The sequence below is a fragment of the Microbacterium sp. bgisy207 genome, from assembly GCF_057706855.1.
In genome coordinates, this window is the sequence record NZ_JBYIPB010000002.1 from 114,477 (window position 1) to 170,428 (window position 55,952).

A 55,952-nucleotide genomic window follows, 5' to 3' on the forward strand; every position below is an offset into this window, starting at 1 on the left:
CTCGATGACGACCCGGGGGGCCGCGTCGCGATCCTCAACCCGTATGACCGGATGCTTTTCGACCGCCCCCGTCTTGTCGAGCTGTTCGACTTCGAGTTCATCCTCGAACAGTTCAAGCCCAAGGCTCAGCGCGTGTACGGCTACTTCGTGCATCCGATTCTCCTCGGCGACCGTTTCTCGGCGCTACTGGATGCCGAACTCGACAAGAAGAAGGAGAACCTGGTCATCACCGCCGTTCACGAGCTGATCCCCTTCGACGATGAGGAGCGCGAAATGGTGGATGCCGAGATCCGTGACCTCGGGGAGTGGCTCGGCGTTCCCGTGGTGTTTGCCTCAGGACGCCGGTAGGCCCAGCGCGTACCCTCGGATCATGGCGCACCGGATCTTCACGACGAGCTTTGCATCGGTCTACCCGCTCTACGTCGCGAAGGCCGAGCGCAAGGGCCGCACGAAGGATGAGGTCGACGAAATCATCGGATGGCTGACGGGCTTCGACGACCAGGATCTTGCGCGACACCTCGACGAACAGACGACATTCGAGGAGTTCTTCGCGGATGCCGACCTCAACCCGCGCGTCTCGGCGATCACCGGCGTGGTCTGCGGCGTGCGCGTCGAGGAGATCGAGGACCCGCTCATGCAGAAGATCCGATACCTCGACAAGCTGATCGACGAACTGGCCAAGGGCAAGGCCATGCCGAAGATCCTCCGGCAGGCGTGACCATGCCGCTGGTCGACCACATCGGTATATCGGTCGCTGACGTGAGCGCCACGGCCGACCGGTTCGAGCCGGTGCTCACCGAGCTCGGCTACGTCCGTACGGATGCCGGGTCCACGGTGTTCTGGACCAGCCCGGGCGAGACGGAACTCATCTTCTATCCCGCTCGCGATGCCGGGAGCGGTCCGCACGAGCACGGCCGGGTCGGCTGGCAGCATCTTGCGTTCGCGGTCGACTCGCGCGCCGAGGTGGATCGACTGCACGCGGTGGCTGTGGCTGCAGGCTGGGTAGCGGTGCGCGATCCCAAGCCCTATCCGCGCTTCACGCCCCGGTATTACGCATGCTTCCTCGAGGAGGAGAACGGCATCCGTATCGAATTCATGCACAATCCGCCCCGGGACGCCGTCGACTGACCGCGAGGACGCTGCGCCCGCACCGCTCGTCAGGTCCTGTTCTTCGGGGGAACAGTCGCTTAGGTTCGATGTGGGGCACCTCGCGATTCGAGCTCTCGCGGGAGCAGCCGGCCCGGGTTGAATGTCGGAGGTATGTTCTAATGTCGAGGCATGACGAACTCGCTGGCAGGCATCGCGGAAGCGCTGGAAGCGCTCGCTGCTGCGGGTGCTGAGCGGTCGCCCGAGTCGCTGACCGCCGCTGAGCTGGTTGCCGTGAACGCCGCTTACGGTGCCCTGCGGCGACGCGTGGATGCAGCGTTCGCGCCCGTTGCCGCCGAGATCGCGCGTCAGTCGCGGCGGGAGCTTGGCAGGGAATCTCTCGCCAGACGTCAGGGTTTCGCCTCGCCTGCGGCGCTGATCTCCACAACAACCGGGACCGGCATCGGCGAGGCGCTGCGCATCGTCCAGGTCGGCGAGGCCACCGCGCCACGGATGACGCTCACGGGTGATCCGCTGCCTGCAAAGCGGCGGTTCGTGGCCGCGTCGGTTGCTCGGGGAGACCTCGGAGTGACGCCGGCGGCGGCGATCGTGACCCTTCTCGACCGGCTCGCCCTCCGCACAGACGCGGCGCGCATCGACGAAGCCGAACGGCAGCTCGTCGAGCTTGCGCCCGGACTGCGACCCGACGAACTCTCGAAACTCCTCGCCCGTGTCGAGGCACACCTCGATCCCGATGGGGTCGAACCGCGGCACGAGGATGCCCGGGCGCAGCGCTCGCTCGTCATCCAGGAACGCGATGGCATGGTGACGCTCACCGCGAAGCTGGATGCCGAGACTGCGGCGCCCGTGAAGACGGCGATCGAAGCGATGGTGACCCAGGTCTTGCGCCGCAATGAGCACGCAGCCGACGACGAGCGCGATCTGCGATCCGTAAAGCAGCTCGCCGCCGACGCGTTGGCCGACCTGTGCCGCCACGGCCTAAGCTGCGACCGCGTTCCCACGGGCCCCGCAACCACCGTCGTCGTGCGGATGAGCCTTGAGGAACTGCAGAGCGGAATCGGGGCTGCCACGATCGACGGTCTCGATCAGCCGGTTTCGGCAGGCGCCGTCCGTCGGCTTGCGGCCGACGCGCAGATCATCCCGTGCGTGCTGGGTGGTGACAGCGAGATCCTCGACTGGGGAAGACTCAAGCGGCTGTTCACCCCCGCCCAGAAGCTCGCGCTCGCAGGAAGAGATGGCGGATGCATCTTCTGCGGCGCTCCGCCGGGATGGTGCATCGTCCATCACGCGAACTGGTGGGAACGAGATACGGGACCAACCGACCTCGAAAACGGCGTGCTCCTGTGCACCGGCTGTCATCATCGAGTCCATGACGACGGATGGGAGATCGAGATTGAGAGCACCGGCCCGACTGGCCGAGTGTGGCTCGTCCCGCCCGCGTGGATCGACCCCGCCCGGACGCCCCGGCTCGCCGGCAACTCCCGCTTCGCCCTCACTGCCTGAGCGCGAGCCCGCTGGTCCGGGGGGAAGAGGGCCATCGGGTACGATGGACAGGCTGTTCTGGTGACGTGTCTGAGCGGCCTAAGGAGCACGATTGGAAGTCGTGTGTGCGTGCAAGCGCACCGTGGGTTCAAATCCCACCGTCACCGCCATATGTCCTGAGTCGCGTCATCGTTTACGAACGGGTCGCGGCTCAGGACTTTTCGTTGCTCCCCCGGGCCCGCAGATGAGCTGCCGTGGCGCCGTTGGTCATCGTCGAAAGATCAGTCCCTGCACGAGCGATCGGGGTGCGACAAGGGCGATCGACCGGCGCGCCGGGGAGGCGGCGAGCATCACCTGACCCCTGATCTCGCGGGCCGCCACCGCCAGTTCCTTCCGGTCGCGGCCAGCCTCGTCGACACGAGAAGGCGGCAGAGCGCCGACCGTCGCCACCCCTGACCCCTGACCCGGGGCCGGGACTCCCGCCGGCGCGTAGGAGGCACGTTCGATCGCCGAGACGACGACGTTCATGGCGTCCTCGTCGACGCCGTGTTCCCGCACGAGCCGGTCCCCGAGCATGCGGGGCGTGTCGCTGCTCGCAACACGGATGCCGAGATCGACCGCCGTCTCTCGCACGACGGCCCACGCGGCGACCGAGTCGCCGGTAGCGGCGGCCGCGAGCAATCGCCTCCGCCGGAGTTCGGCGAGGACGCCCGGGGCGGCAAGCAGGGCCAGCACGCCGAGCCCGACGACACCCCACACCAGCGTGGCGAGGTTGCGCTGTGCCGGGAGGGTGGCCGTCGCATCCGGAGTGTCGACGTCCCCAGGCAGAGTCGATCTCGTCGGCTGCGGCGTCGCTGACGGCGCTGCCGACGCCGTCGGTGTCGGGGATGCAGCGTCCTGCTGCGCCGCATCCGTCCCCGAGCTGAACCGCGTCGCCGTTCCCAGACTGTTGGTGGGCTCGAAGGCCACCCAGCCGATCTGATCGAAGAACACCTCGGGCCACGCGTGGAGCTGGCCGCTGAGCACTGAGCGCACCGTTTGGCCGTCGACGACGGTGCTCGTGTTGACCCCCGGTAGGTACCCGACGACGATGCGCGAGGGCATCCCGAGCGTCCGTGCCATGAGCGCGAACGCTGACGCATAGTGCACGCAGTATCCCGTCTTCACATCGAGGAAGGCGGCAACCGCATCGGCTCCCGATCCGTCGAAACCCTGCTCGACGGGAGCCTCCAGCGAATACCGGAAATCAGACCCGCGGAACCAGGACTGCATCGCCACGAGCGCGTCGTAGTCAGTCGACGTGCCCGCGGTCACGTCCTCCGCGGTACGGGCGATGATCTCCGGCAGTCCCTCCGGCAGGGCGGATGCGGCATCCCTGACGCGGCCGGGATCGGCGCTCGCGGCACGGATCTGGTCGAGGGTCGGCTCGGGGACCATGGTGCGCACGACGTATGACTGCCCCTGGGTCGCGCCGTTCTCACCCACGACGGTGCGATTCAGGGGCATCGCATTCCAAGATCCCGCCAGTCCCTCCACCTCCACCGCCGGGAAGGGGACCGGCAGCCACGATGACGAGAGGTCGGTGATCTCGACCGTCGTGGAATAGTCCGCCACCTCGATGCCCGGGCCGGTCTGGACGTCCCCGAACGCTGCCGCGCTCTCCAGGGGCAGCGCCCAGGTCCGATCGGGCTGCCAGACCGCCCCGGTGAACTCGCTGAGGGTGGCGACGCGAAGATAGGGCGGCAGGGGTGCGTTGGAGCGCATCCGGAGGACCTCGATCTGCTCCGGCCGGCGCAGATCCTGACCGAGCGAGAGTGACGCGTCGATTCCGGCCGTTCCGCTTCCCGACGCGACCCGGGGAGCCGGCTGCGGAAGCGACGGGGTGATCACCAGTGCGGCGACAAGTGCGGCGGCGCCGATGCCGACGGCGACGGCGGAAGCCCCGCTCGCTCGCCCCAGACGCGGTTCCCGGCCCCGCGTCTCGGCCCGCAGGAGCAGGAGGATCGCCGCCGCAAGCAGGCCGAAAGGCCACAGGTTCACGGCGCTGGGCACTGCGATAGCAGGAATGAGAGAGACCGTGAACAACGCGACACCGGCAAGAAGCGGCATCCGTGCGGTGAGGGCGATGTGATCCACCGCGATCGTGAACAGGCCGGCGGCGCCCACGATCACAAAGCTCAGTGCCGGCGTCGGGATCATCGGTGCGGCGCTGTAGAAGATCTCCTCGGATGCCGTGACGATCAGGGCCGCTGCCTGATCCACGCTCCCAAGAAGGGGGACGACTCCCCAGAAGGCGGTGTCGCGCAGGAAGACGACAGTGAGGACGACGATCGTGAGTGCCAGTTCGATCGCGCTGATCCCGATCGCCGACACGCGGCTGCGGCGCAGCAGGTACCCGGTCGCCATGATGGCCGCCGACAGCGCGAGGGCTCCCCAGAGCCAGGCGCCGGGACTGACGACACGCGTCACCGGCAGGAGCGCCGCGACGATCCCGACCATGACGCCGACGGTCAGCAGCGTGTCCGCGCGACCGTTCCGGACGACTGCTCGTCGGCCGCTGCGAGCCGGGCGTCCAGGCGCGGGTGCGCTCATCGCCCCGCCCGCTTCGGCCGCCGCGCTCGCGCCTCGTCGTGTTCGCGGGCGTCGTCCCACCACCCGGGCATCTCGGGACCGACCCGGATCGTCTGGACTCGCCACCCAAGCTCGCCAGCCCGGTCAAGAGCATCCGGGGTGGCTCCCGTGGCCAGCAGGATCGGCAGTGTCGTGTGCGCACCGATGGGAGCGAGAGCGGCGATGTCCGCCTCGGAGACAGCGCCGGTGATCATCACGATCGGACCGTTTCCGACCCGTGCGAAGGCACGAGGAAGGTCGAGGATGCTGTGGCCGCTGCCCGCGACGATGGTGGCGCATTGCGCGGCGAACGCGTCCAGCAGCACCCTCTCGCCGGGTTCTATCGGTTCGTGCAGGGCAGTTCCGTCGCTGTCGAGCACGCTCACGGTGTAGCCGTCGCTCGAGAGCTGGGCGACCGCCGACACCGTGGTTGCGACGGCGGCCTCGAACGCGGGGTCTTTCCCGGGCGCGTCGGCGGCTCCCTCGCCCCACCGCGAGCGGTCCAGGTCGAGGACGACTACGGCATCCGGAGCCGACTCGTTCTCCTCCTGGCGGACCATGAGCCCGTCGTGGTGGGCTGAGGCGCGCCAGTGGATGCGGCGCATGGAGTCCCCCGGCTGATACGGACGTGCGAGCAGATTGTCGACTCCGTGGCCCCGCTGCGTGTGGGTGGCGTGCAGCGCGCCGCCGGCGGTCGCGGTCATTCCGCGTAGCGCCGGAACATCGACCTGCGCCGGAGCGACGCGCACGGATACCGCGCCGAGCACCCGGACTGCGCGACGGGCGAGGCCGAACGGGTCCTCCGTGATGACACGCAGCGGGCCGAGGGAGTACGTGCCTCGCGAGGTCGGGGTCACGCTGTAGCTGATCGTTGCAGAGCCCTCGGTGCCGTCCCACGCGAGGTCGCCATCCAGATCGCCGGCGAAGACCGGATCCGCGGCCTCGCGCCAGTGCGCCGACCGGCCGAGCATCCGCCGCGGTGGACGCAGCGTGATCGTGACCTTGGTCGGCTTGCCCGTCGTCGACACGTCGGGAACCACGCGCCGGGGACTCGCAGTGGGAGCGCCCCGGAACCACAGTGACGCGAGGCTGGCCGAGACGAGCATGATCATGAGCACGCCGAAGAACATGAGCTCGACCACGCCGGTCTCGCCGGCGACCACGAAGGAGACGACGGCGAGCGTCAGGGCGCCGGTGCCCCGAAGCGTGAACGGCCACCAGCGCATGTCACCGACGCGACGCAAGGGGGACGCGGGCGCTCGCGGCGATCTGCGTGAGCGCGGCCTCGACGGCGGCTTCGCCGTGATGGGCGCCGCCGGCTGCGCGCGTCGCGATCAGGCGGTGGGCGAAGACGGGGTGAAGCAGCCCCGTGATGTCGTCGGGAATGACGAAGGACCGCCCCTCCAACGCGGCCGCGACCTTGGCGGCCCGAACCAGTTGCAGGGTCGCTCGAGGACTGGCGCCGAGCTTGAGGTCGGGGTGGGTCCGAGTGGCCTGCGCGAGAGCTACCGTGTATTCCTCGATCGCCGGGGCCACGTGGATGTGCCGAGCGGACACGATCAGATCGATGACCTCGTGCGTCGTCACCACCGGCCGCACGGCCTCGAGCGGATTGACGGTCTCGCGCTGGCGGAGCATCAGCGTCTCGGCGCGCGCATCCGGGTAGCCCATCGAGATCCGCATCGTGAATCTGTCGCGTTGCGCTTCGGGGAGAGCGTAGGTGCCCTCCATCTCGAGCGGGTTCTGGGTTGCGACGACCAAGAACGGATGAGGCACGAGGTGCGTGCGCCCATCGACGGTGACCTGACGCTCCTCCATCGCCTCCAGGAGTGCGGACTGCGTCTTGGGGGAGGACCGGTTGATCTCGTCGGCGATGACGATGTTGGCGAAGACGGCGCCGGGCTTGAACTCGAACTCTCGCTCGACGGGGTTGAACGCCGACACGCCCGTCACGTCTCCGGGAAGCAGATCCGGGGTGAACTGGATGCGGCGCACCGCCGCGTCGATCGAGGCGGCCAGGGCGCGCGCGAGCATCGTCTTGCCGACTCCGGGAACATCCTCGATAAGAAGGTGTCCCTCGGCCAGGAGGCAGATGAGTGCGCTGCGCGCCGCCTCGGGCTTGCCGTCGATGACCGATGTGATGGCCGCGAGGATCGAGTCGGTGACCTCGGCAAAGCGCTCGGCGGTCACGGGCTGTGCCCCTCGGGCCTGCGCGGACGTCCGTTCCTCGCCGATGACGCTCTCGGTCATGTGCGACCCCCTCCGCCACTGCGCGCCGCCTCGTCGGATACGCGACGCCTCGTCGGTCGTTGCCCAATCGTAACCTTCGCGCGAGGGGGGTGGCTCTGGGAGGACGCCGCGAATCCTCGGGCGAGCGAGCGGGTAGACTGGGGTCAGCTCTCCGCGCGGCGGCATCCAGGCCAACTCCCCCAGGACGGAAACGTAGCAAGGGTAACCAGGCTCTGCCGGGTGCGCGGAGAGTCTTTTCGTTCCCGGGTGAACGGTGTGCGACGCGGGCGAGACCATCCCGTGTCCTGGGGCTTTTCTCCGGTACCGGCCCTGCCTCGTCGTCACTGCCGCGCCTAGGCTGAGAGCGTGGCGCAGAGCATCTTCATCACCTCGGCAGAAGGTCACTCCGGCAAGTCGACCATCGCGCTCGGTGTACTGGACGCGCTCAGTCATGCCACCCCGCGGGTCGGGGTGTTCCGAGCGATCGCCCGCTCGACGGTGGAACCCGACTATGTGCTCGAGATGCTCCTCGCGCACGACGGTGTCGATCTGGCATACGACGACTGCATCGGGGTGACCTACGACGAGGTGCGAGCAGACCCCGACGCGGCGCTGGGCAAGATCGTTGAACGCTACAAGGCCGTCGAGGCCCAGTGCGATGCCGTCGTCATCGTCGGCAGTGACTACACGGATGTCGGGTCCCCGGCCGAGCTGGGGTACAACGCCCGCATCGCCGCCAACCTCGGCGCGCCGGTACTGCTGGTGATGAGCGGTCGCTCCGGCGAGGCGGAGAAGCTCGGCTCGTCCCCGGCCCGCACTCCCGAGGAGATCGGGCAGATCACCGCGCTCTCGCTCGCGGAGCTCGCGCATGGACGGGCGGGCCTGCTGGCCGTCATCGTCAACCGCAGCGAGCCGGATCGCATCGACGACGTGATCGCCTCGGTGCGAGACGTCGTCGACCACGCGCGCGAACCCGAGCACGCGACATCCGACGGTCTCGTGCCGGTGTGGGCGATTCCCGAGGACACGTTTCTGGTCGCGCCCACGATGCGCGAGGTCATGGCGGCCATCGACGGCACGCTCATCAAGGGTGACGAGGAGCTCCTCTCTCGGGAAGTCCTGGGTGTCGTGATCGCCGGGATGTCGATGGTCAACGTGCTGCCGCGTCTGAGCGAAAGCGCGATCGTGATGATCCCGGCAGACCGCACCGAGGTCCTCCTCGCGACGCTGCTGGCGCACTCCTCGGGCACGTTCCCGTCGATCTCCGGCATCCTGCTGAACGGCCCGTTCCCGCTTCCGGAGCAGATCGACCGGCTGATGGACGGTGTCGGGTCCAACCTCCCGATCATCGCGACCGACGAGGGCACCTTCGAGACCGCCGTCAAAGTCATCAACACGCGAGGCCGCTTCGCGGCGGCATCGCAGCGACGCTACGACACGGCGCTGGCGATGTTCGAGCACCACGTCGACACCGCAGCGCTCAGCCGCTCACTCGGGCTCGCGCGGTCCACGGTCGTGACCCCCCTCATGTTCGAGTACCAGCTCGTCGAACGCGCCCGCTCGGATCGCCGACGGATCGTGCTCCCGGAAGGAAACGACGACCGCGTCATCCGTGCCGCCGCGACCGTGCTGGCGCGGGGGATCGCGGACCTGGTGATCCTCGGCGACGAGGGCGACGTCCGCACCCGCGCGGCCGAGCTCGGCGTCGACATCTCCGCGGCGCAGATCATCAGTCCCTTCGATCCGGCGTACGTCGAGCCGTTCTCGCAGGAATACGCGCGGCTGCGGGCGCACAAGGGCATCTCCCTGGATCAGGCCGCCGACACGGTCACCGACGTGTCCTACTTCGGGACTCTGATGGTCCACCTCGGGTTGGCCGATGGCATGGTCTCGGGTGCGGCCCACACGACGGCGCACACGATCCGTCCGGCGTTCGAGATCATCAAGACCAAGCCCGGCGTGTCGGTCGTCTCCAGCGTGTTCCTCATGGCGCTGGCCGACCGGGTGCTCGTCTACGGTGACTGCGCGGTGATCCCCGACCCGACCGCCGAGCAACTCGCCGACATCGCGATCTCGTCGGCCGCGACGGCGGCGCAGTTCGGCATCGACCCACGGGTGGCGATGCTGTCGTACTCGACGGGCGAGTCGGGATCGGGGGCGGATGTCGAGAAAGTGCGCGCCGCCACCGCCATCGTTCGCGACCGCGCGCCGGAACTGCTCGTCGAGGGACCCATTCAATACGATGCGGCAGCGGACGCCGCTGTTGCAGCAGCCAAGATGCCCGGGTCTGCGGTGGCCGGGCGGGCCACGGTCTTCGTCTTCCCCGATCTGAACACCGGGAACAACACCTACAAGGCTGTCCAACGGTCGGCGGGTGCGGTCGCGATCGGCCCCGTGCTCCAGGGCCTCAACAAACCCATCAACGACCTCTCTCGTGGCGCACTGGTCGATGACATCGTGAACACCATCGCCATCACCGCGATTCAAGCCCAGCCGGATGCGCCGCCCGTGACCTCGGCATCCGATTCCCCCGAGCAGGAAGAGACCTCCGCATGAGCGTTGTCCTCGTCGTGAACAGCGGCTCGTCGTCGTTCAAGTACCAGCTGATCGACATGAACAACGAAGCCGTGCTCGCGTCGGGTCTGGTGGAGCGCATCGGGGAGGAAGCCGGTCACGCGCGGCACACGGTCACCGCTGCGGACTTCGCCGCCGACGAACCCGCGCCGACGTTCGTGAGCGCCACGTCCGAGCGTGACCTTCCGATCCCCGACCACACGGCGGGGTTCCAGGTGATGCTGGATGCGTTCGCGGCGCACGGACCGTCACTGGATACCAACCCTCCTGTGGCCGTGGGACACCGCGTCGTCCACGGCGGAGCCCGGTTCTTCGAGCCGACCCTGGTCACGCCGCTCGTCCTCATCAACATCGAGGACCTGTCGGTGCTCGCGCCCCTGCACAACCCGGGGGCCGTGCAGGGCATCCGGGCCGCGCAGGACGCGTTCCCGGCGCTCCCGCACGTCGCTGTATTCGACACTGCGTTCCATCAGACGCTCTCGCCCGCCGCGTACACGTACGCGATCGACAGCGATCTGGCTCAGCAGCATCGACTGCGTCGCTACGGCTTCCACGGCACCTCGCACAAGTTCGTCAGCGAGGCGGCAGCCGACTACCTCGGTCGGCCGCTCGCAGAGCTCACGCAGATCGTGTTCCACCTCGGCAACGGGGCATCGGTGACCGCCATCGACGGGGGGCGCTCCGTGGATACCTCGATGGGCCTCACGCCGCTGGAGGGCCTCGTGATGGGCACCCGGTCGGGGGATGTGGACCCGGCCATCGTGTTCCAGCTCGCGCGACGCGCGGGATTGTCGATCGATGACCTGGACGAGCTTCTCAACAAGCGCTCGGGCCTGCTGGGTCTTGCGGGAGTCTCCGACATGCGAGACATCGAGCAGCGTCGTGCCGATGGCGATGAGGCGGCGACCCTGGCCTTCGATGTCTACATCCATCGCCTGCGCGCCTATGCCGGGGCCTATCTCGCTCAGCTGGGTGGCGTCGACGTCATCTCCTTCACCGCCGGCGTCGGCGAGAACTCACCGACCGTTCGCGCGGCCGCCCTCGAGACCCTGGGCTTTGCCGGCGTCGCTCTCGACCACGAACGCAACGAGCGCCGCGAGCGGGGCATCCGTCGCATCTCGACTGACGCCTCGCGGGTGAGCGTCCTCGTCGTGCCGACCGATGAAGAGCTGGAGATCGCCCGGCAAACTCTCGGCGTCGCACAGGGGTGAGCCCGCGCGAATCGCCGTTCCCGTCGAGTCGAACTACTACGCTTGCACCACGGCGCGATGTGGAGCCGACCCTGTGCCCTCGCTTCTTGCCATCGTCACCTGCCGGGAGGTTCCTGTGGCCGACGCTCTGCCCGATCTCACCGCCTACGACGCGGTGCTCTTCGATCTGGACGGCGTGCTGACCCCGACCGCCGACGTGCACATGCACGCGTGGCAGGCGATGTTCGACGAGCTCTTCTCGGCCTGGGGTATCACGCCCGGCTACACCGAGCGCGACTACTTCGAGCACCTCGATGGCAAGAAGCGCTACGACGGCGTCGCGAGTCTGCTGTGGAGCCGGGACATCGAGGTGCCGTGGGGCGAGCCCTCCGACGCGCCCGAACTCGACACCGTGTGCGGCATCGGGAACCGCAAGAACGCCGTTTTCGAGCGCGTCCTGCGAAGCGAGGGCATCGCCCCCTACCCCGGCTCGCTGGCGCTCCTGGACATGCTCCGGGATGCCGGGACCAGGGTCGCGGTCGTGTCGAGCTCCAAGAACGCCCGCGAAGTCCTCACCGCCGCGGGAATCATCGACCGCTTCGAGGTGATCATGGACGGCGTGATCGCGGAGCGCGACAATCTGGCCTCCAAGCCCGCGCCGGATGTGTTCGTCGAGGCCGCCGCGATGCTCGGCATCGAGCCGGGCTCCGCGGCGGCCGTCGAAGACGCGTTGTCGGGCGTGCGCTCGGCCGTGGCGGGGGGCTTCGCGTTAGTCGTCGGCGTCGATCGCGGCGTCGGGGCCGACGTGCTCCGCGACGCGGGCGCCCACGTCGTGGTCACGGATCTGGCCGACTTCCTCGACGACGCCGGCACCGACATCCGCATGAGAACCCCCGAGTCCGGACAGGAGGAGTCCGCGTGATCGACCGCGATCGTTACCCCGTCGACCCGTGGCGGCTGGTGGAGACGAGCTACTCCCACGATGAGGTCGGGGTCTCCGAGACGCTTTTCGCCGTCGGCAACGGGTACCTCGGTTTGCGGGGGAACAACCCGGAAGGTCGTCACGCGCATGAGCACGGCACCTTCATCAACGGCTTCCACGAGATCTTCCCCATCCGCCATGCCGAACAGGCGTACGGGTTCGCCGAGGTCGGTCAGACGATCATCAACGCGCCCGACGCGAAGATCATGCGGGTCTACGTCGATGACGAGCCGCTCTCGCTCGACATCGCCGACGTGCGCGAGTACGAACGCGTCCTCGACATGCGCGATGGCGTCATGCGGCGCCGTATCCTCTGGGTCACCCCGTCGGGCAAAGAAGTGCTCGTCGAGGACGAGCGCCTTGTCTCGTTCGAAGAGAAGCACCTCGCGATCCTGCGCCAGACCGTGACGGTGCTGAACGCCGATGCCCCCGTCACCATCAGCTGCCAGATCATCAATCGGCAGGACGGCGAAGACGTCTACGGCGGGACCCCGGTCGCGCCCAAGCGGGCAGGTTTCGACCCGCGCAAGGCGGAGCGGATCCAGGAGCGCGTCCTCCAGCCCCAGGAGTACTGGCAGGAGGGCACCCGGTCGGCGCTCGCGTACAAGGCGACCGCGTCCGAGATGACGATGGCGGTCGTCGCCGACCACCTGATCGACACCGAGAACGAGTACGACCCTCGAACGCTCATCGAGCCGGACATCGCGAAGAACGTCTTCCGCATCCGGGCCCGTGCGGGCACGCCCGTTACGATCACGAAGCTCGTGAGTTACCACACCTCGCGGGGCGTTCCGGCTCGCGAGCTCGTCGACCGCTGTCGGCGCACGCTCGACCGGGCTCGGGCTGAGGGAGTCGATACGTTCTTCACGCGGCAGCGAGAGTGGCTCGATGCCTTCTGGGAACGCTCCGACGTTCGTATCGGCGGCCACGACGACCTGCAGCAGGCGACACGCTGGTGTCTGTTCCAGCTCGCTCAGGCTGCCGCTCGCGCCGACGGTCTCGGGGTTCCCGCCAAGGGCGTGTCGGGGTCGGGCTACTCGGGCCACTACTTCTGGGACACCGAGATCTATGTCCTCCCCTTCCTCGCCTATACGACGCCGCAGTGGGCGCGCAACGCGCTGCGGATGCGGTACCTCATGCTCCCCGCGGCGCGCCGGCGGGCCCGTCAACTCAACGAGACGGGTGCGCTCTTCCCGTGGCGCACGATCAACGGTGAAGAGGCGTCCGCGTACTACGCCGCGGGTACGGCGCAGTATCACATCAACGCGGATGTGAGCTTCGCGCTCGCCAAGTACGTCCGCGCGACCGGCGACACCGAGTTCCTCTACCGCGAGGGCGTCGATATCGCCGTCGAGACCGCGCGCATGTGGGCGAGCCTGGGATTCTGGCGGGAGAACGAGCAGGACTCCGAGCGTTCGTTCCACATCCACGGCGTCACCGGCCCCGACGAGTACACGACGGTCGTCAACGACAACCTGTTCACGAACGTGATGGCACGTTTCAACCTGCGGTTCGCCGCCCACACCCTCCGTGACATGGCCCTGGACGCTCCCGAGGAGTATCGCCTCATGGCGGACCGCCTCGGCCTGCAGGACCACGAGATCGAGGCGTGGGAGGCCGCCGCCGAAGCGATGAACATCCCGTTCAGCGACGCATTCGGCATCCACCCGCAGGACGCGGTCTTCCTCGAGAAGGAGGTCTGGGATCTCGAGAACACCTCGCCCGACCAGCGGCCGCTGCTGCTGCACTTCCATCCGCTCGTGATCTACCGCTACCAGGTGCTCAAGCAGGCGGATGTCGTCCTCGCGCTGTTCCTGCAGGGCAACCACTTCACGGCCGAGGAGAAACTCGCCGACTTCGAGTACTACGACCCGCTGACGACGGGAGATTCGACGCTGTCTGCTGTCGTGCAGGCCATCCTCGCCGCGGAAGTCGGCTACCAGGACCTCGCTCTGACGTACTTCCTCGACTCGATCTACGTCGACCTCGGCGACCTGCATCACAACGCGGCCGACGGCGTCCACGTCGCGTCGGCGGGGGGCGTCTGGACGGCGCTCGTCAGCGGGTTCGGGGGCATGCGCGACCACTTCGGAGAGCTGAGTTTCGACCCGCGGCTCCCTGCTGACTGGCCCGAGCTCTCCTTCACCCTCCATTGGAAGGGCACCCGCCTGCAGATCACGATCGCCCGGGATCGGATGTGGGTTGCCGCTGGCCCCGGAGACGCCGTGGAGTTCTCCGTCCGCGGAGCGCGGTACGTCGTCGATCCCGGCCAGGAACTGATGATCCCGCTCGCCGATCAGGGGCCGGTGATCCCCGGCCGCCCCTCGATCCGCCAGTTCGCGGATGTCACCCGCGACGACGGATCGCTGCTGTCGGCATCCGTGCCGGTGGTCACGACCTCGATCCCGGTCGTGGGTGCTCCGGAGACCTTCGAGAACGCGCCCGAGCAGCTGCCGCAGGGCGCTGACCCGATGTCGTGACCACGCCCTAGGCTGGGTGAATGACCACCGCCCTGTACCGCCGATACCGCCCCGAGGCGTTCGGCGAGATGATCGGGCAGAGTCAGGTGACCGAGCCGCTCATGACGGCGCTGCGGGGCGACCGCGTCGGGCACGCGTACCTGTTCTCCGGGCCTCGCGGATGCGGCAAGACGACCTCGGCGCGGATTCTCGCGCGGTGCCTGAACTGTGCCCAGGGCCCCACCGACACGCCCTGCGGAGAGTGCGAGAGCTGCATCGAACTCGGGCGCGGCGGCGGGGGATCGCTGGATGTCGTCGAGATCGACGCCGCAAGCCACAACGGCGTCGACGACGCGCGTGATCTGCGCGAGCGGGCCGTGTTCGCGCCCGCTCGCGACCGGTTCAAGATCTTCATCCTCGACGAAGCCCACATGGTGACCCCGCAGGGGTTCAACGCGCTCCTCAAGCTCGTCGAAGAACCGCCCGATCACGTCAAGTTCATCTTCGCCACGACCGAGCCCGAGAAGGTCATCGGGACCATCCGTTCGCGGACGCACCACTATCCGTTCCGGCTGGTCCCGCCCGCGGCAATGCTCGAGTACGTCGCGTCGCTGTGCGAGAGCGAGCGCGTCGAGGTGGATCCCGGCGTGCTGCCCCTCGTCGTCCGCGCGGGCGGCGGCTCACCGCGGGACACCCTCTCGCTGCTCGATCAGCTCATCGCGGGCTCCGACGGCGCGGTGACCTACGAGCGCGCCGTCGCGCTGCTGGGGTACACGCACGGCGAGCTTCTCGACGAGATCGTCGACGCGCTCGCGGCATCGGACGCGGCAGCCGTGTTCGCCGCCGTCGACCGCGTCGTGCAGACAGGACAGGATCCTCGTCGGTTCGTCGATGATCTTCTCGAGCGCTTGCGCGACCTGATCGTCGTCGCGGCGACGGGAGAGGGCGCTGCTGCCGTGTTGCGCGGCGCGTCGGCGGAAGATCTGCACCGGATGGCGGCGCAGGCCGAACGGTTCGGCGCGCAGCGCCTGTCCCGGACGGCGGATGTCGTGATCGCCGCGCTGGACGACATGACCGGCGCGACGTCGCCGCGTCTTCAGCTGGAGCTGATGTGTGCGCGCGTGCTGGCCCTCGCCGGAGCCCAGGGCGTTCCGGTCGCTGCAGCCTCTGCTCCGGCTGCCACGGCCCCGCCAGCCCCGCCCGCCTCGCAGGTTGCCCCGGCCCCCGCCGCCACCGAGCCGCCGGCGGCCGACACATCCCCGAGAGTCGATGCAGCGCCCGATGCGACGCCGGCCCCCGAGGCGCCGCCGACGCGCGACGCGCCCACGCCTCCGGCATCGACGGAGCCCGTGACGCTTGACGTCATGCGCGAGCGGTGGCCTGCCATCCTGAGCGTGCTCGAGGGCATCAGCCGCACCTCGTGGCTACTCGTGACGGTCGCGAACGTCGCCGATTTCTCCGGGGACGTCCTGACGCTCACGTTCGCGAACGCGTCGGATGTGGCCACCTTCAAGCAGCTTCGTGCCGGCGCCGGTCCGAGCGAGGACCTTCGAACGGCGATCAAGCAGGTGCTCGGCATCCGTGTGAAGTACCTCGCGAAGCATGTCGCCCCTCCTGACTCGTCAGGACCGTCCGGCGACGGGCCGCGAGGCGGATCCGGTCCGTCTGCGCCGGCGCCCTCGCCCCGAGGCGGCGCGACGGCGGCCTCGGCAGCATCTGCCGTGACCGAGTGGGCTGTCGCACCGATTCCGGCATCCGACCCGGGCCGGGATGTGGGCGATCCGTCGGGTCCGGCAGCCTCGGCGTCCGGTTCGGCAACGGCCGTTCTCGCGCCGTCGGTACCTCCGCCGTCGCTTGCGGTAGACGACGAGCCCGAAGAGGCATCGGCGCGTGTCGCGCCGAACCTTCCGTCGCCGCGCGAGGGCGATGTCATCGACGCCGATGAGCCCCCGGCCGATGACGATGACAACGAGTCCGTCGATCTCGATGTCATGCCCGATCAGGCGCCGGTGCTCGCGCAACGGATCGCGCGTATGCCCGACGGCACTCAGCGCTACGGGGAGGCGGTCGTGCGTCAGCTGCTGGGCGCCCGCTTCGTCCGCGAAGAGCCGCACGCGTCTCCCACGAGGTTCGGCTGATCATGTACGACGGAATCGTCCAGGACCTCATCGACGAGTTCGGCCGCCTTCCCGGCATCGGACCCAAGTCGGCGCAGCGCATCGCGTTCCACATCCTGCAGTCGCCGTCCTTCGATGTCTCGCGTCTCGCGCAGCTGCTCGCCGAGGTGCGCGAGAAGGTCCGGTTCTGCGAGATCTGCGGGAATGTGTCGGAGCAGGACCGGTGCGGGATCTGCCGCGATCCCCGCCGCAACCAGACGCTCATCTGCGTCGTCGAGGACGCGAAGGATGTGGCGGCGATCGAGCGCACGCGAGAATTCCGCGGTCTGTACCACGTCCTCGGCGGTGCGATCAGTCCGATCGCGGGGGTCGGACCGGACGATCTGCGGATCGCGCCGCTCATGCAACGCCTCGCCGACGGCACTGTCCAAGAGGTCATCCTCGCCACCAACCCGAACCTCGAGGGCGAAGCGACCGCGACCTACCTGTCACGTCTGCTGAACACCCTGCAGATCACGGTGACCAGGCTCGCATCCGGCCTGCCCGTCGGCGGCGACCTGGAGTACGCCGACGAGGTCACGCTGGGGCGCGCGTTCGAGGGGCGCCGGGCGCTGTAACGGCGACCGGCGGGGTAGCGACGCGCCCTGCGCGGCCGCCCGCTTTAGCGTCGCAGCCGGGCGCGAGCGCGGGCGACGCCGCCGAGGGAAGCCCGCACCGGCTGTCCGAGGTAGATCCCGAGCGATGCGCCGACGGCGAGGCTCACGCCGATCACTCCCGCCACCGCCAGCGTGCCGAAACCTTCGAGCATGACGCGAGTGTCATCGCCAGACTCCACGACGCCGAGCAGGCCGCGGAAGACCGCCGCCCCCGGCACCATCGGAAGAATCGCAGCGGTGGTGATAGCGACGACCGGAACGTGCAGTCGATAGGCGGCGATCACTCCGACGAAACTGCCGGCGAACGCGCCGATACCGCTGGCGGCCGCGACCTCGAGTCCCGCGCTCGATGCCGCAAGAAAGCCGAGCCACGCGACGACGCTGAGGACGGCGCTGACCACCACGATTCGTGCTCCCGCGCCGTTGAACACGGCCACCGCGATGGCGATGAGTGCGGCTCCTGCGAACTGAAGCGGAACAGGGCCCAGGGGCAGAGCTTCGCTCGGCGGCTCCATCGCGAGTCCGAGCACGCGTGCCGTCTGGAGACCCGCGAGGATCCCGAGCACGACGCCGAGCGTCTGCGTCGTCAGCTCGAGGATCCGTCCGGTTGCGGTCAGGGCGAAGCCATCGATCGCGTCCTGCGCGGCGCCGACGACGGTCAGTCCCGCGAGCATGAGCACGACACCCGAGGCGACGATGATCGATGGGCGGATGCTGTTGCCGCCCGGTATCGCGGTCATTGCCAGCAGTGGGGTCAGCGCGGCGACGAGCGTGAGTACGAGCGCGCCGGCGATCTGGCTGAAGAAGAAGGGCACGGTGGCTCGGGCGAGCAGCGCCTGGGTGATCGCGGCGGCTCCGGCTGCTACGAACGCGATCGCGACGGTGAGCGGCCCCGCACCGAACATCACCGCGACGCCGACGGCCAACGTCGCCTGGGCGACGATGACGATTCCGGGACCGTAGCGGAACGGCGCGCGGCGGATCTCGCGAAGCAGAATGCGGGCCTGCGCCAGATCCAGACCCTGTCCGATGTCGGCGACCAGGGACTGCAGACGCCGCAGCTTGTCATGGTCGGGGGCGGTCTGGCGCACGACGCGCAGGAGCGTGAACGGGCGGGTCGCGCCGCTGTGGTGGTGGGACGCGGTGATCGAGTTGTAGGTCACGTCCACGTGCACCGGAGTGAGGCCGTAGGCAGCGCTGACGCGCACGATCGTCGCGGTGACATCACTCGCCGACGCGCCCGTCGCGAGCATCGTCTGTCCGATGCGCACCGCCAGGTCGAGGATGCCGATCACCGTCGCGTCGTCGACCACGGGCAGTGTCTCGGTGGGCGGCGCGGAATCCGAGGAGGCGCGCAACAGCCGGTCGAGCGGTTGCAGCAGGCGGCGCCGGCGAGACATGGCGCGAAAAACTCCCGAGGTGGCGGCGGTCAGCGACTCAGTCTACGGGCAGCCTCGATATCGAGCGGCAGGTCGAGCCAGACGGGTCGATTCAGGCGGCTAACGAAGAACCTCGACGAGCGCGACCCACGACACCAGCAGCCCGCTGATGATGGCAAGCAGCGCTCCCGCCGCCAGTGGAATCAGACCCGCGCTCGATCCCGAGACCAGCAGCACGCCGCCGGCCGCATACGCTGCCAGCGGCACGAACCCGATGATGGCCTTGAGTGCGCGCATCCGGTTCGCGGGGTCGTGGTTCGCGAAGACGCTCCGCGCCGCCGCGGCCTGGAACACCGTCGCAATCGCGGTCGTCCCGAGAACGACGATCCCGTACACGGTCGGGCCGATCGACGGGACCAGCCCCGTCATCGAGAGCAGAAGAGCGAGCACCAATGTGGCGACCGCGGCTCCCAGACGCGCTGTCAGGGACCGCTCCTTCACGATGGCGCCGATGTTCACGCTCGCCGCCACGATGACCAGACCCGCGAGGGCTGCTGTCGCACCGGCCAGTGCGACATTGAAGTCGTTCCAGCTCTCCAACTCGCCCATGATTCGAATGCTAGCGTCTGCGTGCGCGGCCGCTGGGAGACGGGGCATGACGTGCCCGGCATGCACGCTCCGTAGAATGGGACGCTGGGGTTCGCATCCGAGCCCATCATCCCGGGAGCAGCACGTGGCGTTGATCGTCCAGAAGTACGGCGGGTCGTCGGTCGCCGACGCCGAGAGCATCAAGCGCGTCGCGAAGCGGATCGTCGATACCCGTCGCGCCGGGCACGATGTCGTCGTCGCCGTCAGCGCGATGGGCGACACCACCGACGAGCTGCTCGACCTCGCCGGCCAGGTCGCGCCGATTCCCGCGCCGCGCGAACTCGACATGCTGCTCTCCAGCGGGGAGCGCATCTCGATGGCGCTGCTTGCCATGGCCATCTCGTCGATGGGTTTCGAAGCCCGCTCCTTCACCGGCAGCCAGGCGGGCATGATCACGGATGCCACCCATGGCGCCGCCCGCATCGTGGATGTCACACCCATTCGGCTTCGGGAGGCCCTCGACGAGGGTGCGATCGTCATCGTCGCCGGTTTCCAGGGATTCAACCGCGACACCCGCGACATCACCACCCTCGGTCGCGGTGGTTCGGACACGACGGCCGTTGCGCTCGCTGCGGCTCTCGAGGCTGACGTCTGCGAGATCTACAGCGACGTCGACGGCATCTTCACTGCAGATCCGCGCGTCGTTCCGATGGCGCGGAAGCTCGATGCGATCTCGAGCGAAGAAATGCTGGAGCTCGCGGCCAACGGCGCAAAGGTGCTCTACATCCGTGCCGTCGAATACGCGCGCCGTCACGGCGTGCTCATCCACGCCCGATCGACGTTCAGCTCGAGCGAGGGCACCTACGTGCTGGGCCCCGGCCAGACCCGTCCCGACGCTCCGGAGGGAGACACCATGGAAGAACCGATCGTCGCGGGGGTAGCCACAGACCTCGGCCAGGCCAAGATCACGGTCATCGGCGTCCCCGATGTCCCTGGCAAGGCGGCAGAGATCTTCAAGATCGTCGCCAAGTCCGGCGCCAACGTCGACATGATCGTGCAGAACGTGTCGGCTGCAGCCACCGGCCGCACCGACATCTCCTTCACACTCCCCAAGCACGACGCCGCAGCCGCGTTGAAGGCGCTCGCGGCCGACCAGAGCGAGGTCGGCTTCGAGAGCCTCGTGCACGACGATCAGATCGGAAAGCTCTCGGTCGTCGGTGCCGGCATGCGCACCCACTCCGGTGTCTCGGCGACCCTGTTCGAGGCGCTGAGCGTCGCCGGCATCAACATCGAGATGATCTCGACCTCCGAGATCCGGATCTCGGTCGTGCTCCGCGGCTCCGATATCGCTGAGGCAGCGCGCGTCGTGCACACCGCCTACGGGCTGGATGCCGACAGTGAGGCCACGGTCTACGCCGGCACCGGCCGATAGAATCGTCTCCCATGACCCGCATCTCCGATTCAGGACTCTCCGTCGCCGTCGTCGGCGCCACCGGTCAGGTGGGCACCGTGATGCGCGAGATTCTCGCGGAACGCTCGTTCCCGATTCGCGAGCTGCGGCTGTTCGCGACGGCGCGCTCCGCCGGGCAGGCCGTCGAGTTCGGCGGTCACACCGTGATCGTCGAGGACGTGGCGACCGCGGACCCGGCGGGCATCGACATCGCCCTCTTCTCCGCTGGTGCGACCGGTAGCCGGGCCCACGCTCCGCGCTTCGCGGAGGCCGGGGCCGTCGTCATCGACAATTCCAGCGCGTGGCGTATGGACCCCGAGGTTCCGCTCGTGGTGGCGGAGGTCAACCCCCACGCGATCACCGACGCCGTCAAGGGCATCATCGCCAACCCGAACTGCACGACGATGGCTGCGATGCCCGTGCTCAAGGTGCTGGATGCCGAAGCCGGCCTCGAGAGGCTGATCGTGTCGACCTACCAGGCCGTCAGCGGCTCGGGCCTCGCCGGAGCACAGGAACTGCTCGGACAGGTGGAGGGCGTGCTTGCTCAGGGCAACACGCTTGATCTCGTCCACGACGGGTCGGCCGTCGACTTCCCGCAGCCGGTGAAGTATGTCGCGCCGATCGCCTTCGACGTCATCCCCTTCGCCGGCAACCTCGTCGATGACGGACTGAACGAGACGGACGAGGAGAAGAAGCTCCGCAACGAGAGTCGCAAGATCCTCGAGCTCCCTGACCTTCGCGTCGCCGGCACGTGCGTGCGGGTTCCGGTGTTCACCGGCCACTCCCTGAGCATCAACGTGGAGTTCGCGCGCGAGATCACCCCGGAGCGGGCGCGCGCGATCCTTGCCGACGCGCCCGGTGTCCGCCTGGAAGACGTGCCGACCCCGCTTCAGGCGGCGGGCAAGGACCCGAGTTTCGTGGGACGGATCCGCGCAGACCAGTCGGCACCCGAAGGCCGGGGGCTCGTGCTGTTTATCAGCAACGACAACCTCCGCAAGGGCGCAGCCCTCAACGCCGTCCAGATCGCAGAGCTCGTTGCCGCCCGCTTGGGTGCCGAGGTCTGAGCCCTCTCTCGACCGCCCGTAGACTTGACCGGTGACCGAACCCGTCGACGTCCTGCTGATCGGTGGCGGTGTGATGAGCGCCACCCTGGGCACATTCCTCTCTGAACTCGAACCGGACTGGACCATCGAGGTCTACGAGCGCTTGGGCGATGTCGCCCTCGAAAGCTCGAACGCGTGGAACAACGCGGGCACCGGTCACGCCGCACTGTGCGAACTCAACTACATGCCGGCCGGTCCTGACGGCAGCGTGGACCCGGCGAAGGCGATCTCGATCAACGAGCAGTTCCAGCTCAGCCGCCAGTTCTGGGCGTCGCTGGTTGAGCGCGGCATCCTCGATGAACCGTCGACCTTCATCAACTCGACACCGCACATGACCTTCGTGCGTGGTGAGAAGGATGTCGCCTACCTCAAGCGCCGCTACGAGGCACTGAAGACCCAGCCGCTGTTCGCCGGTATCGAGTACAGCGAAGACTCCCGGGTCATCAACCAGTGGGCGCCGTTGCTCATGCAGAAGCGGCTCAAGAGCGACGAGCCGTTCGCGGCGACACGGGTGCCGGCGGGCACGGATGTCGACTTCGGCGCCCTCACGAGGCAGCTGTTCGACAACCTGCGCCACCGCGGCGGGAACGTCGTCACCGACCGTCAGGTGACGGGGCTCAAGAAGCTCAAGGACGGCACCTGGGAGGTGTCGTGGCGCAACCAGGTCGGACGCACACCGGGCAAGACCCGTGCGAGGTTCGTGTTCGTCGGGGCCGGAGGGTGGGCGATCAAGCTCCTCCAGAAGTCCGGAATCCCCGAGATCAAGGGCTACGGGGTCTTCCCGATCGGTGGGCAGTGGCTCAAGACCAGCAATCCGGCGCTCGTGGCCCAACACCGCGCGAAGGTCTACTCGCAGGCATCCGTCGGCGCCCCGCCGATGTCGGTGCCGCACCTGGACACCCGCGTGGTCGACGGCGAGACCTCGTTGCTGTTCGGGCCGTTCGCGACCTTCAGTCCCAAGTTCCTGAAGAACGGTTCGATCTTCGACATCGTCGCGCAGGTCCGGCCGGGCAATCTCTGGCCGATGCTGAAGGTCGCCATCGATAACCCGAGCCTCATCCGCTACCTCATCGGCGAGCTGCTCAAGAACAAGAAGCGCAAGGTCGACAGCCTCCGCACCTTCATGCCGACGGCCAAGGACGAGGACTGGATTCTGCTGAACGCGGGCCAGCGTGCGCAGGTCATGAAGAAAGACCCCGAGAAGGGCGGCGTGCTGCAGTTCGGCACAGAGGTCGTCAGCTCGGCCGACGGGACGATCGCGGGCCTTCTGGGCGCCTCCCCGGGGGCGTCGACGGCTGTTGCCATCATGCTCACTCTCCTGAAGTCGAGCTTCCCCGACCGCATCGGCGAGTGGGAGAGCACTCTGCGAGAGCTCATCCCGAGCTACGGCGGCCACCTCAACGGCGATCCGGATGCCGCACGGCGCAGTCTCGCCGAGACCGCGAGCGTTCTCGCCCTCAAGGCGTGAGCGGCGTTCACCGAGCGAGCTGAGATCGACCGTGGCGAAGCTCTACTTCCGGTACGGAGCGATGAACTCCGGAAAGTCGACCGCACTGCTGCAGGCGGCGTACAACTATGAGGAGCGCGGCCAGCACGTGCTGCTGGCCAAACCTGCGATCGACACGAAGGAAGCCGACCACATCTCGAGTCGGCTCGGCGTGACCCGGCCGGTGGACTTCCTCATTCCGCCCGTCGCCGATCTGCGCGCACTGTTCTCGCACCATCGGGAGCAACTGGTGCAGCGCGAGAGCGAGGCGCTCGTGCCCGAAGCGGAGGGGCGTCACGCCGACGTTGCGTGTCTGCTCATCGACGAGGCGCAGTTTCTGACGCCCGAGCAGGTCGACGACCTGCTGCGGATCGTCGTCCTCGACGGTGTTCCGGTGCTGGCGTACGGCATCCGCACCGACTTCCGCACGCAGGCGTTCCCCGGATCGCGGCGGCTGCTGGAGCTTGCCCATTCCCTGGAGGAGCTGAAGACGATCTGCCGCTGCGGACGTAAAGCGATCTTCAACGCGCGTCTGGTGGGCGGTCGCTTCGTCTTCGACGGCGATCAGGTCGCGATCGATGAGCTCTCGACCGACCGGGTCACCTACGAGTCGATGTGCGCGGAATGCTACCTGCGGGAGTCGGGCGGGCGCATCGACGTTCGCTGATCGGCCGCGTCATGCGCGGGCTTCGGCGGTACGTTGCCGCGGCGGCAGAGGGACGAGCATCGATGTGGTCCGCTGATAGTGGGCGTAGAGCGGGTACTTGGATGCCGAGATCGACTCGGTGAACACGGTCGAGCCGACGAAGAGCACCGTGAGCAGGGCAGCGCCGATGATCGTCCAGTTGAGGACGCCGCCCCACACTCCGGCACCCGCCGACACTGCCGCCGCGGCGCCCAGTGCGTAGAAGACCCACCACTGAGCCTGCTCGAAGAAGAAGTTCGGATGACGGCTGTAGCGCCACAGCCCTGTGGTGAGGAAGCCGGGCTCGAGGGAGCCGCCCGCAGCCTGCTTCGCCTTGTGGAAGTCCCACTGCTGCTGATCGGCGATGAACTCGCCGATCAGGAAGAGCGCGAACAGCACCGCCAAGAGCGCGTCCCATCCAGTGAACGCCGTCGGGTTCTGCCACGCGATGAACGCCGGGAGGGAGATCAGCACGAGCAGTGCGTTCTGGTACAGGACGATGAAGAAGATGTTGAACAACTGGAACTGCCAGGACGTCATCCGGGCCCGCAGGATCGCCCAGCGGTAGTCCTCCATCCCGGTGTACCCGCCCTTGCGCGCGAAGTTGAAGGTGAGGCGCGCCCCCCAGGCGGTGACGAGGATCGCCATCACGACCAGGCGCGTCGCTTCTTCGCCGGCAACGAGCGCCGCAACCGCGAACACCCACACGTACACCGCTGGCACGATGGACCAGATCCGGTCGACCCATGAGGTGTCTTTCGTGATGAGCGAGGCGACCCAACAGAAGATCGACACAGCTGCGGCGATGCCGAGGACGATGAGCAGGGGATCCATGCCCCCACGCTAGCGCCGGTGCCGAGGATCCGGGTACTTCGGGCGCGGGTTTTGGTGGTGGTCAGACCACTCGGTAGCCTGAGGGCGACGAAGGAGTGCGTGTGACGGATGCCCCGGCCAAAGCCTGGCGAGTCGTGCTCGACCGGATCGAAGGCGATCTGATGAGTGGGCGGGTGGGCCCAGGCGATCGTTTGCCCTCCGAGCGAGAGCTCGCCACGACGCTCGGCGTCGGTCGCTCCAGCGTGCGTGAAGCGCTGCGTGTGCTCGAGGTCATGGGGCTGATCCGCACGGGTACGGGCTCGGGTCCCAGTGCGGGCGCCATCATCATCGGCACCCCGACCGGAGGCATGTCAGCGCTCCTGCGGCTGCAGATGGCGGCTCAGAGCTTCGCGATCGAGGACGTCGTGCATACCCGGATCGCGCTCGAGTCGGCTGTCGTCGCCGAGCTGGCCCAGTCGGAGGGGGCCGGGCTCGATGAGGTCCGCCGGGTGCTGGCCGCGATGGATGACGAGTCGCTCACGCCCGCCGAGTTCGTCGCGCTCGACGCCCAATTGCATCTCGCTCTCGCCGAAGCCGCCGGCAACGGGGTCACTGTGGCGATGATGGGCGGCTTGCGCGACGCGATCGAGAGCTACGTGGCTCGGGGTGTCCGTCGGATCGCCGACTGGGAGGGGGCAGCTGCCCGTCTGCGACAGGAGCACCATCACATCGTCGATCTGATCGGCCAGGGCGATGCGGATGCGGCACGAGCCGCGGTGACAGATCACATCCGCGGGTACTACGCGCAGATGAGCGCATCCACGGCCTGACGCGGATGGGGAGCCGGGTCAGGCGGGTTGGGGGAGCGTGGGGATGAACACCTCGAGGAACTCGGCTGTGTCCTCCCAGCCCTCGACAGCGTGGCAGGTGACGCCGATCGCGAGGACCGGGTAGTCGTTGCCATCCGGATCGAGGCGGTCTCCGACGAAGAGCATGTCGTCGAGGGAGATGCCGGTCTGCTCGGCCAGCTTGCGCATCCCGTAGGCCTTGTCGATGCCGCGTGCGGTGATGTCGACGGATGTCGAACCGCCCGAACGCACCTCCAGGTCGGGCAGGCGGGCAGCGACTGCCTCGCGGAGAGTGTTCTTCTTCTCGCCGGTGGGATCCCACCGCATCTTCGCGTCGACCGGTGCCTTCTGGCCCAGTGCCGAGAAGGTGATCTGCGAGCCGCGATCCTCGAGGATCTCGCCCCAGGTCTCCGACTCCCACAGTCCCAGGCGCTTGGCCTCTTCTTCGACGGCGGTCAACGCGCGCTGCTTCTCGTCATCCGTGAGCGAGTGGGCGTAGACCGTGTCGATGCCGTCAGCTGTGAGCCGGTAGTACTGGGTACCGCAGGTGGGCAGCAGGTGCAGCCGCGCGCGCGTGGCGGTGGAGGTTTCGGGGAGCTGATCGACAACCTGCGCGGTGAACTGCGCCAGCTGACCCCCGGAGATGATCGCGACCTCGACGCGCTCGGCGAGCGCGACGAGCAGATCGCCCATCCGGGGAGCTATCGCGCTCTTGGAGGGAGCGAGGGTGTCGTCGAGGTCGAATGCAACCAGGCGAGGGGTGCTCATCGGGGTCCTTCCGGGAGGGGGCGACGACACCGTCATGTCTACATGGTCGGGGTGACAGGATTTGAACCTGCGGCCTCGTCGTCCCGAACGACGCGCGCTACCAAGCTGCGCCACACCCCGTGGCAACCCTCCGAGTCTACCCGACGCGGTGGCTCCCACCGAACCACGCCGGAGTGCGCTATACGTGCCTTATGGACACTCTCATCTTCGGGCTGTTCGCGGTGGTGGCTTTTCTGATCATCCGCGGCGGCTCACGCCTTGTCGTCATCGGGGGCTGGGCACTTGCCACGGTCGCCGCATTCCTCCTCTTCCTCCACCACGTCACCAGCGTGCTTCCCCTGAACTTCTGAGGTCACCGATGAACGAGCGTCCCCTTCTTCGAGTGCTGGGCTTCTGGGCCCAGATCCTGTTCATCGCCGCTTACCTCGGCATCCTGTCCACAGCGATGTTCGTCTTCCAGTTCGGCTTCGGCGAAATGCCGTGCCCGCTGTGCATCGTGCAGCGCATGGCCATGATCGCGGCGACTCTCGGTGCCGTCTACATCGTCGTCCAGACGCTGCGCGGCACCCTCACGACACCTCGCTACCTGACGGGGCTGGGAATGGCATTGGTCGGAGCCATTGTCGGGGCGACGATGTCCACGCGGCAGATCGAGCTCCACATCCTTCCGGGTGACCCGGGATACGGCACCGCCATCATGGGACTGCACCTGTACACGTGGGCGCTGATCACCTTCGTGGTGGTCGCGCTCTTCGTGGGGGTCGTGCTCATGTTCGGCACGGCTCTGGAGCCAGTGGCCCCCACAGGACGCGCCGGACGCACGATCGCGTGGGTCATCGTCTGGGCCTTCTTCGCCACGATCGTCCTGAACATGGTCGTCGTGTTCGTGGAAGAAGGGTTCAACTGGTTCCTGCCCGACGACCCCACCGGCTACGAGTTGTTGCGCCAGCTCGGAATCACGCGCTGACAGCGCGGAGGGTGAGAATCGAGACCTCGGGGCGGCAGGCGAAGCGCACCGGCGCGTAGATCGAATGCCCGACCCCGGCGCTGACGTTCAGCGGTACCGAGCGGCCGTCGGCGGACCAGGTGCTCAGACCCCGTGCTTGGTCGAGCGGGATGTCGCAGTTGGCCACCAGGGCGCCGAGTCCCGGCATCCGCACCTGACCGCCGTGCGTGTGCCCGGCGAAGATCATGTCGGCGCCCAGGCCCGTAAACGCGTCGAGCACCCGCCGGTAGGGGGCGTGGCTGACACCGATCGTGAGCGCGGGGGACTGCGCAGTCAGCGACTCGACGAGCGGCGGAAGGACCTCGAGGCGGTCCCAGTGACGGTGGGCGTCGCTCACGCCGAAGGCAGCCACGACCCGATCTCCCGCGACGAGCGTGGCCGCTGCGTTGTTGAGCTCATTCCAGCCGAGCTCTTCCTGGAGGTACGCGTCGAGCGCGCCGACATCGAGCCGCTGAGGCTTCGGCACGGCCCTCGACGGTCCCGAGAAGTACAGCAGCGGGTTGCGGGGGAGGGGCGCGTCGTGATCGTTCGACCCGTGGACGTAGACACCGGGGATGCCACGGAGGGGGTCCAGCGCCGCTCGAACACCGGCCAGCCCCTCTGCATGCCCGAGGTTGTCACCGGTGTTCACGACCAGGTCGGGACGAAGCTCCTCGGCAAGACCCGCCAGCCAGCGCTGTTTTCGACGCTGCCACGGCGCCATGTGGATGTCGGAGAGGTGGAGGACCCGGAGCGGCGCGGACCCGGGCGGCAGGATGCGTACATCATGACGTCGCACAGCGTAGAGGTAGCGTTCGATGCCGATTCCCCATACAGCGGTGCCGACACCGACCGCCCCCACGACCCCAAGGGTCGTGAGGGCGGTGCGCGCGAGCGGTGAGCTCACGGCGTGGGTGCCGGTGTGGGGGCCGGCGGCGCGGTGCACGTCACGTTGAGGTTCACTGTCGAGCCTCGAGCGACCACCGTGCCCGCGCCGGGGTTGGTTCCGGTCACCGTGGCAGTGGCAGCGGGGTTACTGCAGGTGCCCCCTGCGACGTTGAGGCCCGCGCCTTGGAGCGCGCTTCGCGCCTGGTCGACGGAACCACTCACCGCGGGAACCGAAACTCCCTGGCCATTGCTCGGGCGGATCGTCACTGCCGTTCCACCAGCGACCTTGCCGGCCCCCGGATCCTGCTGCGCGACGATCCCGGCGCCCGCGGTCGAGTCGACCGCCTCGCCGACGATCACCTCGAAGCCGGCATCCTCGAGCGTCTTGGTCGCAGCCTCGATGCTCTGGCCTACAACGTTCGGCAGGTCGTAGAGCACTGTCTTGGTGAGGTTCGGATCTGGGGCGGGGAACCCGTCGCCGCCGTACAGCGAGTTCGCCGCCGCGAGGATCGGACGGGCGATCGAATGGCGAGTGTAGAGGTGGTTCCAGGGCCACCGGTCGACGTTCGCGTAGCCCTCGGAGTTGCCCACCCACACGGCCGTCGTCACGTTCGTGCTCGACCCGACGAGCCAGGTCTGCTTCGCCTCGTGGGTACCCGTCTTGCCGAGAACCGGCGTGCCGTCATACGGATTCGATGCACGCCCCGACCCGTTGGTCATGACCGCCTGCAGCGCGTAGGCGGCTGTCGCTGCGATGTTCGGCTCGAGCGCCTGCGTGCACGAGGCCTCCGGAAGGGCGACCTCGTTGCCGTTCGCATCCGTGATGCGGTCGATCGCCTTGGGTGTGCAGTAGACGCCGTTGTTCGCGATCGTTGCGTACGCCGCGGCCACATCGATCGGCGGGATGTTGTTGGACCCGAGGATCTGGAACGGCACTTCGACGGGCACCACACTGCCGTCTCCGAGCCGGACGCCCATCTTCTCCACGGTGTTCTGGATCCCGCACAGGTCGATCTTCGAAGCCATCGCCAGGAAGCCGGTGTTCAGGGAGTCAGAGGTGAAGCGCATGGGCGTTCCGACATAGCCCGGGTTCTTCGCGAAGTTCTGAATGAGCGTGTTGTTCGAGATGTCGCCGGTGCAGCTGTTGCGGAAGCTCTTGAAGATCTGAGCTCGGCCGTTGAGCACTTCGTTGACCGAGTGCCCCTCTTGCAGCCATTCGAGCAGCGTGAAGACCTTGAAGGTCGAGCCACCCTCGAATCCGTTCGAGTTTCCGTACTTCTGGTTACCGGCATACACCAGCGAGGAGTAGTTCGGGTCGTCCTTGATGGTCTCGCTGAAGTTGGTGTTCTGCGTGATCTCGAGGATGCGGCCGGTCTTCGTCTCGATGCTGACGGTCGCAGCACCGAGGCGCCCGGTGTCGGCGTTCGTGTAGCCCTCGATGGAGGTGGGCACGTTGTCGACCATCGCCTGTTCGGCGGCAGCCTGCAGGCGCCGGTCGATCGTGAGGTAGACGTTGAGCCCGCCCTGCTTGAGCAACTTCGTGCGCTCCTCCGGTGTCGCGCCGAAGGCCTCGTCGTTCTCTATGATCCCGCGCACGTACTGACAGAAGTACGCGGCCTTTCCAGGTACCACGCCGCAGCCGGTGTCCGCCGGGGTGATGGCCGGCACGATCGGTTCGGCGACGGCGGCGTCGTACTCTTCCTGCGTGATCTTGCCATCGGCGAGCATCCGGTCAAGGACGTAGATCTGCCGGCCCTTGGTGAGCGCGTAGCCGTCTGCCGCGCTGTTGATCGGATTGCCGTCCTTGTCGGTCCACGAGCCGTCCGGCCTGTCGAGGCGGTACAGGTTCGGGGTCTGCACCATTCCGGCGAGCGCGGCAGCCTGACCGAGAGTCAGGTTCGCGGCGTCTACTCCGAAGTAATAGTGCGCGGCCGCGCCGATGCCGTAGTTCTGCCCGCCGAAGTTGGCGATGTTGAGGTATCCGAGAAGGATTTCGTCCTTCGAGTACTTCTGTTCGAGGGCGATCGCGTACCGCATCTCCTGCAGCTTGCGCTGGTAGCCCTCGACGCCGCTGGCGACCGTTGCGTCGGTGAAGCACGCCTGCTTGGCGGCGTCCTTCTCTTCCTGCGTCATGTCCGCCGTGTCGCCGGTGCCGACCTCGGCCTCGCACTTCTGGATGAGGATGTTCTTGACGTACTGCTGGCTGATGGAGGATCCACCGCCCTGGGAGCCACCGGAGACAATGGCGCGGGCCGTTCCCACGAGGTCGACGCCGCCGTGGGAGTAGAAGTTCTTGTCTTCACTGGACAGAATCGCGTCGTACATGACCGTAGCGACGTCGTTGAAGCCCACGGGGTCGCGGTTCTGGTCATAGAACTGCGTCATGACCTCGTCTTCACCCGTGTCGGGGTTCTTCCAGTAGAAGGTCGTGGGCAGCATCAGCTCGTCGATCTCGAGCGCGCTGGGAAGATTGTCGAAAAGCGTGATGGCGCTGGAAGCCGCGGCACCAGACAGGGCGATCGCCGGCGTCACGGTGGCGGCGACGAGGACTCCCGCAACGGTGCTGAGGCCGACCACACCGAGGAGGCCGCCGAGCACACCGCCTGCCGTTCGTTTCGTTTCAGGCATAGGCTTGATCGTAAGGGAGCTTCCTGTACGAAGGCTCGACAGGTTCGCGCGCGCCCGCGAGGTCGAGACGAGCGGGAGGCATCCGCTCTCCGCCTCCGCCGACCACCCAGGAGCCCCGATGATCACGTGGGAGTACATGACCACGCCGCTGCTGATCCACAACACCGCCGCGATCCTCAACAACTGGGGCAAGCAGGGGTGGGAGCTGGTGCAGGTCGTCCCCGGCCCCGAGGGCGGCCTCGTCGGCTACTTCAAGCGTCCCACCGGCGGGGGAGCCGCCAACACCGGTCTCGATGCGGCAGCCACCGCCGCCCAGCAGTTCGGAGCGTGACCCGATGAGCATTTCCGCCCGCCTTGCAGAGCTCGGCATCGACCTGCCGCAGATCGCCCCGCCGGTCGCCGCGTACATCCCCGCGAAGGTGCACGGCGACCTCGTCTGCACCGCCGGTCAGCTGCCGTTCGTCTCGGGTGCGCTGCCTGCTACCGGCAAGGTCGGCGACGGTCACGGCCTCGTTCCGGCTTCGGATGCCGCGTCCTATGCGCGACAGTCGGCACTCAACGCGATCGCTGCCGCCGCGGCTGCCGCGGGCGGCGTCGACAAACTCACCGGCGTACTGAAGGTGACCGGGTTCGTGGCATCCGTTCCCGAGTTCACCGGCCAGCCGGGTGTCATCAACGGCGCGAGCGAGCTTCTCGGTGAGGTCTTCGGCGACGCTGGCCGTCACGCCCGGTCAGCTGTCGGTGTTCCGGTGCTGCCGCTGGACAGCCCCGTCGAGGTCGAGGTCATCTTCACCCTCGCCTGAGCACCACGTTCGCCCGGAGAACCAATCCCCCGGCGCGGGACGATTCGGTTCTGAAACGCCTCCGCGGATGCCGGCGGATGCCGACCTCAGCGGACCTGCGCGGAGATCACCGACATGACTGCGGTGTCGGCGAGCGTCGTGGTGTCGCCCACTTCGCGGCCCTCGGCGACATCCCGCAGCAGGCGCCGCATGATCTTGCCCGAGCGGGTCTTCGGGAGCTCACCGACGATGTAGATGTCGCGCGGGCGTGCGATCGGGCCGATCTGCTCCGCGACCCACGCACGCAGCTGCGCCGCCAGTCCCTCGGGGGAGTGGGCCTTCAGGAAGCTCTCTTTGAGGATGACGAACGCGACGACTGCCTGGCCGGTGGTCTCATCGGACGCCCCGACGACAGCGGCCTCGGCGGTGGCCTCGTGGGCGACGAGGGCGGACTCGATCTCCGTCGTCGACAGTCGGTGCCCCGAGACGTTCATGACATCATCCACGCGGCCCAGCAGCCACACGTCGCCGTCCTCGTCGAGGCGCGCGCCGTCGCCGGCGAAGTAGTAGCCCTGATCGCGGAACTTCTCCCAATAGGTCTCGACGAACCGTTCCGGGTCACCCCAGATGCCGCGCAGCATGCTCGGCCACGGCTCGGTGAGCACGAGTAGGCCGCCGTTGCCGTTGCCGACGTGCTCGCCGTTCTCGTCGACGACGTCCACTCCGATGCCGGGGAGCGGAACCTGGGCGCTGCCGGGCTTGGTCTCGGTGACGCCGGGCAGGGCAGAGATCATGATCGCTCCCGTCTCGGTCTGCCACCACGTGTCGACGATGGGCGCGGCATCCGCCCCGATCACCTCGCGGTACCAGATCCATGCCTCGGGGTTGATGGGTTCACCCACGGAGCCGAGCAGACGGATGCTGGACAGGTCGAACTTCTGCACCTCGGTGCGACCGATCTTCATGAACGAGCGGATCGCGGTGGGGGCGGTATAGAGGATCGTGACGCCGTACTTCTCGACGAGTTCCCACCAGCGGCCGGGGTGCGGACTGTCGGGGGTGCCCTCGTACATCACCTGCGTCGCGCCGTTGGCGAGCGGCCCGTACGTGACGTAGCTGTGACCGGTGATCCAGCCGACATCGGCGGTGCACCAGAAGACGTCGGTCTCGGGGTGCAGGTCGTGGACGACGCGGTTCGTGAACGCCGCCTGCGTGAGGTACCCGCCCGAGGTGTGCAGGATGCCCTTGGGCTTCCCGGTGGTTCCCGAGGTGTACAGGATGAACAGCGGGTTCTCGGCGGGGAACGCCTTCGCCTCGTGCTCGGCGGATGCTGCCGGCACGGCGTCGTGCCACCAGATGTCCCGGCCCTCGGTCCACTCGACCGGGTTCTCGCCGCGTCGGACGACGAGGACGTGCTCGACAGTCTCTTGCTCGCCGGCGCCGCGGTCGCTCAGCGCGGCATCCACGGCGGGCTTCAAGGCCGAGACCTTGCCCTTGCGGTAGCCGCCGTCAGCGGTGATGACGACCTTCGCGCCGGCGTCGTCGATGCGCGCCCGCAGGCTGTCGGCCGAGAAACCGCCGAACACAACCGAGTGGATCGCGCCGATCCGCGCCACGGCGAGCATCGCGGCGATCGCCTCGGGGATCATCGGCATGTAAATCGCCACTCGGTCGCCCTCGCCGACCCCGAGACCTTCGAGGACATTCGCGACACGCTTGACCTCGTCGGTCAGCTCCGCGTAGGTGACACGGCGGGAATCGCCCGGTTCTCCCTCCCAGAGCAGGGCGACGCGGTCGCCGTTACCCGCCTCGACGTGCCGGTCGAGGCAGTTGTAGGCCACGTTGATCTCGCCATCCGCGAACCACTTCGCGAACGGCGGGGTCGACCAGTCGAGCACCTCGGTGAACGGCGTGTGCCAGTGCAGTTCGCGCGCCTGCTCGGCCCAGAACCCTTCGCGATCCTCCCGGGCACGCTCGTAGAGCTCGGCTCCAGCGACCGCGTTCTCGGCGAAAGCGGCTGACGGCGCGAATCGCCGGGTCTCGTTCAGCAGGTGGTCGATCTGACTGCTCATTCGGCTCGCTCCTTCGCGGGCTGGAGGGGTTCTCGTGATTCGTCTCGTCTCGAGAGCTAGCGAAAAGGCTAATCAGCACCGCACCGGGCACACTACCTCCGGAAGTGGGGGTGGTCGATTCTCCACAACGGATTGTGACGACCCCCGTCCGTTGCGTATGCTTGTGCGCGGCCGAACATCTGATTCTGGCATCGCGACACCGACCACCCCCGATAACGGTGTCGCACGGCGGCATCCCTCTCCCCCGATGGGATGCCGCCTTCTCTTTGTGCAGACGGCTCTCCTTCTGCGTATCGGGTTCTCGCCCCGCGGCGCATTCCTCCCCAGGCGCGCTGTTGATCTCGTTGCGCCCGGGCCGGCGGACTCGGCCACGCTCGTCTCGACTGGATGCCTACCGTCGAGGCATGCCAGACCTCTTCGTCCCCCTTCCACCGGCCCTGCCGGGGCGGCCGGGGCCCGGCCTGCGGGGACCCCACGCCGCCGGGGCGCTCGGCTCGGTGCGACGTGCGGAGTGGACGCGGCATCCGGCGCTTGAGCGATTGCGGCCACATCTGGAGGACCCGCGCACGACGGACCTGTTCGTGAACGGGGCGTCCGTCTTCGTCGACTCGGGTCAGGGCCCGCGCCTGGTGCCGGAGATCGCACTCGAGGAGTCCGACGCGCGCGAGCTGGCAGTCGCTCTGATCGCGGCCGGTGGTCGTCACATCGACGAGTCGCACCCGTGCGTCGACGTGCGATTGGACGGCGGCGCCCGCGTGCACGCTGTTCTTCCTCCGGTGTCGGTGAGCGGCACACTCGTGTCGATTCGCGTGCCGCGGCTGGAGGTCGTCACCCTCGCCGAACTCGGCCGCCGCGGCATGTTCGACCCGGAACTGGGCGAGCGACTGCGTGCGCTCGTGGCGGCGCGGGAGAACCTGCTGGTCACCGGTGCGGCGGGAGCGGGCAAGACCACGCTGCTGTCGGCGCTGCTGGCCGAAGCCCGACACGACGAGCGCATCCTCACGATCGAGGATGTGGCCGAGGTGCGCCTCGATCATCCGCACCATGTGCGCCTGGAGGCGCGCCAGCCGAACCTCGAGGGCGCCGGAGGTATCGGCCTGGCGCGGCTCGTGCGTGAAGCGCTGCGGATGAGACCCGACCGCCTGGTCGTGGGGGAGTGCCGCGGCGAAGAGATCCGGGAACTGCTCTCGGCGCTGAACACCGGGCACGACGGCGGTGCCGGCACCGTCCACGCCAACAGTCTCACCGATGTCCCGGCCCGACTCGAGGCGCTCGGCGCGCTCGCGGGACTGACCGACCACGCCTTGGCGCGCCAGGTCACCAGCGCGATCGGTGTCGTCATCCACGTGACGCGCGACCGGGACGGTACCCGGCGGGTGAGCTCGCTCGGCCGTCCGGCGCTCGGACCAGATGGCCGCCTCCGCATAGAAGAGGTGTCATGACAACCGCGGTGGCCGAGACCGTGCTGCGCGTCGCTGTGCTGCTCGAAGCGGGCGTCACCCCGGCGCGCGCCTGGGAACACCTCGCGCAGCAGGGCGATGAACGGGCATCCAGAGTCCAGGAGGCCGTTCGTGGCGGAGCTCGGCTCGACGGCGCGCTCGCTGCACTGGGCACGGACCCGCCCCCGCCCGAGCGGTCAGGTCTGTTCGGGTTCACACGCGCCGACCCCGTCCGCGGATCCCTCGAACACCGCGAACGGCGCATGTGGGGTGAGGTGGCCGCGGCGTGGTCCATCGCCACGGCCGTCGGAGCGCCGCTTGCGCCGACGCTCCGGTCGTTTGCCGACGTGCTGCGCGATGCCGCCCAGGCGGCCGACGAGATCCGCGTCGCGCTCGCCGAGCCGACCTCGACGGCCCGGCTCCTGAGCTGGCTGCCCGCGGTGGGCATCGGCCTCGCGATCGCTCTCGGGTTTGACCCGGTCGGGACGCTGTTGCGCGAGCCGGCGGGATGGGCCTGCGCCGTCGTCGGAGTCGGCCTCCTCCTCGCGGGGCGCCGCTGGACCTCCCGGCTCGCCCTCGCCGCTCATCGAGACGCGGCGATGCCGGGGATGGATGCCGACCTCACGGCTATCGCGCTCAGCGGCGGGGTCTCGGTCTCCCGTGCACAGCAGCTCGTCCGTGAGGCCCGGGGAGCGAGCGCCGCCGATTCGGATGCGGTCCGCGACACCCTCGTGCTCTCGGAAGCGGCCGGCGTGCCCGCCGTCGAACTCCTCCGGTCCGCTGCCGCGCTCGATCGTCACCGGGCCCGGGTGGATGGGAGGCTCCGGGCCGCGCGACTGTCCACGAAACTGCTCCTTCCGCTCGGCGTCTGCACGCTCCCTGCCTTCCTCTGCCTGGGGGTCGCGCCGATGTTCCTGAGCATCCTCCCCTCCGTGTCGCTCCCTCTTCCCTGACCGTGCCCACCCGTGTGCCCCCACCTGATTGGAGATCCCATGTCACCCCGTTCCCTGCCCCGCCTGACCTCGCGCGCAGCGCGCGAGCTGTTCCTCGACGAGACCGGCGCCGCCACGGCCGAGTACGCGATCGCCACCATGGCGGCCGTCGCATTCGCGGGCCTGCTCGTGGTCATCATGCGCTCGGATGAGGTGCGCGGCATCCTCACCGACCTCGTGCGGCGCGCGCTCAGTGTCGAATGATCCGCGACGTCGAATGATCCGTGGCGGACTCGGCGGTGATCGCGGGTCGGTCGCCGCCGAGTTCGCGATCGCCTTGACGGCGGTTGCCGTGGTGATCCTCATGGCCGTCGGGTTGCTCGGAGCGGCAGGGCGCCAGATCCTTCTTCAGGATGCCGTCGCCGACGCGGCTCGGCTCGCCTCCCGTGGCGAAAGCGGCGCCCGTGTCGTCGGAGTCGTGCAGGCCGCGGTTCCGGGCGCCGCCGTGCAGATCAGCGACTCCGGAGACCTCATCTGCGTCACCGCATCGCGCACGGTCTCGGGGATCGCGATCAGCGCCCGCGGGTGCGCGCTCGCGGGGGGCTGGTGATGGCAGGCACCCTGGCTTCGGTCGGCCTGGCAGCGGTCGCGGCGTCGGTGATCGTCGCCTCGGCAGGAGTGGGTGCGGCATCCGTTGTCGCTCAGCGAGCGAGCGGTGCCGCTGATGCGGCGGCGCTGGCAGCGGCGGATGCCGCGTCCGGCGCAGTCGACGGCGTACCCTGCGATCGGGCCGAACAGGTCGCGGCGGCAGGGGGTGCCCGGCTGCGGGTGTGCGACCTCGCCGAGCTCATCGCCACGGTCTCGGTCACGGTTCGGTTCGGCGCGTTCGAGGTCAGCGCGTCGGCGCGCGCGGGGCCCCCGACGTAGGGCTGTGCCGGCGGATGAGGTTCGGCCTCCCAGCCTTCGCTGTGTCGCCGTGTGTGTATGGTGTGCATCGAAGAAAGGAAGCTTTCGTTGGCCACAGGCAAGAAGCTCGTCATCGTCGAGTCCCCGACGAAGATGAAGTCGATCCAGGGGTACCTGGGCGACGAGTACGAGGTGCTCAGCTCCGTGGGACACATCCGAGATCTCGCGAGCAAGAAGGACATCCCGGCCGAGAAGAAGCAGGCGTACGGGAAGTACTCGATCGACATCGACAACGACTTCGACCCCTATTACGTCATCAGCGACCGCAAGACGAAAACGGTCGCCGAACTCAAGCGCGCCCTCAAGGAGGCCGACGAGGTCCTGCTCGCCACCGATGAGGACCGCGAGGGCGAAGCCATCGCCTGGCACCTCCTCGAAGTGCTCAAGCCCAAGGTTCCCGTCAAGCGCATGGTGTTCCACGAGATCACCAAGGAGGCGATCCGCGCGGCGGTCGAGAAGACCCGCGACCTCGACCTCGCCCTCGTGGACGCCCAGGAGACGCGCCGCGTTCTCGACCGGCTCTACGGGTGGGACGTTTCACCCGTACTGTGGCGAAAGGTCGGCTCCGGGCGTGAAGGTGCGGCCCTGTCGGCGGGTCGTGTGCAGTCTGCGGCGACGCGAATGGTCGTCGACCGCGAGCGTGAGCGGATGGCGTTCGTCTCCGCCGACTACTGGGACGTCGAGGCTCTCGCAACGAAGCAGGGTTCCTCGTTCACGACACGCTTGGCGCGACTGGACGGCGCCCCGCTCGCCCGAGGCGCCGACTTCGACGACAACGGTCAGCTCAAGAAGGCCGTCGTCGTGCTCGACGAGGCCGCAGCCCGCGCGCTGGCTGACGCGGTCGACGCGGCAGCCGAGGCATCCGTCACGGCCCTCGAGGCCAAACCCGGCACGCGCAGCCCCAAGCCGCCCTTCACGACCTCGACCCTGCAGCAGGAGGCCGGCCGCAAGCTCTCGATGAGCGCCAAGCACGCCATGAGCGTCGCACAGCGCCTCTACGAGAAGGGGTACATCACCTATATGCGCACCGACTCGACCGCTCTGTCGGCGCAGGCGGTCACCGCGGCGCGCACGCAGGCTGTCGAGCTCTACGGTGACAAGGCTGTGCCGCTGAACCCGCGCACCTACCGCAACAACAGCAAGAACGCGCAAGAGGCGCACGAGGCGATCCGGCCGTCGGGGGAGTTCTTCCGCCGTCCCACGGAGGTCACCGGTCAGCTCGACCGCGACGAAGAGCGCATGTACGACCTCATCTGGAAGCGCACCATCGCCAGCCAGATGTCGGATGCGAAGTACGAGACCACGACCGTCACCCTCGCGGTGGATGCCGGCGGCAAGACCGCCGAGTTCACGGCATCCGGGACCGTCTACACCTTCAAGGGGTTCCTCGAGGCCTACGAAGAGGGCAGGGACGAGAAGCGCAGCGACGCGGACCGCTCCGACGACCAATCGCTGCCCGCCCTCGCCGTCGGGGACGTGCTGGCGCTCGCCGAGATCGAACCGAAGGGTCACAGCACCAGCCCCAAGCCCCGCTATACGGAGGCGAGCCTGGTCAAGGCGCTCGAGGAGAAGGGCATCGGCCGACCCTCGACCTTCGCGAGCATCATCGACGTGATCCTCGACCGCGGCTATGTCGTCAAGCGCGGCCAGGCCCTCGTGCCGACGTGGCTCTCGTTCAGCGTCGTGCGACTGCTCGAACAGCACTTCGCCGACCTCGTCGACTACGACTTCACGGCAGCCCTCGAAGACGACCTGGACGCGATCGCCCGGGGTGAGCAGCAGCGCACCGCATGGCTGAAGGAGTTCTACTTCGGCTCCGACGCCCACGTCGGGCTGCGCAACATCGTCGAGAACCTCGGCGAGATCGACGCCCGCGAGCTCAACGCCACCCGGATCACCGACACCGTGACCCTGCGTTTCGGCAAGTACGGACCGTATCTCGAGGTCGTCGACCCCGCGAACCCGGATGCCGAGCCGCGCCGTGTCAACATCCCCGAGGATCTCGCGCCCGACGAGCTGACCCCCGCGAAGGCGCAGGAGCTCATCGACGCGCCCGTGGCCGGCAACCGCGTGCTCGGCGAGAACCCTGCCAACGGCAAGCTCATCGTCGTCAAGGACGGCCGCTTCGGTCCCTACATCGAAGAGACCGAGCCCGAGGCCCCGGTCGCGGTGGACCCCGAGACCGGCGAAGTGATCGAGTCCGCGCCCGCCGCGAAGGAGACCGCCCCCGCGAAGGGCAAGAAGGCCAAGGATGCCGCGCCGAAGAACCGCACGGCATCGCTGTTCCGATCGATGTCGGTCGACACGATCGACCTCGAGACGGCGCTGCGGCTGCTGGAGCTTCCCCGCGTCGTGGGCGAGGATCCGGCGACGGGGGAGCAGATCACGGCGCAGAACGGCCGCTTCGGCCCATACCTGAAGAAGGGCACCGATTCGCGCTCGCTCGAAAGCGAGGCGCAGATCTTCGACATCACCCTCGAGCAGGCGCTCGAACTGTATGCGCAGCCGAAGTACGGGGCGCGGCGCGCGTCGAGTGCGCTCAAGGAGTTCGACGCCGACCCGACCAGCGGCAAGCCGATCCGCCTGCGCGACGGTCGATTCGGTCCGTACGTCACCGATGGGGAGACCAACGCCACGATTCCGCGGGGGGAGCAGGTCGACGACGTGACCTTCGAGCGGGCGGTGCAGCTGCTGGCCGACAAGCGCGCCAAGGGCCCGGCGCCCAAGCGCACGACGACCCGACGCAGCACGACGGCACGCAAGACGACGGCGAAGAAGTGACCGGACCGGGACTGTTCATCACGCTCGAGGGTGGTGACGGCTCGGGCAAGACGACGCAGGCGAGACTGCTGCAGGAGTGGTTCGAGTCCGAGGGGCGCGTCGTGGTGCGCACGAGAGAGCCCGGCGGCACCGAGGTCGGCGGACTCATCCGCGACATCGTGCTGCACCACCGCGGCGAGGTCTCACCGCGGGCCGAAGCGCTCCTCTACGCCGCCGACCGCGCCCACCACATCGCCACGGTCGTCCGGCCGGCCCTCGCGCGCGGCGAGGTCGTGCTCCAGGATCGCTACCTCGATTCTTCGGTGGCCTACCAGGGCGCGGGTCGGGTGCTCGGGCGCACCGAGATCCGGGACCTGTCGCTGTGGGCGACCGAGGGGCTGCTTCCCGACCTGACGGTGCTGCTGGACCTTGATCCGGCGGCGGCGCGAGCACGGCTGGATGCCGACGACAAACCCTTCGACCGGCTCGAGTCCGAACGGGACGAGTTTCATGCGAGGGTGCGTGCCGAGTATCTCGCGCTGGCCGCGGCCGAGCCGGACCGTTTCCTCGTTCTGGATGCCTCGCTTCCCGCGGATCAGATTGCGGGAGTCATCCGCACCCGGGTCGCCGAGCTCCTTGCCGGGTGACCGGAGCTGCGGCGCCCTCCGCTCGCGGGTCATGGTCGGGTGCCGCAGCTACGCTGGTCAGCATGCATGCAGCGCCCCCCGAGCAGGATGTCCCGTGGGGCGCCGTGTGGGGGCAGCCCGATGCCGTTGCGCAGTTCCAGGCAGCGGCATCCGACCCTGAGTCCCTCGCACACGCGTGGCTCATCACCGGACCACCGGGGTCGGGAAGGTCGACTCTTGCCGCCGCGTTCGCGGCAGCCCTGATCGCCGAGCCCGGCGACGAGGCGACCATGCGGCAGGTGATCGCGCGCACCCACCCCGACGTGACGGTGCTGCGCACCGAGCAGGTCATCATCCGCATCGACGAAGCACGCCAGCTCGTCGAACGCGCCTACTTCGCGCCATCGCTCGGTCGGTACCGGGTCATCATCGTCGAGGACGCCGACCGCATGGCCGAGCGCACCTCGAACGTCCTCCTCAAAGCCCTTGAAGAGCCCCCCGAGCGGACGGTGTGGGTGCTGTGTGCACCCAGCGACGCCGACCTGCTTCCGACCATCCGGTCTCGCGTTCGGGTCGTGCGCTTGCGGGAACCCGAGGTCGCCGACGTCGCTGCCCTCATCGCGCGCCGCACGGGAGTCGACCAGGCGACAGCCGAGCAGTCCGCCCGGCACGCTCAGCGGCACATCGGGATGGCCCAGCGGCTGGCGACGGATGCCGAGGCTCGCGCCCGGCGCGACCTGACGCTGCGCTCGGCGCTGGGGGTACGCAACGTCGGCGACGCGGTGGATGTGGCAGGGCGCATCGTGCAGGCGGCGACCGACGACGCGAAAGCGCTCACGGCCGAACGCGACGACGCCGAGCGTCAGAGTCTGCTGCGCACGCTCGGCATCGCCGAGGGAGCTGCGGTTCCTCCCGCCGTTCGGGCCCAGGTCAACGCCCTCGAGGAGGACCAGAAGCGCCGCTCCACACGGAGCCTCCGCGACGGCATCGACCGCGTGCTGACCGATCTGCAATCCCTGTACCGGGACGTGCTGATGATCCAGTTCGGACGGACCGGCGACGCCGGCGGAAGCATCCTGATCAACCGGGAGCTGGATGCCGACCTGCGCGCGCTGGCCGAGGCCTGGCCGCCGCAGCGTACGCTCGTGGTGCTCGACGAAATCGCCCGGACTCGTCGCAACCTCGAGCAGAACGTCGCGCCGACCCTCGCGCTGGAGAGTCTGCTCATCACCGTTTCGACGGGAAGGACGCCATGACTGCACGCCTCGCTCGACGACTTCTCGCGCTCGGTGCGGTGACAACCGCGACTGCAGTGGCACTTGCCGGATGCTTCCTGCTGCCGGCTCCTGACCGCAGTGACGCGCCGCACCGCTCGCCGACTCCGATCACCGACGGAATCGCCGAAGACCTGCTGCCGTTCTATCAGCAGACCCTCGAGTGGGCGGCGTGCGGCGACGGCTTCGACTGCACTACCGTGACAGCCCCCCTGGACTGGAGCGATCCGGAGGCCGGCACCCTCGACCTCGCGGTGATCCGCCACGCCGCCACCGGCGGCGAGCCGCTCGGCTCTCTTCTGACCAACCCCGGCGGGCCGGGCGCGAGCGGTGTTGCGCTCGTCCGGGACTCCCTGGGCTTTGCCGTCGGACAGGCGCTGCAGGAGAGCTACGACATCATCGGCTTCGACCCGCGGGGTGTCGGCGACTCCAGCGCCGTCGCGTGCCTTGACGATGCGGGCATGGACTCCTTCGTGTTCGACATCCCTCCGGGGCAGCGTCGATCCGCCGAGTGGGATGCCCGCGTCGTGGAGCAGCAAGAGGCGTTCGCTGCCGCGTGCGAGCAGAACAGCAACGGCATCCTGCCGTTCATCGACACCGAGAGCGCAGCGCAGGACATGGACCTGCTGCGCGCGGTGCTCGGCGATGAGAAGCTGAACTATCTCGGCTACTCGTACGGAACATTCCTCGGCGCGACGTACGCGAAGCACTACCCCGACCGCGTCGGGCGGCTCGTGCTCGATGGCGCGATCGACCCGTCACTGAGCGGACTGGACGTCTCGACACAGCAGGCCATCGGGTTCGAGAACGCCTTGCGCGCATACATGGCCTCGTGCGTGGGGCAGAGCGAGTGCCCGTTCAGCGGCTCCGTCGATGAGGCGATGGGCGACCTCGCGATCCTGCTGGCCAGTGTCGATCGTGATCCGATCCGCAATGCCGACGGTCGGATGCTGGGCGCCGACTCGTTGGTGACCGCGATCGTGACGGCTCTGTATTCGGAGGACAGCTGGCCCTTCCTGACGCAGGCTCTGACGGATGTGCTCCAGGGGGATGCGCGCAACGCCTTCCTGCTCGCGGACTTCTACTACAACCGGCAGGACGGCGAGTACCTCGACAACTCGACCGAGGCCTTCCTGACCTACAACTGCATGGACTATCCGGGCGGCGAAACGGATGCCGAAGAGGCGGCCTCGGCTGCGGCGATCGCCGAGCAGGCGCCGACGGTCGCGCCGTACTGGGAGGGCGTCGACCTGTGCGAGGTGTGGCCCTACGCTCCCACCGGCGTCCGGGAGCCGATCTCGGCTGCGGGAGCCGAGCCGATCCTGGTGATCGGTACGACCGGGGACCCCGCGACACCGTACGACTGGTCGGTGGCGTTGGCTGAGCAACTCGACTCCGGCGTGCTCATCACCCGCGTCGGGGAGGGGCACACGGGCTACAACAAGGGCAACGCGTGCGTGGATGCCGCGGTCGAAGCGTATTTCCTCTCGGGAACCGTTCCGGAGGATGGTCTCGTCTGCCAGTAGCGCTCGCCGTGGTCACGAGGCGGACGGGGACACGGTAAGATCGTTGATCGTGCATCGCGCGAGCGATCACGCCACCTTAGCTCAGACGGCAGAGCGATTCACTCGTAATGAATAGGTCAAGGGTTCGATTCCCTTAGGTGGCTCTGAACGAGAAGAGGCCGTCCCCAGGGCGGCCTCTTCTCGTTCATCGGTGGGGACGATTCCCTTGGGTGGCTTCGGCCCACTCCCTGCGAGAATGATGGCGTGCCTCCCGCGCTCGCCGTTGCCCTCGAGATCTACACGTGGATCGGGCTTGGTGCGACGGTGCTTCTGGGGATGGCCGCGCTGGTTGCCTGGGTCGCCGATGGTTCATGGGTTGCCGTGCGCGCCGTCGTCACGACCACGCCCGGCAGCGAGGTCGTGCGGTGGTTCGACGACAGCGGCGTCCTCGGTGAGGCGCCGCTTCCATCCGGTGCGAGCGTGCACGATGAGCAGGTCGACCTCTGGGCGCGTCTGGGTCGACACGACACCGTCCGGGTCTCTCGAACCTCGCCACTTGTCCGATCTCTTGCGCGCCTGACTGTCGGCTTCGCTGCGCTCGCTCTGGCCGGACTCGTCGTGTCGACGGTACTGCTGTTTCTCGAGGGCTGATCGAGCGCCGCTCAGGCGAGCGCCAGCAGAACTCCTGCCCCGAGTGCGAGAGCGAGGCCCGCCCACTGCACGGGTGCGATGCGCTCGCGAAGCGCGAGTGCGGCAAGCACGATCGTTCCGGCCGGATAGAGCGCAGTGAGCGCCGCCACGATCGACAGGTCCCCGAGCCGCAGGGCAGCCAGGAGCAGGACGTTCGCGATCACATCGAGCACTCCGCACACGATGGCCAGCCACCATCCCGTGGGCCCCGAGCTCGGGGGAGCGGATGCCTTCGCGCTCGCGTGCTCGAGATCGGCATGACCGGTCGGTGTCGCACCGAGCTCGACCGCGCCGACGCGCAGTGCGGCGGCAGCGCCCGCTCCGCGACGCACGGCCGCGACGATCATCACCAGGACGATGAGAGTCGTGATGATCGCGTTGGTGGAGCGGTTCGCGATCATGGGTACCAGGCCGCTGTCGTCGCTGGTCTGATCGAGGGCGATGAGGAAAGCCCCGATCGCAAGCCCCGAGCCGATGGCCATGAGCAGACCCCGGGCGGAGGGGCGTACCGCACCCTGGCCGGGAATGAAGCCGACGAGGACCACGGCGACGAGCGCGACGCCCAGCCCGACGTATCCGATGACCGTCAGGCTTTCGCCGCCGATCGTGAGTCCCCAGATCATCGGGGCGATGGCGGAGGTCACGGCGGTGACCGGCGAGAGGATGCTCATCGGTCCGATCGCGAGGCACGCGTACAGCAGGGCGATCGCGATGACACCGAAGACACCGGAGAGCGCGCCCCAGGCCACGTCGGCGAGGTTCCACCGGGCGCCGAAGAACGGGACCAAGGCGAAAAGGATCACCAGTCCGCTCAGGGCCGCGGTCGCGGTGACCACGATCGAGCGGAGTCGTCGCGCCGCGAGTCCGCCGAAGAAATCGGCCGCGCCATAGATCAACGCTCCGAGCAGAGCAATGGATGCCGAGATCACCCGTCCACCCTAGGGGTTGCGGTGTGGACGCTATTGCTAGATAAACTAGCGATATGCCTTCTGCGAAAGAGCGTCTTCGTCCCTCCCGGTGGTTGCGGATCGGTATCCCTGCGCTCCTGGTGCTCATCTGGGTGGGGGTCGGCTCCGTCGGGGGCCCCTACTTCGGCAAGGTCGACGAGGTTGCCAGCAACGATCAGTCGAGCTTCCTTCCCGAGAGCGCCGATGCGACACGGGTTGCCGAGCGACTTCCGGACTTCCTCGGCGACGAGGCGATTCCCGCTGTGCTCGTCGTCACCGGCGACGGCGATCTCACGGACGATCAGATCGCGGAGGTCCAGACGGTGGTCGACGAGATCGCCGGCATCGAGGGCGTCCTGGATGGGGTGTCGCCACCGGTCGTCTCAGAAGACGGCGAAGCCGTGCAGGTCTTCATTCCGATCGACTCCTCCGGTGAGGTACGTGACGTCGTCGAAGAGATTCGAGCGTTGGTGGTCGAGGAACTGCAGGCGCCGCTGGAAGGCTGGGTGACGGGCCCGGCAGGATTCACCTCGGACCTGGTCAAGGGCTTCCTCGGCATCGACGGTCTGCTCCTGGTCGTCGCCCTCGTCGCCGTCTTCGTCATCCTGGTGATCGTCTACCGGTCGCCGCTGCTTCCGATCCTCGTTCTCATGACCTCGACGTTCGCGTTGACTGTCGCGCTTCTCGTGGTGTGGTGGCTCGCGTTCGCCGGCGTGTTCGTTCTCAACGGGCAGGTGCAGGGCATCCTGTTCATCCTCGTGATCGGCGCCGCGACCGACTACGCCCTCCTCTACGTGGCCAGATTCCGAGAAGCCATCGGCGAGGGCGAGCCGCGCTGGACCGCGACCCTCCGCGCATGGAAGGGCTCCTTCGAGCCGATCCTCGCCTCCGGTGGCACGGTGATCGCCGGCTTGCTCATCCTGCTGCTGTCGGATCTTGCCACCAACCGAGCACTCGGCCCGATCGCGTCGATCGGGATCGCTTTCGCGATGCTGTCGGCACTGACGTTCCTTCCTGCGCTGCTCGCTCTGTTCGGACGCGTCGCATTCTGGCCGTTCATCCCGAAGCGCGGGCTCACGGAGCTCCCCGACGATTTCACGCAGCCCGTCAAGGGATTCTGGCCGCGGCAGGCGCGGCTCATCGCGCGCCGTTCGCGCCCTGTCTGGATCATCACCACCGTCGCGCTCCTGGTCGCCGCGCTCGGCGTGACGCAGTTCAAAGCCGACGGGGTCGCCTCGAGCGATCTCGTGCTGGGGTACTCGGAAGCGCGAGACGGCCAGGAGGTCCTCGCCGAACACTTCCCCGCGGGCTCGGGCAGCCCGGTCTACGTCATCGTGCCCGAGGGGGAGCTGGCGGCAGTCGTCACCGTGCTCGAGGACAACGACGGGATCGACTCCGTCTCGGTCGCGTCGGAGGACTCGCTGAGCGGGCAGGCGCCTGTCGCTGTCGAAGACGGGGAGCCGGTGTTCACCGCCGTCGGGCCCCCGGGCACGCCCGCTCCGACCCCCACCACCTCCGACGGGGACGTGCTGGTGATCGCGACGCTCACGGATGCCGCGGACTCCATCGAGGCGGAGCAGACCGTGCGTGAGCTCCGCGTCGCATTCACCGAGGACCTCGGCGAGGGCGTCGCTCTGGTCGGGGGAGTCACGGCGACGGATGTCGACTCCAACGACACCTCGATCCGCGACCGCACGGTCATCATCCCGATCGTGCTCGTGGTCATCCTTCTGATCCTGATGCTGCTGCTGCGTTCGGTCCTGGCGCCCGTGTTGCTGATCCTCACCGTCGTCGTATCGTTCGGTTCGGCTCTGGGCGTCAGCGCGCTCGTGTTCGACTATGTCTTCCAGTTCCCGGGTGCCGATCCCGCGGTCCCCCTCTACGGGTTCGTCTTCCTGGTCGCCCTGGGTGTCGACTACAACATCTTCTTGATGTCCCGGGTGCGCGAGGAGTCGCTGGTGCACGGTACGCGGCGCGGCATCCTGCGTGGGCTCGTCGCGACGGGCGGGGTGATCACGTCAGCCGGTCTGGTCCTGGCGGCGACCTTCGCGGCGCTCGGGGTGATTCCGATCCTGTTCCTGGCTCAGCTCGCGTTCATCGTCGCCTTCGGCGTGCTCCTGGACACTTTCGTCGTTCGCTCGCTTCTCGTGCCGGCGCTCTCGTACGACATCGGACGGGCGATCTGGTGGCCGTCGAAGCTCTGGCGAAACGGTCCCGAGGTGCGCGGGACGGCGACCGATCCGCGCGCGCCGGCCCCCGAGCTGGTCGGGGCGACGCACGCGGACGGAGACGCACAGCCGGTGAGCCGGCGGGCGCTCCGGGAGCGCGGACGGCATTCCGACGGCGCGTGAACGGGCGTAGCCTCGGGGTATGGGTAGGGCACTGTTCATCGTCGACGTCCAGAACGACTTCACCGAGGGTGGGGCGCTCGGTGTCGAGGGTGGGGACGCCGTGGCCGAACGGATCTCGCGGTACCTCGTCACGCACGCCGAGGAGTACGACATCATCGTCGCCTCACGCGACTGGCACCATCCCGACCACGACAACGGCGGGCATTTCCATCCCGAACCGGACTTCGTCGACACCTGGCCGGTGCACTGCGTCAGCGGGACGGAGGGTGCCGAGTATGATCCCGCGTTCGATACGGCATCCGTCACCCACCATGTGAAGAAGGGCCAGGGCGAACCGGCCTACTCCCTGTTCGAAGGCACGACGGATGACGGGGCGAAAGTGTCGGATCTGCTCACGGCCCACGGGATCCTTGAGGTCGATGTCGCCGGAATCGCCACCGACTACTGCGTGCGCGCCTCGGTGCTCGACGCGATCGCGCACGGGCGTCGCGTGCGCGTGATCACGAACCTGGTCGCCGGGGTCGCCGCGGAGTCGAGCGAGGCAGCGCTCGCTGAGGTTGCGTACGCCGGCGCGCAGCTGGTCGAGATCTCGGTCTGATCAGGCGCCGCCCGACATCCTCGTCCAGGCCGCCTTGCCCTGCGCGCGCAGCGCTGCATCGTTCGGGGTGATGTCAGGGCTCTGGCCCGCCCGAAGCATGTCGTTATGGGGCTTCGTGCGCTCATCCGCGGTCAGAAACCGCCACGACACCCCGACCGCAGCGACGACGGCGAGGATCACGATCGCGAGGATGTACGGCATAGCGTCATCGTATGCCCGCCGCAGCGGGCAGGGGCGGGGGTTGCATGACCTGCCGGTATCTGCGTGGACAGATCAGTGGGCGCCGAGAGCCGCCAGCAGGATGCCGCCGGCACCGCCCACCAGTACCACGGCCCACGGCGGCAATCGCCAGGAGATCAGCAGCACGAAGCACGCGAGGGCCAGGCTGAATGATCCTGGTCCGATGATCGAGGTCGTGAACAGCGGATCGTAAAGAGCCGCCCCCAGGATGCCGACCACGGCGGCGTTTGCCCCCCGCATGAGTGCCTGCATCCAGGTCCGGGTCTGCAGCGCATTCCAGAAGGGGAGAACGCCGACCAGCAGGAGAAAGCCCGGCAGGAAGATCGCGGTCAGCGCGACCGCGGCGCCGAGCACGCCGCCGGGGCCGACTGTCGCGAGCGTGCCGAGGTAGGCCGCGAATGTGAAGAGCGGGCCCGGCATCGCCTGGACTGCACCGTAGCCCGCGAGGAACTGCTCTGGCGTCACCCACCCCGTCTCGACAACTCCTGCCTGCAAGAGCGGGAGCACGACGTGTCCGCCGCCGAAGACGAGGGCGCCGGCACGGAAGAAGGTGTCGAACACGGAGAGCGACCCGTTGCCGGTGAGCGCGGCGAGAACCGGCATCCCGAGAAGGATGACGACGAAGGCTGAGAGGCTGACGACACCGACACGCCGAGACACCGGGAAGCGCGTCAGCCCGGTGTCGCCGAGGCCGGCGACCGGCTGCGAACGGCACAGGATCAGGCCGGCCAGGGCGCCGAGCACGATCGCGAGCACCTGACCGATCGATCCGGCCAGGAGCAGAGCGATGACTGCGGCGACGACGGCGACCGAGGCGCGGCGCGCATCAGGCGTGAGGGTCCTGGCCATGCCCCAGACCGCCTGCGCAACGATGGCCACCGCGACGATCTTGAGGCCGGTCAGCAGGCCCTCGCCGATGACTCCCTCGAACAGCGCCGCCCCGAACGCGAAAGCGACCATGAGGATCGCCGAGGGCAGCGTGAAAGCAAGGAACGCCGCGACCGCGCCGAGCGCGCCGGCGCGGTGCAAGCCCATCGCGAAGCCGACCTGGCTCGAGGCGGGCCCGGGCAGGAACTGGCACAGCGCGACCAGATCGGCATATGCCTTGTCGGTCATCCACCGTCGGCGCGCCACGAGGTCATCGCGGAAATAGCCCAGGTGAGCGATGGGCCCGCCGAAGGAGGTCACGCCCAGCCGCAGGAACGCCCAGAAGACCTCCCACACCGACCCGCGTGCCGCGACGGATGCGGAGGAGGTCGTGTCTGGCTCGTCCGCGGTCACGGGCGGAGTCTACGGGGCGCGCCGTTCGTAGGGGTGAACCGCCGACGTCGGGTGCGCTGAACGGTCAGAGGCGAGCGGCGAGCTCGCGCACGCTGCGCAGAACATCCTCGCGCAGCCCGCGTGCCCCATCGGCATCCCAGTTGGCGGGGTCGGGGAACTGCCACTCGATGAGCTCTCCGGCGACCGGCCCGGGCAGGGCCAGGCCCGGCTTCATCGTGACGACGACGTCGGCGCCCGCGAGGTCCTCGGCAGTCACAGCGCGGGGTACGGCCGCGGAGGTGTCGATGCCGAGCTCGGCGAGGGTCGCGGCGATCGCGGGGTTGATGCTCGCGGCGGGGGAGAGGCCCGCGCTGGTGGCCACGACGCCCTCGGGTGCGACATGGTTCATGAGGTGGGCACCCAGCTGGGAGCGTCCGGCGTTGTGCTGGCAGATGAACAGGACGGTGGTCATGGCGTCTCCTCGAGCGGGGTGGGGGTGTGGTGGCGCTCCCAGGCCTGGGCCGCCACCTGTACGGCGTCCCACGGTGAGCCCAGCGGCGGCGTGTAAGAGAGGTCCAGCTCGCTGACCTGCGCGACCGAGAGTCCCGCGTACAGCGCGGTCGCGTACGTGTCGACGCGCTTGGCGGTCTCGGTGCCCAGCCGCCCGACCAGTTGTGCGCCGAGCAGCCGACCCGTCGCGCTGTCGCCGGTCACCCGGATGCTGATCGGCTGCGCACCGGGGTAATAGCGCTTGTGGTCGTCGGCGACAGCGGCGACAGTTGCCGGCTCGAAGCCCGCGGCGCGGGCCTCGTGGTCGCGAAGTCCCGTGCGCGCCGCGACAACGTCGAACACCTTGACGACCTGGGTGCCGACGGAACCGGCAAATCGCGCCGCGCCGCCCAGCGCGTTCTCGCCCGCGATCCGCCCCTGCTTGTGCGCCGTGGTGCCCAGCGGAAGGTACGTCTCGCCCAGCAGGCGGTGATGCGTGATGACGCCGTCACCGGCAGCGAACACGTGCGGAATCCCGGTTCTCATGGACTCGTCGACCACGACCGCGCGCCCGGCGCCCAATCGCGCACCGGCCTGCTCGAGCAGCGCCGTGATCGGTCGCACTCCGACGACCAGCAGGATGACGTCGGCGTCGTGGCTGACCGCTTCACCGTCGACCGTGGCATGTACGCGCAGTGCCGCACCGGTGCGCTCGACGCTGCGCACGATCGTGCGGGTGTGGACGGTCACCCCGTGAGCGACCAGCTCATCGTGCACGATCGACGCCAGCTCCGGGTCAAGCGTCGAGAGCACCTCGGGTCCTCGCTGCAGCTGGGTCACCGCCATCCCGCGCGCCGCGAAGCCCTCGGCCATCTCGAGTCCGACGTATCCGGCGCCGATGATGATGGCAGTGCGCGGCTGGCGCTCCTGCAGGTCGCGTTCGAGCGCGAATGTGTCGCCCATCGAGTGGATGACGTGCACGCCGTCAGCCGGGCCGAGCTCTTCGAGCCCGTCGATCCCGGCGCGCGAGGGGAGCGCCCCCGTGCCGACGATCAGTTCGTCGTACGCGATCTCGGACTCGCCGCCCTCCGTGTCGCGCACCGAGAGACGCCGCGCTGCCGTGTCGATGCGCGTGGCCAGGGTGTCCAGGCGCAGCGCCATCCCTGTCGCTTCCAGATCGGCGTGCGTCCGGTGCGCGAGACTTTGCCACGGTGAGACATCACCGGAGAAGTAGTAGGGGATGCCGCAGATCGAGTAGTTGGGATAGCTGTCGGCGACCACCACGGTCACCTCGGCACCGGCGTCCAGTTCTCGCGCCCGCAAGGCGGCGGAGATTCCGGCATCGCTGCCGCCGACCACGACGATATGCATGGTGCTCCTGGTGGTGAAGGGTCAGGGTCGGGTCGGTTTCAGCGGCTCTCAGCGTCCAGCTGCGGGATGACGATCTCTTCGGCGGCATCCGTGACGTGGGGGAACAGCAGCATCGCCGCGAACACCGCGATCGCGGCTCCGACCAGCTGCGCACCGATGAACGGCAGCACCGACGACGCCCCGATTCCCGCAAACGTATCGCTGAAGAGGCGCCCGACGGTGACGGCAGGGTTGGCAAACGATGTCGAACTGGTGAACCAATACGCGGCACCGATGTACGCGCCCACGGCCGGAGCCGCTGCAGCCCCCCGGCCGGTGCGCGCGAGTGCCACGATCAGCAGGATCAGCCCGAACGTCGCGACGACCTCGGCCAGGAGCGTAGCCGGGGTTGCACGATCGGTCGTCGACAGGCTCGTCGGGACGTCGAACATGAGGTTCGCGAGGACGGCCCCGCCGATGGCGCCCGCGATCTGCGCGATCACGTACACCGCGAGAGTCGGTGCCGATAGACCGACCCGGCGGCGTCGGCCGAGCAGCCAGTCCACGAACGAGACGGCGGGGTTGAAGTGGGCGCCCGAGACGGGCCCGAGCATCAGGATCAGCACGGCCAGGCCCAGGGCTGTCGCGATGCTGTTCGCGAGCAACTGGATGCCGACATCCTCGGACAGGCGGGTCGCCATGATGCCCGAGCCGACGACGACCGCGACGAGCAGTCCGGTACCGAGGAACTCCGCGAAAGCGCGGCGAAGCAGAGGAGCGGGGTGCACGGTGCGGGGGCCGATCAGCCGACGAGCTCGGTGACGAGCGTTTCGACGCGGCGTCGGATCTCGTCCCGGACTTCGCGGACACCATCCAGGTCGAGCCCCGCCGGATCCGTGAGCTCCCAGTCGAGGTAGCGCTTACCCGGATAGACCGGGCACGCGTCCCCGCAGCCCATCGTGATGACAGCGTCCGCCGCGCGCACGACATCGTCGGTCAAGGGCTTGGGGAACTCCTCGTCGACGTTGATGCCGATCTCTTCGAGCACCGTGACGACACTCGGCAGGATCGACACCCCCGGCTGCGATCCGGCGGAGCGGACGTGAACACGATCGCCGGCGATGGCGCGGGTGAGCGCAGCGGCCATCTGCGAACGTCCCGAGTTCTGCACGCACACATACAGCACCTCCGGCGCCGGCTTGGCAATGAGGCCCTTGGACTGGGCGAGCGCGGTCAGGCGGTCGCGCGCGAACTTCTCGGCCAGGCTCGCCAGGTGGGTGTCCACCCGCGCGGTGCGGGCAAGCGCCGTGTACGACTCGAACACGACCCGCTCGACGGTCTCTTCGTTCACGATGCCCGCGAACTGGTGGGCCAGTCGCTGCGTCGCGCGACGCAGGGTCGCCTCGACCGAAAGCAGCGGATCCTGCCCACGTCCGGCGCTCATGCCCGTTCTCCTGCCGGGACCAGCTCGGCGATGAGGTTCTCCACGCGCCCGCGAATGTCGTCGCGGATGATGCGCACGCTCTCGATGCCCTGGCCGGCCGGGTCGTCGAGCTGCCAGTCCTCGTAGCGCTTGCCGGGGTAGATGGGGCAGGCGTCCCCGCATCCCATCGTGATGACGACGTCGGATTCCTGCACCGCCTGAACCGTCAAGACCTTCGGGGTGTTGCCCGCGATGTCGATGCCCTCTTCGGCCATCGCCTGGACGGCGACGGGGTTGATCTGATCCTTGGGCTGGGAGCCGGCCGAGCGCACCTCGATCTGGCCGCCCGAGAGTGCCTCGAGGTACCCAGCGGCCATCTGGGACCGGCCGGCGTTGTGGACGCAGACGAACAGGACGGTGGGCTTGACACTCATGGGGTCACCTTTCTCGAGGGCTTCGAGAAAAGCATAGACCACGATCTATTGATTTGTCACTCGAGTGTCGTCATCCGTGGCGCGCGACCGGGCCGCGCAGATCGGCGAGCAACCCGCGCACGCGTCGTTCGATGTCGTCGCGGATGCCGCGCACGGCCGCGAGGGGTTTGCCGACGGGGTCTTCGAGGTCCCAGTCGAGGTACCGGCGCCCCGGGTAGACCGGGCACGCGTCCCCGCATCCCATCGTGATGACGACATCCGCGGCGCGGACGGCCTCGTCGGTCAAGGGCTTGGGGAACTCATCGCCGATCGTGACGCCGATCTCGTCGAGCGCCGTCACGATGGTCGAGCGCACCTCGGCGGTCGGGGCCGACCCTGCCGTGCGCACGGTCACGGCATCTCCGGCGAGATGCCGCAGGATCCCGGCTGCCAACTGTGACCTGCCCGCGTTCTGGACGCACACGAACAGGACGCTCGGTGGGGTGTCGGCGTCGATGGCGGGCGCCGACGAGCGAGCGATCGCCTCGAGTCTGCTCGCGGCGAACGAGAACGTCCGTGACGCCAGCAGCGCGGAGCCTCCCGCGGCGAGGCGCTCATGACTGTCGGCGACGACCTCGCGGATCTCTGTCGGATCAATGCGACCGTCGAAGCGTGTTGTGAGATCGTCGACGATCCGATCCAGGTCGACGGCTGCCGTCTCGCGCGGGCGCCCGAGAATCGCGTCGACCCGCTGCTCGGCATCCGGTGCGACCGAGTACCAGACCTGACGGCCCTCGGGTTCGCGGACCACGATCCCGTCGGTCAGGAGCGTCTTCATGTGGTGGCTCACGGTCGGTTGCCGCAGTCCCAGCTCGGTGGCAAGGCGCCCCACGAGCACTCTGCCGTCGGGCGAGGTGCGCATGAGGTGCAGGATGCGGGCGCGCGTCGGGTCCCCCAGCGACGTGAGCGCGGCATCCGTTCCAGCATCCATCGATCGCAGTCTATTCGATTGTCGTCGCGGAGGGCGTGCGACGATGTGTGCATGGGGACTGTCGCGGCACTGTTCCGGTATCCCGTGAAGGGCTTCACGCCGGAGGAGCGCGACGAGCTGGTCGTGCAGCCCGATGGGCGGATCGAGGGCGATCGGGTCCTCGCATTCCGGTTCGCGAGCGCCGTCGAGCCCGAGCGCGTCGACGGCCTCGACCACTGGCCCAAGAGTCAGGGACTCGCGCTCATGGATGTGCCCTCGCTGGCCCGACTTCGCCTGGCCTACGACGCAGAAAGCCGTCGGCTGCGCATCACGGACGGCTCCCGCGTGCTCGTCGACGCGGGGCTCGACCCCGACGGTCGGCGCGAGATCGAGGCGGCGGTGACGGATGCCGTGACCGCCGGTCCGGATGCGCGCAGGCTGCGCGGTGCGGGGCGGCTCCCACTGCGGCTGGTCGGCGACGGCGCGAATGCCCGGTTCCAGGACCGCGCTCGCGGCTACATCTCGCTTCACACGTCAGCATCCGTCGCTGCGATCGACAGTCTCGTCGACGTCCCGGTCGACGATCGCCGGTTCCGATCGAACATCGTCGTCTCGGGTGTGCCTGCTTGGGACGAGCTCACCTGGGGTGGGGTCGTGAGGATCGGCGCGGTGCGTTTCGTGGTGTCGGAACCCATCCGGCGCTGCACCGCCATCATGGCCAATCCCGACAGCGGGGAGCGGGATGCGAACCTGCTGCGCATCCTGACGACGCAGTTCGATCAGGCCGCACCTACCCTCGGCGTCCTGCTGCTTCCCGTCGAAGGCGGCGGAGTCATCCGTGTGGGAGATCACGTCGAGGTCGAGTGACCGAGGTGCTGAGAGGGCACCCGCGCCGGTTGAGTCTGCGCGAGAGAGGGTTTCCGGCAACGGGGGTAGCCGTAAAGTCGCGTACGTGTTCAGAACCGTCGGACTATCCGGTGTCCTCATGGCTGCCCTCCTGCTGGGCGCGTGTTCGACCGCCGATCACCGACCGGCTCCTCCGGCCGAGGCGCCTGGGTATTTTGGCAACCCGACACTGACCGGAACGCCTCTCGACCTGATTGGCGACCCCCTGAAGGCATGACGGCGATAGCGCACGGACCTGTGCTTGTGATCACCACAGTGGGGTCGGGGAGCTGCCCCTGGGTGCCGGCGGCCGACTCGATAGACGATGAGCAGATGGTCATTTCCGTCGAACTGACTGCATGGGGTATCGCAGGCGAATGCACCGCGGACTCCGCGCCGCGAACGTTCGAACTGCCGATGGACCGAGACGTCAGTCAGTACGTCCTGCGTGTGTCGGCTGTGCCCCCGAGATGATCATCGCCGGGATCCCCGGAAACGCCCTTCTGGCGATTTTTCGAGTAACGCTGACATGGTGGGGCTCGTGAACGCGTACTCGAGAAAATCGGTGGACGCGGCTCGCTTCCGTAAATTGGCTGTTCTAACAGAGGTGCGGGCCGTCACGGAGCGACTGGTTCCGCGCCAGGCCAAGCGGCTCACGTCTGCCGAGATTGCCGAGTTCTGTGAAGCGTATCGCCGTGGTGGCAACGTTCGGGAGTGGGCGCGGAAGCTCGACGTGCACCGCTCGACGTTGCACGAGATCGTGCGAAGACAAGGTCTCGAGCGTCTATCCGGAATCGTGACGCCTGAGCAGCAGGTCTTGGCGGACGCTTATGCCCAGGGGGCGACGCTGGCCGAACTCGCAGCTCAGCACCAGATGGGACCGAACCGGGTTGCCCGGCAGTTGCGGGCGGCTGGTGTGGAGCTTCGTCCGCGTGGTCGGCGCCCGTCCTAGG

Annotated in this window: 52 protein-coding genes, 3 tRNA genes and 1 other RNA gene (1 of these 56 only partly in view); 36 read left to right on the top strand and 20 right to left on the bottom strand. The window is 68.3% G+C overall.

Annotated elements, in window-relative coordinates:
* From AC3ENO_RS02190 to AC3ENO_RS02210, 5 genes are all read left to right on the top strand, one after another.
* A protein-coding gene (locus tag AC3ENO_RS02190) for a DNA glycosylase AlkZ-like family protein (protein WP_434968968.1) crosses the window boundary here: on the top strand, positions 1-348 show its final stretch. Its footprint begins 741 nt before the window's first position; only the last 348 of its 1,089 coding nucleotides appear in the window; its start codon lies beyond the left edge, outside the window; its stop codon occupies positions 346-348.
* Between the two features lie 22 nt (positions 349-370).
* Positions 371-718 (top strand): DUF2200 domain-containing protein, encoded by a 348-nt coding sequence (locus AC3ENO_RS02195; protein ID WP_434968969.1) that lies wholly within the window; start codon positions 371-373, stop codon positions 716-718.
* Positions 719-720: 2 nt separating this feature from the next.
* Positions 721-1,128, top strand: coding sequence for a VOC family protein (locus AC3ENO_RS02200; protein ID WP_434969148.1), 408 nt, complete (start codon positions 721-723; stop codon positions 1,126-1,128).
* 150 nt (positions 1,129-1,278) lie between these two features.
* Positions 1,279-2,610, top strand: a complete 1,332-nt coding sequence (locus tag AC3ENO_RS02205) for an HNH endonuclease signature motif containing protein (RefSeq protein ID WP_434968970.1) — start codon at positions 1,279-1,281, stop codon at positions 2,608-2,610.
* 59 nt (positions 2,611-2,669) lie between these two features.
* Positions 2,670-2,759, top strand: a tRNA-Ser gene (locus tag AC3ENO_RS02210).
* Positions 2,760-2,856: 97 nt separating this feature from the next.
* On the opposite strand, the gene AC3ENO_RS02215 is transcribed toward AC3ENO_RS02210, so the two are convergent.
* Genes AC3ENO_RS02215 through AC3ENO_RS02225 form a run of 3 tightly spaced genes read right to left on the bottom strand, consistent with a single transcriptional unit; the run spans position 2,857 to position 7,449 of the window.
* Positions 2,857-5,181, bottom strand: a complete 2,325-nt coding sequence (locus tag AC3ENO_RS02215; protein WP_434968971.1) for a transglutaminase TgpA family protein — start codon at positions 5,179-5,181, stop codon at positions 2,857-2,859.
* Positions 5,178-6,425, bottom strand: coding sequence for a DUF58 domain-containing protein (locus AC3ENO_RS02220; RefSeq protein WP_434968972.1), 1,248 nt, complete (start codon positions 6,423-6,425; stop codon positions 5,178-5,180). The genes AC3ENO_RS02215 and AC3ENO_RS02220 overlap by 4 nt, the downstream gene beginning before the upstream one ends.
* A gap of 1 nt (position 6,426) precedes the next feature.
* Entirely contained in the window at positions 6,427-7,449 is a 1,023-nt protein-coding gene (locus AC3ENO_RS02225; RefSeq protein WP_434968973.1) for an AAA family ATPase, read from the bottom strand.
* Between the two features lie 142 nt (positions 7,450-7,591).
* On the opposite strand from AC3ENO_RS02225, the gene ffs reads away from it, so the two are divergent.
* The 7 genes from ffs (at position 7,592) to recR (ending at position 17,367) form a co-directional block, all read left to right on the top strand.
* Positions 7,592-7,688: signal recognition particle sRNA small type (ffs, locus tag AC3ENO_RS02230), an RNA gene on the top strand.
* A 106-nt stretch (positions 7,689-7,794) separates the two neighbouring features.
* Positions 7,795-9,984, top strand: coding sequence for a phosphate acetyltransferase (gene pta, locus AC3ENO_RS02235; protein WP_434968974.1), 2,190 nt, complete (start codon positions 7,795-7,797; stop codon positions 9,982-9,984).
* On the top strand, positions 9,981-11,213 hold the full coding sequence (locus AC3ENO_RS02240; protein WP_434968975.1) for an acetate/propionate family kinase: 1,233 nt from the start codon (positions 9,981-9,983) through the stop codon (positions 11,211-11,213). Before pta ends, AC3ENO_RS02240 begins: the two co-directional genes overlap by 4 nt.
* A gap of 73 nt (positions 11,214-11,286) precedes the next feature.
* The gene (locus AC3ENO_RS02245) at positions 11,287-12,114 is read left to right on the top strand and encodes an HAD family hydrolase (protein WP_434968976.1); all 828 of its coding nucleotides are present in this window, start codon (positions 11,287-11,289) and stop codon (positions 12,112-12,114) included.
* Positions 12,111-14,654, top strand: coding sequence for a glycoside hydrolase family 65 protein (locus tag AC3ENO_RS02250; RefSeq protein WP_434968977.1), 2,544 nt, complete (start codon positions 12,111-12,113; stop codon positions 14,652-14,654). The genes AC3ENO_RS02245 and AC3ENO_RS02250 overlap by 4 nt, the downstream gene beginning before the upstream one ends.
* A 20-nt stretch (positions 14,655-14,674) precedes the next feature.
* The gene (locus AC3ENO_RS02255; protein ID WP_434968978.1) at positions 14,675-16,771 is read left to right on the top strand and encodes a DNA polymerase III subunit gamma and tau; all 2,097 of its coding nucleotides are present in this window, start codon (positions 14,675-14,677) and stop codon (positions 16,769-16,771) included.
* A gap of 2 nt (positions 16,772-16,773) precedes the next feature.
* A complete protein-coding gene (gene recR / locus AC3ENO_RS02260; protein WP_434968979.1) occupies positions 16,774-17,367 on the top strand; it encodes a recombination mediator RecR in 594 nt (197 codons plus the stop codon).
* 44 nt (positions 17,368-17,411) lie between these two features.
* Here recR and AC3ENO_RS02265 read toward each other — a convergent pair whose 3' ends face one another.
* Both AC3ENO_RS02265 and AC3ENO_RS02270 read right to left on the bottom strand, forming a co-directional pair.
* Positions 17,412-18,806 (bottom strand): threonine/serine exporter family protein, encoded by a 1,395-nt coding sequence (locus tag AC3ENO_RS02265; RefSeq protein WP_434968980.1) that lies wholly within the window; start codon positions 18,804-18,806, stop codon positions 17,412-17,414.
* A gap of 99 nt (positions 18,807-18,905) precedes the next feature.
* Positions 18,906-19,394 carry a hypothetical protein gene (locus tag AC3ENO_RS02270; protein WP_434968981.1) on the bottom strand — a complete coding sequence of 163 codons (489 nt, stop codon included), beginning with the start codon at positions 19,392-19,394 and terminating at the stop codon, positions 18,906-18,908.
* 124 nt (positions 19,395-19,518) lie between these two features.
* Here AC3ENO_RS02270 and AC3ENO_RS02275 point away from each other — a divergent pair, with 124 nt between their 5' ends.
* From AC3ENO_RS02275 to AC3ENO_RS02290, 4 genes are read left to right on the top strand one after another with little or no spacing between them, the layout of a single operon-like run.
* On the top strand, positions 19,519-20,805 hold the full coding sequence (locus tag AC3ENO_RS02275; RefSeq protein WP_434968982.1) for an aspartate kinase: 1,287 nt from the start codon (positions 19,519-19,521) through the stop codon (positions 20,803-20,805).
* 11 nt (positions 20,806-20,816) lie between these two features.
* On the top strand, positions 20,817-21,887 hold the full coding sequence (locus AC3ENO_RS02280) for an aspartate-semialdehyde dehydrogenase (protein ID WP_434968983.1): 1,071 nt from the start codon (positions 20,817-20,819) through the stop codon (positions 21,885-21,887).
* Between the two features lie 31 nt (positions 21,888-21,918).
* Complete coding sequence (mqo, locus tag AC3ENO_RS02285) at positions 21,919-23,394, top strand: malate dehydrogenase (quinone) (protein ID WP_434968984.1); 1,476 nt, start codon at positions 21,919-21,921, stop codon at positions 23,392-23,394.
* Positions 23,395-23,425: 31 nt separating this feature from the next.
* A complete protein-coding gene (locus AC3ENO_RS02290) occupies positions 23,426-24,079 on the top strand; it encodes a thymidine kinase (RefSeq protein WP_434968986.1) in 654 nt (217 codons plus the stop codon).
* A 9-nt stretch (positions 24,080-24,088) separates the two neighbouring features.
* Here AC3ENO_RS02290 and AC3ENO_RS02295 read toward each other — a convergent pair whose 3' ends face one another.
* On the bottom strand, positions 24,089-24,931 hold the full coding sequence (locus AC3ENO_RS02295) for a DUF1295 domain-containing protein (protein WP_434968987.1): 843 nt from the start codon (positions 24,929-24,931) through the stop codon (positions 24,089-24,091).
* A gap of 101 nt (positions 24,932-25,032) precedes the next feature.
* Here AC3ENO_RS02295 and AC3ENO_RS02300 point away from each other — a divergent pair, with 101 nt between their 5' ends.
* A complete protein-coding gene (locus tag AC3ENO_RS02300) occupies positions 25,033-25,740 on the top strand; it encodes a FadR/GntR family transcriptional regulator (protein ID WP_434968988.1) in 708 nt (235 codons plus the stop codon).
* 18 nt (positions 25,741-25,758) lie between these two features.
* Here the strand turns inward: AC3ENO_RS02300 and AC3ENO_RS02305 are convergent, their stop codons facing one another.
* Complete coding sequence (locus AC3ENO_RS02305) at positions 25,759-26,526, bottom strand: HAD-IIB family hydrolase (protein WP_434968989.1); 768 nt, start codon at positions 26,524-26,526, stop codon at positions 25,759-25,761.
* A gap of 43 nt (positions 26,527-26,569) precedes the next feature.
* Positions 26,570-26,646, bottom strand: a tRNA-Pro gene (locus tag AC3ENO_RS02310).
* Between AC3ENO_RS02310 and AC3ENO_RS02315 the strand changes: the two genes are divergently transcribed.
* Both AC3ENO_RS02315 and AC3ENO_RS02320 read left to right on the top strand, forming a co-directional pair.
* Positions 26,646-26,876 (top strand): DUF5993 family protein, encoded by a 231-nt coding sequence (locus AC3ENO_RS02315; RefSeq protein ID WP_488185754.1) that lies wholly within the window; start codon positions 26,646-26,648, stop codon positions 26,874-26,876. The genes AC3ENO_RS02310 and AC3ENO_RS02315 overlap by 1 nt on opposite strands.
* An 8-nt stretch (positions 26,877-26,884) precedes the next feature.
* Complete coding sequence (locus AC3ENO_RS02320) at positions 26,885-27,493, top strand: disulfide bond formation protein B (protein ID WP_434968991.1); 609 nt, start codon at positions 26,885-26,887, stop codon at positions 27,491-27,493.
* Here AC3ENO_RS02320 and AC3ENO_RS02325 read toward each other — a convergent pair.
* Both AC3ENO_RS02325 and AC3ENO_RS02330 read right to left on the bottom strand, forming a co-directional pair.
* Positions 27,483-28,418 carry a metallophosphoesterase gene (locus AC3ENO_RS02325; protein WP_434968992.1) on the bottom strand — a complete coding sequence of 312 codons (936 nt, stop codon included), beginning with the start codon at positions 28,416-28,418 and terminating at the stop codon, positions 27,483-27,485. The two genes, AC3ENO_RS02320 and AC3ENO_RS02325, sit on opposite strands and share 11 nt — an antisense overlap.
* Positions 28,415-31,027 (bottom strand): transglycosylase domain-containing protein, encoded by a 2,613-nt coding sequence (locus AC3ENO_RS02330; protein ID WP_434968993.1) that lies wholly within the window; start codon positions 31,025-31,027, stop codon positions 28,415-28,417. The genes AC3ENO_RS02325 and AC3ENO_RS02330 overlap by 4 nt, the downstream gene beginning before the upstream one ends.
* Positions 31,028-31,145: 118 nt before the next feature.
* On the opposite strand from AC3ENO_RS02330, the gene sp36 reads away from it, so the two are divergent.
* Both sp36 and AC3ENO_RS02340 read left to right on the top strand, forming a co-directional pair.
* Positions 31,146-31,358 (top strand): Sp36 family protein, encoded by a 213-nt coding sequence (gene sp36, locus AC3ENO_RS02335; protein ID WP_434968994.1) that lies wholly within the window; start codon positions 31,146-31,148, stop codon positions 31,356-31,358.
* 4 nt (positions 31,359-31,362) lie between these two features.
* Entirely contained in the window at positions 31,363-31,830 is a 468-nt protein-coding gene (locus tag AC3ENO_RS02340) for a RidA family protein (RefSeq protein ID WP_434968995.1), read from the top strand.
* Between the two features lie 86 nt (positions 31,831-31,916).
* Here AC3ENO_RS02340 and acs read toward each other — a convergent pair whose 3' ends face one another.
* Positions 31,917-33,881 (bottom strand): acetate--CoA ligase, encoded by a 1,965-nt coding sequence (gene acs, locus AC3ENO_RS02345; protein WP_434968996.1) that lies wholly within the window; start codon positions 33,879-33,881, stop codon positions 31,917-31,919.
* Between the two features lie 404 nt (positions 33,882-34,285).
* Between acs and AC3ENO_RS02350 the strand changes: the two genes are divergently transcribed.
* The 11 genes from AC3ENO_RS02350 to AC3ENO_RS02400 all read left to right on the top strand — a co-directional run bounded on the left by AC3ENO_RS02350 (position 34,286) and on the right by AC3ENO_RS02400 (position 44,034).
* Positions 34,286-35,323: a TadA family conjugal transfer-associated ATPase gene (locus AC3ENO_RS02350; protein ID WP_434968997.1), complete on the top strand. Its 1,038-nt coding sequence runs from the start codon at positions 34,286-34,288 to the stop codon at positions 35,321-35,323.
* Positions 35,320-36,273, top strand: coding sequence for a type II secretion system F family protein (locus AC3ENO_RS02355; protein WP_434968998.1), 954 nt, complete (start codon positions 35,320-35,322; stop codon positions 36,271-36,273). Before AC3ENO_RS02350 ends, AC3ENO_RS02355 begins: the two co-directional genes overlap by 4 nt.
* Positions 36,274-36,312: 39 nt before the next feature.
* Entirely contained in the window at positions 36,313-36,516 is a 204-nt protein-coding gene (locus AC3ENO_RS02360) for a DUF4244 domain-containing protein (protein ID WP_434968999.1), read from the top strand.
* A gap of 13 nt (positions 36,517-36,529) precedes the next feature.
* The gene (locus tag AC3ENO_RS02365) at positions 36,530-36,862 is read left to right on the top strand and encodes a TadE family type IV pilus minor pilin (protein ID WP_434969000.1); all 333 of its coding nucleotides are present in this window, start codon (positions 36,530-36,532) and stop codon (positions 36,860-36,862) included.
* Entirely contained in the window at positions 36,862-37,179 is a 318-nt protein-coding gene (locus AC3ENO_RS02370; protein ID WP_434969001.1) for an Rv3654c family TadE-like protein, read from the top strand. The genes AC3ENO_RS02365 and AC3ENO_RS02370 overlap by 1 nt, the downstream gene beginning before the upstream one ends.
* A gap of 87 nt (positions 37,180-37,266) precedes the next feature.
* Positions 37,267-39,999 (top strand): type I DNA topoisomerase, encoded by a 2,733-nt coding sequence (gene topA, locus AC3ENO_RS02375; protein ID WP_434969002.1) that lies wholly within the window; start codon positions 37,267-37,269, stop codon positions 39,997-39,999.
* Positions 39,996-40,625 carry a dTMP kinase gene (tmk, locus tag AC3ENO_RS02380; RefSeq protein WP_434969003.1) on the top strand — a complete coding sequence of 210 codons (630 nt, stop codon included), beginning with the start codon at positions 39,996-39,998 and terminating at the stop codon, positions 40,623-40,625. Before topA ends, tmk begins: the two co-directional genes overlap by 4 nt.
* 62 nt (positions 40,626-40,687) lie before the next feature.
* Positions 40,688-41,860: a DNA polymerase III subunit delta' gene (locus tag AC3ENO_RS02385; RefSeq protein ID WP_434969004.1), complete on the top strand. Its 1,173-nt coding sequence runs from the start codon at positions 40,688-40,690 to the stop codon at positions 41,858-41,860.
* Positions 41,857-43,404 carry an alpha/beta hydrolase gene (locus AC3ENO_RS02390; protein ID WP_434969005.1) on the top strand — a complete coding sequence of 516 codons (1,548 nt, stop codon included), beginning with the start codon at positions 41,857-41,859 and terminating at the stop codon, positions 43,402-43,404. The genes AC3ENO_RS02385 and AC3ENO_RS02390 overlap by 4 nt, the downstream gene beginning before the upstream one ends.
* Before the next feature lie 70 nt (positions 43,405-43,474).
* Positions 43,475-43,547: transfer RNA gene (locus tag AC3ENO_RS02395), tRNA-Thr, on the top strand.
* Positions 43,548-43,647: 100 nt separating this feature from the next.
* Positions 43,648-44,034 (top strand): hypothetical protein, encoded by a 387-nt coding sequence (locus AC3ENO_RS02400; protein ID WP_434969006.1) that lies wholly within the window; start codon positions 43,648-43,650, stop codon positions 44,032-44,034.
* A gap of 11 nt (positions 44,035-44,045) precedes the next feature.
* Here AC3ENO_RS02400 and AC3ENO_RS02405 read toward each other — a convergent pair whose 3' ends face one another.
* Positions 44,046-45,002, bottom strand: a complete 957-nt coding sequence (locus AC3ENO_RS02405; RefSeq protein WP_434969007.1) for an EamA family transporter — start codon at positions 45,000-45,002, stop codon at positions 44,046-44,048.
* Between the two features lie 53 nt (positions 45,003-45,055).
* Here AC3ENO_RS02405 and AC3ENO_RS02410 point away from each other — a divergent pair, with 53 nt between their 5' ends.
* A complete protein-coding gene (locus tag AC3ENO_RS02410) occupies positions 45,056-47,371 on the top strand; it encodes an MMPL family transporter (RefSeq protein ID WP_434969008.1) in 2,316 nt (771 codons plus the stop codon).
* 19 nt (positions 47,372-47,390) lie between these two features.
* Positions 47,391-47,969 carry an isochorismatase family protein gene (locus tag AC3ENO_RS02415; protein WP_434969009.1) on the top strand — a complete coding sequence of 193 codons (579 nt, stop codon included), beginning with the start codon at positions 47,391-47,393 and terminating at the stop codon, positions 47,967-47,969.
* Here the strand turns inward: AC3ENO_RS02415 and AC3ENO_RS02420 are convergent, their stop codons facing one another.
* The 8 genes from AC3ENO_RS02420 to AC3ENO_RS02455 all read right to left on the bottom strand — a co-directional run bounded on the left by AC3ENO_RS02420 (position 47,970) and on the right by AC3ENO_RS02455 (position 54,135).
* Positions 47,970-48,170, bottom strand: a complete 201-nt coding sequence (locus tag AC3ENO_RS02420) for a hypothetical protein (protein WP_434969010.1) — start codon at positions 48,168-48,170, stop codon at positions 47,970-47,972.
* 72 nt (positions 48,171-48,242) lie between these two features.
* Positions 48,243-49,490, bottom strand: a complete 1,248-nt coding sequence (chrA, locus tag AC3ENO_RS02425; protein ID WP_434969012.1) for a chromate efflux transporter — start codon at positions 49,488-49,490, stop codon at positions 48,243-48,245.
* 64 nt (positions 49,491-49,554) lie between these two features.
* Positions 49,555-49,941, bottom strand: a complete 387-nt coding sequence (locus AC3ENO_RS02430) for an arsenate-mycothiol transferase ArsC (RefSeq protein ID WP_434969013.1) — start codon at positions 49,939-49,941, stop codon at positions 49,555-49,557.
* Complete coding sequence (locus AC3ENO_RS02435) at positions 49,938-51,329, bottom strand: FAD-dependent oxidoreductase (protein WP_434969015.1); 1,392 nt, start codon at positions 51,327-51,329, stop codon at positions 49,938-49,940. The genes AC3ENO_RS02430 and AC3ENO_RS02435 overlap by 4 nt, the downstream gene beginning before the upstream one ends.
* Positions 51,330-51,367: 38 nt before the next feature.
* Positions 51,368-52,096, bottom strand: coding sequence for an aquaporin (locus AC3ENO_RS02440; protein WP_434969016.1), 729 nt, complete (start codon positions 52,094-52,096; stop codon positions 51,368-51,370).
* 14 nt (positions 52,097-52,110) lie between these two features.
* Entirely contained in the window at positions 52,111-52,752 is a 642-nt protein-coding gene (locus AC3ENO_RS02445; RefSeq protein WP_434969017.1) for an arsenate reductase ArsC, read from the bottom strand.
* Positions 52,749-53,165, bottom strand: coding sequence for an arsenate reductase ArsC (locus AC3ENO_RS02450; protein WP_434969018.1), 417 nt, complete (start codon positions 53,163-53,165; stop codon positions 52,749-52,751). Before AC3ENO_RS02450 ends, AC3ENO_RS02445 begins: the two co-directional genes overlap by 4 nt.
* A gap of 70 nt (positions 53,166-53,235) precedes the next feature.
* Positions 53,236-54,135 carry a metalloregulator ArsR/SmtB family transcription factor gene (locus tag AC3ENO_RS02455; RefSeq protein WP_434969019.1) on the bottom strand — a complete coding sequence of 300 codons (900 nt, stop codon included), beginning with the start codon at positions 54,133-54,135 and terminating at the stop codon, positions 53,236-53,238.
* 51 nt (positions 54,136-54,186) lie between these two features.
* Between AC3ENO_RS02455 and AC3ENO_RS02460 the strand changes: the two genes are divergently transcribed.
* Both AC3ENO_RS02460 and AC3ENO_RS02465 read left to right on the top strand, forming a co-directional pair.
* Positions 54,187-54,981: an MOSC domain-containing protein gene (locus AC3ENO_RS02460; protein ID WP_434969020.1), complete on the top strand. Its 795-nt coding sequence runs from the start codon at positions 54,187-54,189 to the stop codon at positions 54,979-54,981.
* A 559-nt stretch (positions 54,982-55,540) separates the two neighbouring features.
* Positions 55,541-55,951, top strand: coding sequence for a hypothetical protein (locus AC3ENO_RS02465; protein WP_488185755.1), 411 nt, complete (start codon positions 55,541-55,543; stop codon positions 55,949-55,951).
* The last annotated feature ends 1 nt before the right edge of the window (position 55,952 follow it).

What these genes read in the sequence shown, in the direction of transcription:
- AC3ENO_RS02195 (WP_434968969.1), top strand. Translation starts at nt 371, where the DNA reads ATGGCGCACCGGATCTTCACGACGAGCTTTGCATCGGTCTACCCGCTC.
- AC3ENO_RS02200 (WP_434969148.1), top strand. Translation starts at nt 721, where the DNA reads ATGCCGCTGGTCGACCACATCGGTATATCGGTCGCTGACGTGAGCGCC.
- AC3ENO_RS02205 (WP_434968970.1), top strand. Translation starts at nt 1,279, where the DNA reads ATGACGAACTCGCTGGCAGGCATCGCGGAAGCGCTGGAAGCGCTCGCT.
- AC3ENO_RS02215 (WP_434968971.1), bottom strand. Translation starts at nt 5,181, where the DNA reads ATGAGCGCACCCGCGCCTGGACGCCCGGCTCGCAGCGGCCGACGAGCA.
- AC3ENO_RS02220 (WP_434968972.1), bottom strand. Translation starts at nt 6,425, where the DNA reads ATGCGCTGGTGGCCGTTCACGCTTCGGGGCACCGGCGCCCTGACGCTC.
- AC3ENO_RS02225 (WP_434968973.1), bottom strand. Translation starts at nt 7,449, where the DNA reads ATGACCGAGAGCGTCATCGGCGAGGAACGGACGTCCGCGCAGGCCCGA.
- AC3ENO_RS02240 (WP_434968975.1), top strand. Translation starts at nt 9,981, where the DNA reads ATGAGCGTTGTCCTCGTCGTGAACAGCGGCTCGTCGTCGTTCAAGTAC.
- AC3ENO_RS02255 (WP_434968978.1), top strand. Translation starts at nt 14,675, where the DNA reads ATGACCACCGCCCTGTACCGCCGATACCGCCCCGAGGCGTTCGGCGAG.
- recR (WP_434968979.1), top strand. Translation starts at nt 16,774, where the DNA reads ATGTACGACGGAATCGTCCAGGACCTCATCGACGAGTTCGGCCGCCTT.
- AC3ENO_RS02265 (WP_434968980.1), bottom strand. Translation starts at nt 18,806, where the DNA reads ATGTCTCGCCGGCGCCGCCTGCTGCAACCGCTCGACCGGCTGTTGCGC.
- AC3ENO_RS02270 (WP_434968981.1), bottom strand. Translation starts at nt 19,394, where the DNA reads ATGGGCGAGTTGGAGAGCTGGAACGACTTCAATGTCGCACTGGCCGGT.
- AC3ENO_RS02280 (WP_434968983.1), top strand. Translation starts at nt 20,817, where the DNA reads ATGACCCGCATCTCCGATTCAGGACTCTCCGTCGCCGTCGTCGGCGCC.
- AC3ENO_RS02295 (WP_434968987.1), bottom strand. Translation starts at nt 24,931, where the DNA reads ATGGATCCCCTGCTCATCGTCCTCGGCATCGCCGCAGCTGTGTCGATC.
- AC3ENO_RS02305 (WP_434968989.1), bottom strand. Translation starts at nt 26,526, where the DNA reads ATGAGCACCCCTCGCCTGGTTGCATTCGACCTCGACGACACCCTCGCT.
- AC3ENO_RS02320 (WP_434968991.1), top strand. Translation starts at nt 26,885, where the DNA reads ATGAACGAGCGTCCCCTTCTTCGAGTGCTGGGCTTCTGGGCCCAGATC.
- AC3ENO_RS02330 (WP_434968993.1), bottom strand. Translation starts at nt 31,027, where the DNA reads ATGCCTGAAACGAAACGAACGGCAGGCGGTGTGCTCGGCGGCCTCCTC.
- sp36 (WP_434968994.1), top strand. Translation starts at nt 31,146, where the DNA reads ATGATCACGTGGGAGTACATGACCACGCCGCTGCTGATCCACAACACC.
- AC3ENO_RS02340 (WP_434968995.1), top strand. Translation starts at nt 31,363, where the DNA reads ATGAGCATTTCCGCCCGCCTTGCAGAGCTCGGCATCGACCTGCCGCAG.
- acs (WP_434968996.1), bottom strand. Translation starts at nt 33,881, where the DNA reads ATGAGCAGTCAGATCGACCACCTGCTGAACGAGACCCGGCGATTCGCG.
- AC3ENO_RS02350 (WP_434968997.1), top strand. Translation starts at nt 34,286, where the DNA reads ATGCCAGACCTCTTCGTCCCCCTTCCACCGGCCCTGCCGGGGCGGCCG.
- AC3ENO_RS02355 (WP_434968998.1), top strand. Translation starts at nt 35,320, where the DNA reads ATGACAACCGCGGTGGCCGAGACCGTGCTGCGCGTCGCTGTGCTGCTC.
- AC3ENO_RS02360 (WP_434968999.1), top strand. Translation starts at nt 36,313, where the DNA reads ATGTCACCCCGTTCCCTGCCCCGCCTGACCTCGCGCGCAGCGCGCGAG.
- AC3ENO_RS02365 (WP_434969000.1), top strand. Translation starts at nt 36,530, where the DNA reads ATGATCCGTGGCGGACTCGGCGGTGATCGCGGGTCGGTCGCCGCCGAG.
- AC3ENO_RS02370 (WP_434969001.1), top strand. Translation starts at nt 36,862, where the DNA reads ATGGCAGGCACCCTGGCTTCGGTCGGCCTGGCAGCGGTCGCGGCGTCG.
- AC3ENO_RS02385 (WP_434969004.1), top strand. Translation starts at nt 40,688, where the DNA reads ATGCATGCAGCGCCCCCCGAGCAGGATGTCCCGTGGGGCGCCGTGTGG.
- AC3ENO_RS02390 (WP_434969005.1), top strand. Translation starts at nt 41,857, where the DNA reads ATGACTGCACGCCTCGCTCGACGACTTCTCGCGCTCGGTGCGGTGACA.
- AC3ENO_RS02410 (WP_434969008.1), top strand. Translation starts at nt 45,056, where the DNA reads ATGCCTTCTGCGAAAGAGCGTCTTCGTCCCTCCCGGTGGTTGCGGATC.
- AC3ENO_RS02415 (WP_434969009.1), top strand. Translation starts at nt 47,391, where the DNA reads ATGGGTAGGGCACTGTTCATCGTCGACGTCCAGAACGACTTCACCGAG.
- AC3ENO_RS02420 (WP_434969010.1), bottom strand. Translation starts at nt 48,170, where the DNA reads ATGCCGTACATCCTCGCGATCGTGATCCTCGCCGTCGTCGCTGCGGTC.
- AC3ENO_RS02430 (WP_434969013.1), bottom strand. Translation starts at nt 49,941, where the DNA reads ATGACCACCGTCCTGTTCATCTGCCAGCACAACGCCGGACGCTCCCAG.
- AC3ENO_RS02435 (WP_434969015.1), bottom strand. Translation starts at nt 51,329, where the DNA reads ATGCATATCGTCGTGGTCGGCGGCAGCGATGCCGGAATCTCCGCCGCC.
- AC3ENO_RS02445 (WP_434969017.1), bottom strand. Translation starts at nt 52,752, where the DNA reads ATGAGCGCCGGACGTGGGCAGGATCCGCTGCTTTCGGTCGAGGCGACC.
- AC3ENO_RS02450 (WP_434969018.1), bottom strand. Translation starts at nt 53,165, where the DNA reads ATGAGTGTCAAGCCCACCGTCCTGTTCGTCTGCGTCCACAACGCCGGC.
- AC3ENO_RS02455 (WP_434969019.1), bottom strand. Translation starts at nt 54,135, where the DNA reads ATGGATGCTGGAACGGATGCCGCGCTCACGTCGCTGGGGGACCCGACG.
- AC3ENO_RS02460 (WP_434969020.1), top strand. Translation starts at nt 54,187, where the DNA reads ATGGGGACTGTCGCGGCACTGTTCCGGTATCCCGTGAAGGGCTTCACG.